The 57,671-nt window shown below is 46.0% G+C and carries 43 protein-coding genes; 25 read left to right on the top strand and 18 right to left on the bottom strand.

Features of this window, described 5'->3' with window-relative positions; all coding sequences use genetic code 11:
- The first annotated feature begins 5 nt into the window (after window positions 1–5).
- The 6 genes from JT717_RS17130 (at window position 6) to JT717_RS17105 (ending at window position 7,817) form a co-directional block, all read left to right on the top strand.
- A complete protein-coding gene (locus JT717_RS17130; protein ID WP_205511727.1) occupies window positions 6–701 on the top strand; it encodes a ComF family protein in 696 nt (231 codons plus the stop codon).
- 253 nt (window positions 702–954) lie between these two features.
- Window positions 955–2,352: a choice-of-anchor Q domain-containing protein gene (locus JT717_RS17125; protein WP_205511726.1), complete on the top strand. Its 1,398-nt coding sequence runs from the start codon at window positions 955–957 to the stop codon at window positions 2,350–2,352.
- Window positions 2,353–2,468: 116 nt separating this feature from the next.
- A complete protein-coding gene (locus tag JT717_RS17120; protein WP_205511725.1) occupies window positions 2,469–2,984 on the top strand; it encodes a glutathione peroxidase in 516 nt (171 codons plus the stop codon).
- 1,005 nt (window positions 2,985–3,989) lie between these two features.
- Window positions 3,990–5,219: a DNA polymerase III subunit gene (locus tag JT717_RS17115; RefSeq protein WP_205511724.1), complete on the top strand. Its 1,230-nt coding sequence runs from the start codon at window positions 3,990–3,992 to the stop codon at window positions 5,217–5,219.
- Window positions 5,220–5,565: 346 nt separating this feature from the next.
- A complete protein-coding gene (locus JT717_RS17110; RefSeq protein ID WP_240348179.1) occupies window positions 5,566–6,888 on the top strand; it encodes a PSP1 domain-containing protein in 1,323 nt (440 codons plus the stop codon).
- Between the two features lie 170 nt (window positions 6,889–7,058).
- Window positions 7,059–7,817, top strand: coding sequence for a Bax inhibitor-1/YccA family protein (locus JT717_RS17105; RefSeq protein ID WP_205511723.1), 759 nt, complete (start codon window positions 7,059–7,061; stop codon window positions 7,815–7,817).
- Between the two features lie 95 nt (window positions 7,818–7,912).
- On the opposite strand, the gene JT717_RS17100 is transcribed toward JT717_RS17105, so the two are convergent.
- The gene (locus JT717_RS17100; protein WP_205511722.1) at window positions 7,913–8,707 is read right to left on the bottom strand and encodes a TIGR00266 family protein; all 795 of its coding nucleotides are present in this window, start codon (window positions 8,705–8,707) and stop codon (window positions 7,913–7,915) included.
- Window positions 8,708–8,909: 202 nt separating this feature from the next.
- Between JT717_RS17100 and JT717_RS17095 the strand changes: the two genes are divergently transcribed.
- On the top strand, window positions 8,910–11,771 hold the full coding sequence (locus JT717_RS17095) for a M16 family metallopeptidase (RefSeq protein ID WP_205511721.1): 2,862 nt from the start codon (window positions 8,910–8,912) through the stop codon (window positions 11,769–11,771).
- 146 nt (window positions 11,772–11,917) lie between these two features.
- Here the strand turns inward: JT717_RS17095 and JT717_RS17090 are convergent, their stop codons facing one another.
- Genes JT717_RS17090 through JT717_RS17075 form a run of 4 tightly spaced genes read right to left on the bottom strand, consistent with a single transcriptional unit; the run spans window position 11,918 to window position 18,805 of the window.
- Window positions 11,918–15,514, bottom strand: coding sequence for an efflux RND transporter permease subunit (locus JT717_RS17090; protein WP_205511720.1), 3,597 nt, complete (start codon window positions 15,512–15,514; stop codon window positions 11,918–11,920).
- 45 nt (window positions 15,515–15,559) lie between these two features.
- Entirely contained in the window at window positions 15,560–16,705 is a 1,146-nt protein-coding gene (locus JT717_RS17085; protein WP_240348177.1) for an efflux RND transporter periplasmic adaptor subunit, read from the bottom strand.
- 56 nt (window positions 16,706–16,761) lie between these two features.
- Window positions 16,762–18,171: a TolC family protein gene (locus JT717_RS17080; protein WP_205511718.1), complete on the bottom strand. Its 1,410-nt coding sequence runs from the start codon at window positions 18,169–18,171 to the stop codon at window positions 16,762–16,764.
- Window positions 18,143–18,805 carry a TetR/AcrR family transcriptional regulator gene (locus tag JT717_RS17075; protein WP_205511717.1) on the bottom strand — a complete coding sequence of 221 codons (663 nt, stop codon included), beginning with the start codon at window positions 18,803–18,805 and terminating at the stop codon, window positions 18,143–18,145. The genes JT717_RS17080 and JT717_RS17075 overlap by 29 nt, the downstream gene beginning before the upstream one ends.
- A 257-nt stretch (window positions 18,806–19,062) precedes the next feature.
- On the opposite strand from JT717_RS17075, the gene JT717_RS17070 reads away from it, so the two are divergent.
- From JT717_RS17070 to JT717_RS17030, 9 genes are all read left to right on the top strand, one after another.
- Window positions 19,063–19,719 carry a DUF502 domain-containing protein gene (locus JT717_RS17070; protein ID WP_205511716.1) on the top strand — a complete coding sequence of 219 codons (657 nt, stop codon included), beginning with the start codon at window positions 19,063–19,065 and terminating at the stop codon, window positions 19,717–19,719.
- 219 nt (window positions 19,720–19,938) lie between these two features.
- On the top strand, window positions 19,939–20,904 hold the full coding sequence (locus tag JT717_RS17065; RefSeq protein WP_205511715.1) for a zinc dependent phospholipase C family protein: 966 nt from the start codon (window positions 19,939–19,941) through the stop codon (window positions 20,902–20,904).
- 96 nt (window positions 20,905–21,000) lie between these two features.
- Window positions 21,001–22,080, top strand: coding sequence for a 3-phosphoserine/phosphohydroxythreonine transaminase (gene serC, locus JT717_RS17060; protein ID WP_205511714.1), 1,080 nt, complete (start codon window positions 21,001–21,003; stop codon window positions 22,078–22,080).
- A 108-nt stretch (window positions 22,081–22,188) separates the two neighbouring features.
- Window positions 22,189–23,421, top strand: a complete 1,233-nt coding sequence (locus JT717_RS17055) for a DUF1015 domain-containing protein (RefSeq protein WP_205511713.1) — start codon at window positions 22,189–22,191, stop codon at window positions 23,419–23,421.
- A gap of 257 nt (window positions 23,422–23,678) precedes the next feature.
- Window positions 23,679–24,704: a tetratricopeptide repeat protein gene (locus JT717_RS17050; protein ID WP_205511712.1), complete on the top strand. Its 1,026-nt coding sequence runs from the start codon at window positions 23,679–23,681 to the stop codon at window positions 24,702–24,704.
- A gap of 119 nt (window positions 24,705–24,823) precedes the next feature.
- Complete coding sequence (locus JT717_RS17045) at window positions 24,824–26,605, top strand: AMP-dependent synthetase/ligase (RefSeq protein ID WP_205511711.1); 1,782 nt, start codon at window positions 24,824–24,826, stop codon at window positions 26,603–26,605.
- A gap of 247 nt (window positions 26,606–26,852) precedes the next feature.
- Complete coding sequence (locus tag JT717_RS17040; RefSeq protein WP_205511710.1) at window positions 26,853–28,322, top strand: pyridoxal phosphate-dependent decarboxylase family protein; 1,470 nt, start codon at window positions 26,853–26,855, stop codon at window positions 28,320–28,322.
- 160 nt (window positions 28,323–28,482) lie between these two features.
- Complete coding sequence (locus JT717_RS17035) at window positions 28,483–29,547, top strand: branched-chain amino acid aminotransferase (RefSeq protein ID WP_205511709.1); 1,065 nt, start codon at window positions 28,483–28,485, stop codon at window positions 29,545–29,547.
- 109 nt (window positions 29,548–29,656) lie between these two features.
- Entirely contained in the window at window positions 29,657–30,349 is a 693-nt protein-coding gene (locus tag JT717_RS17030; RefSeq protein ID WP_205511708.1) for an SDR family NAD(P)-dependent oxidoreductase, read from the top strand.
- Window positions 30,350–30,500: 151 nt separating this feature from the next.
- Here JT717_RS17030 and JT717_RS17025 read toward each other — a convergent pair whose 3' ends face one another.
- The 6 genes from JT717_RS17025 to JT717_RS17000 form a co-directional block, all read right to left on the bottom strand.
- Window positions 30,501–30,797: an early set domain-containing protein gene (locus JT717_RS17025; RefSeq protein WP_205511707.1), complete on the bottom strand. Its 297-nt coding sequence runs from the start codon at window positions 30,795–30,797 to the stop codon at window positions 30,501–30,503.
- A 431-nt stretch (window positions 30,798–31,228) separates the two neighbouring features.
- On the bottom strand, window positions 31,229–31,477 hold the full coding sequence (locus tag JT717_RS17020; protein WP_205511706.1) for a hypothetical protein: 249 nt from the start codon (window positions 31,475–31,477) through the stop codon (window positions 31,229–31,231).
- Window positions 31,478–31,611: 134 nt separating this feature from the next.
- The gene (locus JT717_RS17015; RefSeq protein ID WP_205511705.1) at window positions 31,612–33,009 is read right to left on the bottom strand and encodes a HAMP domain-containing sensor histidine kinase; all 1,398 of its coding nucleotides are present in this window, start codon (window positions 33,007–33,009) and stop codon (window positions 31,612–31,614) included.
- A gap of 1 nt (window position 33,010) precedes the next feature.
- Complete coding sequence (locus JT717_RS17010; protein WP_132554617.1) at window positions 33,011–33,700, bottom strand: response regulator transcription factor; 690 nt, start codon at window positions 33,698–33,700, stop codon at window positions 33,011–33,013.
- 232 nt (window positions 33,701–33,932) lie between these two features.
- The gene (locus tag JT717_RS17005) at window positions 33,933–34,913 is read right to left on the bottom strand and encodes a type I glyceraldehyde-3-phosphate dehydrogenase (RefSeq protein ID WP_205511704.1); all 981 of its coding nucleotides are present in this window, start codon (window positions 34,911–34,913) and stop codon (window positions 33,933–33,935) included.
- Between the two features lie 186 nt (window positions 34,914–35,099).
- Window positions 35,100–35,447 (bottom strand): response regulator, encoded by a 348-nt coding sequence (locus JT717_RS17000; protein WP_205511703.1) that lies wholly within the window; start codon window positions 35,445–35,447, stop codon window positions 35,100–35,102.
- Window positions 35,448–35,566: 119 nt separating this feature from the next.
- On the opposite strand from JT717_RS17000, the gene JT717_RS16995 reads away from it, so the two are divergent.
- From JT717_RS16995 to JT717_RS16985, 3 genes are read left to right on the top strand one after another with little or no spacing between them, the layout of a single operon-like run.
- Window positions 35,567–35,806: a YtxH domain-containing protein gene (locus JT717_RS16995; protein WP_205511702.1), complete on the top strand. Its 240-nt coding sequence runs from the start codon at window positions 35,567–35,569 to the stop codon at window positions 35,804–35,806.
- A gap of 48 nt (window positions 35,807–35,854) precedes the next feature.
- On the top strand, window positions 35,855–36,208 hold the full coding sequence (locus JT717_RS16990; RefSeq protein WP_205511701.1) for a hypothetical protein: 354 nt from the start codon (window positions 35,855–35,857) through the stop codon (window positions 36,206–36,208).
- Window positions 36,189–36,587 (top strand): hypothetical protein, encoded by a 399-nt coding sequence (locus JT717_RS16985; protein WP_205511700.1) that lies wholly within the window; start codon window positions 36,189–36,191, stop codon window positions 36,585–36,587. The genes JT717_RS16990 and JT717_RS16985 overlap by 20 nt, the downstream gene beginning before the upstream one ends.
- On the opposite strand, the gene JT717_RS16980 is transcribed toward JT717_RS16985, so the two are convergent.
- Window positions 36,560–37,009, bottom strand: a complete 450-nt coding sequence (locus JT717_RS16980) for a response regulator (RefSeq protein WP_369411711.1) — start codon at window positions 37,007–37,009, stop codon at window positions 36,560–36,562. The two genes, JT717_RS16985 and JT717_RS16980, sit on opposite strands and share 28 nt — an antisense overlap.
- Before the next feature lie 162 nt (window positions 37,010–37,171).
- Window positions 37,172–37,339 carry a DUF1328 family protein gene (locus JT717_RS16975; RefSeq protein ID WP_205511699.1) on the bottom strand — a complete coding sequence of 56 codons (168 nt, stop codon included), beginning with the start codon at window positions 37,337–37,339 and terminating at the stop codon, window positions 37,172–37,174.
- A 364-nt stretch (window positions 37,340–37,703) separates the two neighbouring features.
- On the opposite strand from JT717_RS16975, the gene JT717_RS16970 reads away from it, so the two are divergent.
- Window positions 37,704–38,021: a hypothetical protein gene (locus JT717_RS16970; RefSeq protein ID WP_205511698.1), complete on the top strand. Its 318-nt coding sequence runs from the start codon at window positions 37,704–37,706 to the stop codon at window positions 38,019–38,021.
- On the opposite strand, the gene JT717_RS16965 is transcribed toward JT717_RS16970, so the two are convergent.
- The gene (locus tag JT717_RS16965; RefSeq protein ID WP_205511697.1) at window positions 37,990–39,357 is read right to left on the bottom strand and encodes a sensor histidine kinase; all 1,368 of its coding nucleotides are present in this window, start codon (window positions 39,355–39,357) and stop codon (window positions 37,990–37,992) included. The two genes, JT717_RS16970 and JT717_RS16965, sit on opposite strands and share 32 nt — an antisense overlap.
- Before the next feature lie 184 nt (window positions 39,358–39,541).
- Here JT717_RS16965 and rpoN point away from each other — a divergent pair, with 184 nt between their 5' ends.
- The 4 genes from rpoN to JT717_RS16945 all read left to right on the top strand — a co-directional run bounded on the left by rpoN (window position 39,542) and on the right by JT717_RS16945 (window position 46,139).
- Complete coding sequence (gene rpoN / locus JT717_RS16960; RefSeq protein WP_205511696.1) at window positions 39,542–40,963, top strand: RNA polymerase factor sigma-54; 1,422 nt, start codon at window positions 39,542–39,544, stop codon at window positions 40,961–40,963.
- 100 nt (window positions 40,964–41,063) lie between these two features.
- A complete protein-coding gene (locus tag JT717_RS16955; RefSeq protein WP_205511695.1) occupies window positions 41,064–42,623 on the top strand; it encodes a sigma-54-dependent transcriptional regulator in 1,560 nt (519 codons plus the stop codon).
- 96 nt (window positions 42,624–42,719) lie between these two features.
- On the top strand, window positions 42,720–44,672 hold the full coding sequence (locus tag JT717_RS16950) for a PAS domain-containing sensor histidine kinase (RefSeq protein WP_205511694.1): 1,953 nt from the start codon (window positions 42,720–42,722) through the stop codon (window positions 44,670–44,672).
- 9 nt (window positions 44,673–44,681) lie between these two features.
- The gene (locus JT717_RS16945; protein ID WP_205511693.1) at window positions 44,682–46,139 is read left to right on the top strand and encodes a hybrid sensor histidine kinase/response regulator; all 1,458 of its coding nucleotides are present in this window, start codon (window positions 44,682–44,684) and stop codon (window positions 46,137–46,139) included.
- 88 nt (window positions 46,140–46,227) lie between these two features.
- On the opposite strand, the gene JT717_RS16940 is transcribed toward JT717_RS16945, so the two are convergent.
- Window positions 46,228–46,884 (bottom strand): porin family protein, encoded by a 657-nt coding sequence (locus JT717_RS16940; protein WP_205511692.1) that lies wholly within the window; start codon window positions 46,882–46,884, stop codon window positions 46,228–46,230.
- 444 nt (window positions 46,885–47,328) lie between these two features.
- Between JT717_RS16940 and JT717_RS16935 the strand changes: the two genes are divergently transcribed.
- Window positions 47,329–48,978 (top strand): hypothetical protein, encoded by a 1,650-nt coding sequence (locus JT717_RS16935; RefSeq protein WP_205511691.1) that lies wholly within the window; start codon window positions 47,329–47,331, stop codon window positions 48,976–48,978.
- A gap of 25 nt (window positions 48,979–49,003) precedes the next feature.
- On the opposite strand, the gene tamL is transcribed toward JT717_RS16935, so the two are convergent.
- From tamL to JT717_RS16920, 3 genes are all read right to left on the bottom strand, one after another.
- On the bottom strand, window positions 49,004–51,304 hold the full coding sequence (gene tamL, locus JT717_RS16930) for a translocation and assembly module lipoprotein TamL (RefSeq protein ID WP_205511690.1): 2,301 nt from the start codon (window positions 51,302–51,304) through the stop codon (window positions 49,004–49,006).
- Window positions 51,291–56,408, bottom strand: a complete 5,118-nt coding sequence (locus JT717_RS28840; protein WP_205511689.1) for a translocation/assembly module TamB domain-containing protein — start codon at window positions 56,406–56,408, stop codon at window positions 51,291–51,293. The genes tamL and JT717_RS28840 overlap by 14 nt, the downstream gene beginning before the upstream one ends.
- Before the next feature lie 184 nt (window positions 56,409–56,592).
- Window positions 56,593–57,519 carry a YihY/virulence factor BrkB family protein gene (locus JT717_RS16920; protein ID WP_205511688.1) on the bottom strand — a complete coding sequence of 309 codons (927 nt, stop codon included), beginning with the start codon at window positions 57,517–57,519 and terminating at the stop codon, window positions 56,593–56,595.
- Window positions 57,520–57,671 lie beyond the last annotated feature (152 nt).

Here is a 57,671-nt window from a genome sequence, read left to right as displayed (position 1 = left end):
CTGCTATGCTTAAAAATGTTTTACATCCTTTATTACATCTTTTCTTACCACATCATTGCGTTGGTTGCGGAAGCGATATTATGAGCCGGCAGCAGGTTTTATGCATGCATTGCATCAATAAGCTGCCGGTCACCGGGTTTCACCTGCATGCAAACAACCCGGTGGAAAAGATCTTCTGGGGCCGCATGGCCGTTGCCGCTGCCGCCAGTTATCTGTATTACTCAAAAGATTCGTTGTTGCAGCATATTGTTCATGCATTGAAATACAAGGGCAATAAAGAGCTCGGACTTTTTATTGGCCGCAAAATGGGCGAGCTCCTGTTATACACCTCGCGCTTCAACGACATTGAAGCCCTGGTGCCTTTGCCATTGTTTGCAGCCCGCGAACGTAAAAGAGGTTATAACCAGGCAACCGTTTTATGCGAAGGTATGGCCGAAGTGCTGGCCCTTCCTGTACTTCAATCGGTCATACACCGACAATCGCCCAGTACCACGCAAACCAATAAGAACCGGATCCACCGCTGGCTGAACATGCAGGGCAAATTTGAGCTGAAGCAACCCGATGCCATAGCCGGCAAACATATTTTACTGGTGGATGATGTGATCACCACCGGCGCCACCCTCGAGGCCTGCGGCCAGGAACTGTTAACTGCTGCGAATACGCGGCTAAGCATTATGACGATGGCTTATACCGTAAAGTGAACACAGAGAATGTCGAGTGGGAAGTGGCGAATGGCGAGTGCGCAGAGGAGTGCGAAGTGCAAGTGGCGTGTGCGCACAGGCCAGTGGGAAGTGCAAGTGCCAGGGGCGAGTGCGCAAGGGCCAGTGGGAAGTAGCGAGTGGCAAATGGGACTTGCCCGCGCGAAATTCATTGCCAACTACCAACTGCAAACTGAAACTGCCTTTTTTGCCGCCGGTTTTATGTGTATCCGAAAACGTGTATTTTTACAGGAACATGAAATATCTATTTGTTGCCATCCTGCTTACCGGTGTGCTGATCTCCTGTAAAAAGGAAACTTTTATAACCAGCAGCACGGCATCGCTGTTCACCAGCACCGATAGCCTGCATTTCGATACAGTGTTCACCACTACAGGTTCAATAACCAGATTTTTCCGTATCTATAATGACAATAATCAAAAGCTGCGACTGAGTAAAGTATCGCTGCAGGGCGGCGACGCATCGTTTTTCAACATTAATGTGGATGGAACCAAGGGCCCCGAAGTGACCGATATTGAAATGGATGCCAATGACAGCATTTATGTTTTTGTTACGGTAAAGATCGATCCCACCGTGGCAGAACTTCCCTTTGTCATACAGGACAGCATCCTCATAGAATATAACGGAAATGAACATTGGGTACAGCTGGATGCCTGGGGACAAAACGCCAATTTCATGCGCAACCGGGTCATTACGGGCAATGTTACCTGGACGAACATCATCCCTTATGTGCTTACCGGCGATTATCTGCTGATCGATAAGAACGCTACCCTTACTATCGAAAAAGGCTGCCGGATTTACCTGCATGCCAATACCCCGATCATCGTCGATGGCACATTAAAGGTGATGGGCGAACAATACGACAGCACCCGTGTCGTATTCAAAGGAGACAGGCTCGATGACCCTTACCGTAACTTCCCTGGCAGCTGGCCCGGCATCTATTTTAACGAAAGCAGTAAAGACAATAGCCTGCAATACGCAAGCATTCAAAACGCCTACCAGGGAATAGTAGCCGCCGGCCTGTCTGTAAACAGCAATCCTAAAGTATCGCTCAGCGAATGCATTATAGATAATTGTTACGATGCGGGCATCCTGGGTTTACGATCAGCCATCAAAGCGAGAAATTGTTTAATTAGCAATTGCGGCAAAAATATTCTGCTCGGTTATGGCGGCACTTACGATTTTTCACAATGCACCGCTGCGTCCTACTCCAACTCCTACATTCTGCACAAAGACCCCGTGTTGATAATGACCAATTACTTAAAGGAAGGAAATAGCATAAACACCTGGAGTTTAAATGCTAGTTTCCGGAATTGCATTTTCTGGGGAGAGAACGGAACTGCTGAAGATGAGGTAGTGACCGACAAACAAGGCAACACACCATTCAATGTCAATTTCCAAAATTGCTTATGGAAGGTGAAGAACAATCCGGCTTTTGTAAATGCCAGTAATATCATTGCCAACCAGTCGCCCCTCTTCGATAGCATTAACACACAATCGAGAATATACAATTTCCGGTTGCGCGATGAGTCGCCGGCTATCAACAGCGGTACCAATGCCGGGGTTACCATTGACCTCGATGGGCGCTCAAGACCGGTTGGTTTGCCTGATCTGGGATGTTATGAAAAACAATAACCCCGGCCAATGGCCACGTTGTGCGGCGTTAACCATTATTTTGCATCAAGGCAACCAATTTAGTATCATCTTTGTATAGTACAAATAGCAGTCACCATACACTAAATTAATTCAATATGATACGCTTATTGCTCGCCTCGCTTTTATTCCTTGCAGCGCCTTCCATTTACGATTTTAAGGTTCCGGCACTCGATGGCGCGGGTACTATCGACTTCAAGAAGTACAAAGGAAAAAAGATCATGATCGTGAATACGGCTTCCAAATGCGGCAATACCCCTCAATACGCCGACCTGGAGCAACTATATAAGCAGTATAAAGACAAACTAGTGATCGTTGGTTTTCCGGCCAATAATTTCGGCGGACAGGAACCGGGTTCCCGCGAAGAGATCCAGGAATTCTGCAAAAAGAATTATGGCGTGACCTTTCCAATGGCTGAAAAGGTTTCTGTGAAGGGCGACGATATTCACCCCCTGTTCAAATACCTGGTGGCGGAAGCAGAAAAGAAAGGCATTAAAGATCCCATTAAATGGAATTTCACTAAATTCTTATTAGATGAAAAAGGCAAGCTGGTTACAGTGATCCATAACAAAACCAAGGTTACCAGCGAAGAAGTGACCAAATATCTCAATTAGCGATACTCATTGTAAACAGCGTATAGTAAAAAATACTTCCACGTGGCCCGGCCCAGCTTCCATTCCATGGCAGGTGATCCGGGCCATGTTTATTGTATTGGTGACTTCCATTTCAGATTACATTGGTTTGCGGTTTTTTGCGCATTTTAGTGAATAGTCATATGAAAATGCGCGCTTAGAAGCTCCCATAATAGTTTCCACTCATATCTTCATCCGTATAAACCGGCGCAATATCGATTTTAACTGTCATTTGAACGAATAAAGTTAAAGTTGCGGTAATATATCGGCATTTTTGAGTCTTCAATCCAATATCAGTTTTAAACATCCGGCATCCGAAGAAAAACTATCCAAGTCCTCGAAAAACTTTATCCAAGGTTCCTGTGAAAAAAAGATATCCTGGTGAAAGACCATAGGATCAATCCAGTCCTATCCATTGAAAAGCCAGATCCATCCACTTTTCCTGGTGAACCTCTTTACAGTAGATCCTATTCCTACGTAATCCCAAAAGAGTTTAGCCTGTTAAAAGTATTTGGGCCCTGACCATAGCGTCAGGGCTTCTTTTTTTAGGCAGAAGGCAAAGGCGCAAGGGAACAGGCAGAAGGCACGCAAGGGTGGCGCAAGGCGAAAAGCTGAAGGCGCAAAGCGGCAGTAGCATTGACGTTTTGCGTGTAACGTTTCGCGTCCGCCTTCAGCGTTTAACAGATCCGTTTTGCCCTTCAGCCTTCGGCATTGAGCGTCTTGCACCCCGAATTCACCGCTTCGTGTTTCCCCTTTGGCTTTCAGCGTTCAGTATTGAGCCTCTTGCATCCGACTTTCAGCGTTTCACAGATCCCGTTTTGCCCTTCAGCCTTCGGCATTGAGCGTCTTGCACCCCGCATACACCGCTTCGTGCTTCCCCTTTGGCTTTAAGCCTTCCGTATTGAGCGTCTTGCATCCGACTTTCAGCGTTCCGCGTTCCGCGTTTGGCGTTTCCCGATTCGCGTTTTCCGCTTAACTTCGCCCCGCATGTTATTTAAAGATGTCATAGGCCAGGCCGATGTAAAACTGCATCTTGCCAATATGGTGCAGCAAGACCGCATTAGCCATGCCCTTTTGTTTTTAGGAAAAGAAGGCAGCGGCGCCCTGCCCCTGGCCATCGCATTTGCCCAATACATTGTTTGTGAAAAAGTGAACCAGAAAGCTGCCCCCATAACAGCTTCCGGACCTTCGCTTTTTGGTGAGGAAGCCCCAGCGTCAGGTTCTTCCGCTCCACTTGCTACTAACCATTTGCTGGATTCCTGCGGCGAATGCCCCTCCTGCCAGAAGATGCTGCAGCTCATGCACCCGGATATTCATTTTTCCTATCCGGTGATCCCCCGCAAATCGGGCGATAAACCCCTGAGCTCCGACTATATCAGCGAATGGCGCGAATTCATAGCTAAATTCCCCTACGGAAACTCCTACGACTGGCTGCAATTTATTGGCGCCGAGAACAAACAGGGTAATATTACCGCCTATGAGTGTAACGACATCATCCGCAAACTCTCACTTAAAAGCTTTGAAAGCGGTTTTAAGATCCTGGTGATGTGGATGCCCGAATACCTGGGCAATGAAGGAAATAAGTTATTGAAGCTTATTGAAGAACCACCCCCAAATACCTTATTTATCTTAGTCGCCGAAAATGAGTCGCTGATCCTGCAGACGATTTTATCGAGAACCCAACTGGTGAAAATTCCGGCCCTGACCCACCAGGATGTTGCCAACGCCCTGGTAAACAAAGGCAAAATGGCTGCAGAACCCGCGAGCCAGATCGCGCTGATCGCCGAAGGCAATTATCGCGAGGCGCTGCAATTAATGCAACATGCCGATGAGGACTGGCAATCGCTGCTGCGCGAATGGCTGAACGCTATTGTCAAAAACGGCCCCATTTCCCAGGTAAAATGGATCGACGAAGTGAGCAAGCTGGGCCGGGAAAAGCAAAAACAGTTCCTCCGCTATTTTACCCACTTGTTAGAGCAGGCCATCAGGCTGCAGGCCATGGGCGCCGAAAACCTGCACTTGCCCGATAAGGAAAAGGATTTTGCCGGCCGCCTGAACAAGATCGCCGCCTTCGATCAGCAGCAGGCCATTATTGAAGAACTTGATAAAGCCTCCTATTATATCGAAAGGAACGCCAATGCCAAGATGCTGTTCCACGCCCTCACCATTAAATTATATCACATCATTGCCGGCAAGCAGGTTGCTAACATTATTTAGCAAACCGGTGCTCCGTCTTCAGCGTTCTATGCAGGCTTATCATATAAAAGCCCTTTTGCCGTTAATAACTTATATTTGTAAATCGGCCTGTAAAGCAGGAGCAGAAAAATTGTGTGTCAGGGGTTGCAATGCGAGCAGGATTGCTATATATAAAAGGTTATCTATTTCGCTATATTATCCATAAATGCGTCTTATTCAATATGTTACAAATTATGTAACAGTTAAGTTTGCGAATACTGGCGCAACCCGGTTCTTCCGGATGAATAATACCCTGCCTTTATTTTCTGCATGCGTTTTCCGGCCGACCCAAAATAAATTATTGTAAAACGTTAATCCTAAATAGAGAATGGGATGTAGTTCATGCGGAACAGTTGGTAAGGTTGCCGGTTGTAAAAGCAATGGCGGATGCAGCACGGGCAGTTGCAACAGAATGAATGTGCACGATTGGCTGAGTAACCTGCCTTTCAGCGATCCTTCAGGCAGCTGCAAGATCGTTGAGATAACTTTCAATAACGGAAGTCGCAAAGACTTTTACCGGAATACCACTGTTCATTTATTCGAAAAAGGAGACCTCGTTGCGGTAGAAGGCGTAAGTGGTTTCGATGTTGGCACTATAAACCTCACCGGTGAAATAGTTCGCCTGCAAATGAAGAAAAGAAATGCCGACGAAACAGACCCTGATATTAAAAAGGTCTTACGCCGCGCAACTGATAAAGACATTGAGATCTGGCAACAGAACAAGGAACGCGAGAAAGAAGCCCTGATCAGGGCAAGGGCCATTGCCCGCCAGCTGAACCTGGAGATGAAGCTCACCGAGGTAGAGATCCAGGCCGATGGGCGCAAGGCCACTTTCTTTTATATCGCCGACGACCGGGTAGATTTTCGCGAACTCATAAAGGTGTATGCTAAGGAATTCAGGGTAAAGGTGGAAATGCGCCAGATAGGCGCCCGCCAGGAAGCCGCCAAAGTGGGTGGTATCGGCAGTTGCGGCCGCGAGCTGTGCTGCAGCACCTGGTTAACGGATTTCAAATCGGTAAACACCACCGCTGCTCGTTATCAGAACCTGTCGATCAACCAAAGCAAACTGAGTGGCCAGTGCGGCCGGTTAAAATGCTGCCTCAACTACGAGCTGGATATTTATCTGGATGCCTTACAGCATTTTCCGGATAATGCAGACACCTTACAGGTGCAAAAAGGCACGGCCATCCTGATAAAAAAAGATATTTTCAAAAATCTCATGTGGTATTCCCTGCCCGACAGCAGCAAACAGTATCCGCTGACCATTGAACGGGTAAGGAAAATAAAACAAATGAACGAGCAGGGCAAAGTGCCTGATGAACTGGAAGCAGTTGATGTAACCACCCAGAAGCCCAAAGAGGTTGAACCCGAATTTGTGGATGTGGTTGGCCAGATCAGCTTACGCAGTTTGGAAAGGGCCGAAAAGAAAAAAAGGCACTCCCATCATCAGCAAAAAGACCAGTCTCGTCAGCAGCAACACCAAAAGGAGCAACATCGCCCGCAGCAGCAACAACAGCAACACCGCCGCGATAACCGGCAAAACGATAAGAAAGGTGGCGGCGGCGATCGCAAACCGAATCCCCCGAGGAACCAGCAACAAAACCGGGAGCATCGGGAAAACCGGGAAGACAGGGGGAAGAAGGAACAATAATGGGCTGATTTGATGATATGCTAATGTGCTGACGGATAAGCTTGACCTTTACCAAGGTTCAGGCACCGGTAACAGGTAACCAGTGACCGCCAACTTGTAACCGGTAATTAAATTGTGACCAGGAATTACTATCTATAACCAGGAATTATAATTATAAAACCCTTATAACTATGGCTCTATTTAAATCCGGTAATCCTGCTTTAAACGAAAAGACCTTTTCGAAAAGCATTTCAGTGTCCTACGACGGGGCAATGACAGTTAAAGGAACATTGAACAAATTCGGTGTCCTCTTCCTGCTTACTATGGCAACCGCCGGACTCGCGTGGAAAATGGTTTATTCAGGTGTTGATGTAACCACCTATATGTGGGTATCTGTATTCGGTGCAATTGGTATCGCCCTCGTAATGGCTTTTAAAATGCAGTGGGCGGCATACCTGGGACCTTTATACGCATTGGTGAAAGGTTTTGCTGTAGGCGCTATTTCAGCTTACTACAACTATGCTTTTGAAAAGATCGCGCCCAATATCATAACACAGGCTGTTGCCCTCACCTTCGGAGTGGTGATCGCCATGTTCCTGTTATACAAATTCAATGTTATCAAGGCTACGCCGGTCTTCAAGAAAATAGTGATCACAGCTACCCTGGGTATTGCTGTTTTCTACCTGATCTCGATCGGTTTGCATTTTGCCAATATTGATATCCCCTTCCTGCACGAAGGCAGCACATTCGGTATCATTTTCTCTCTGGTAGTCGTTGGTTTGGCTGCCATGAACCTGATACTGGATTTCGATATGATCGAGAATGGCGCGAATATGGGAGCTCCCAAATACATGGAATGGTATTGTGCCTTTGGCCTGCTGGTAACCATCGTATGGCTGTACCTGGAGATCCTGCGTTTACTGGCCAAACTCGCCGGTGACAGAAAGTAAGCACAACTTACAATAGTAAAAGGGCGTTCCATTGAACCGGAACGCCCTTTTTTTATGCTGTATTCAATAGCACATTATCAATTAGCACATTGCTCCTACCATCCATCGCCATCGAGCACATTGCCTAATCCACCCAAAATGCTGCCTTCCTCTTTACGACCACCAGGACCACCATATTGCAAAATACGGCCAGCCAGGCGGCTGATAGGCAGGGTTTGGATCCATACTTTACCCGGACCGCGCAAAGTAGCGAAGAACAGGCCTTCACCACCAAACAGTGTATTCTTAATGCCGCCTACAAATTGAATATCGTAATCAATAGTTTGGGTATATGCAACAATGCAACCGGTATCAACGCGCAGTAATTCGCCGGGCTGCAGTATTCTTTCAAATACATGTCCACCCGCATGCACAAAGGCCATACCATCACCCTCCAGTTTTTGCATAATAAAACCTTCACCGCCAAACAAACCGGTGCCCAGTTTCCGTTGAAACTCAATACCCACACTTACTCCTTTGGCAGCACAAAGGAAAGCATCTTTCTGGCAGATCAATTTGCCGCCCATATCCATCAGGTCCAGCGGAATGATCTTACCGGGATAGGGAGAAGCAAAGCTAACCCGCTTTTTGCCCTGACCTACATTGGAGAAAGCAGTCATAAATAAACTTTCCCCCGTTAATATGCGCTTACCGGCCGACATCAGTTTACCGAAAAACCCCGTTTGCGGCCGGGCGCCGTCGCCGAAAATGGTTTCCATTTGAATGCCATCATCCATCATCATGAAGGAGCCGCTTTCTGCTATAGCCGTTTCACCCGGATCAAGTTCCACTTCGACATATTGCATCTCTTCTCCGTAGATCTTATAGTCTATTTCGTGATTTGTACGCATGTAAATCTGTTTAAAGTTTTATTAATCAGTTTTCAGTTGTTATCCCGTGCCGTTTAGGTTAGTCGCAAATTAATGCTATTCGTTTCATGCGGGTGATTATTTTTTTGAGGTCTATACCTCCCGCCCCATCCTTTTGATAAATGGTTTGGAACCCGCATGATAATTCCTTTACCTTGTAATTTACTTAACAAAAATTACATATATGAAAAGGGCCATATTGCTACTGGTTATTATTCTATCGTTTTATCAGCAGGCCGCTGCACAGGCAAAGCTGGTTGAAAAGATCAACCGCCAGGGACATGAGCTCGTTATTCCCTACGAAAAATATGTTTTACCAAACGGCCTTACGCTGATCGTACATGAGGATCACAGCGATCCTATTGTACAGGTAGACGTTACTTACCATGTTGGTTCGGCGCGGGAACAGATCGGGAAATCGGGTTTTGCCCACTTCTTTGAACATATGATGTTCCAGGGCAGCGATCATGTAAAGGATGAAGAACATTTTAAAATGGTCACCGATGCCGGCGGTACGCTGAATGGTTCTACCAATCGCGACCGTACCAATTATTACGAAACGGTTCCTTCTAACCAGCTGGAAAAAATGCTTTGGCTCGAAGCTGACCGTATGGGCTTTCTGTTGGATGCGGTTACGCAGCAAAAATTCGAAATCCAAAGGGCGACCGTAAAAAATGAGCGGGGACAGAACTACGATAACCGCCCCTATGGTTTAATGGCCGAGGTGGCCGCCAGGAACCTGTACCCCTACGGACACCCATACTCGTGGTTGACCATCGGCTATATCGAAGACCTGAACCGCGTAGATGTGAATGATCTGAAAAATTTCTTTTTACGCTGGTATGGTCCCAACAACGCTACGGTAACCGTTGGTGGTGATGTAAAAACTGCAGAAGTAGTAAAGCTGGTGGAAAAATATTTCGGTTCTATACCAAAAGGACCTGCCGTTGAAAAAGCAATTGTTTCCCCGGTTGTGCTGGAGAAAGACCGCTATGTTTCTTATACAGATAACTATATCAGGTTACCGCTATTGAATATTGTATTTCCCACGGTGCCCAACTATCATAAAGACATGGCTGCCCTTAGCTGCCTGGCACAATTGCTGGGCGGCGGCAATTCGTCTATCCTGTACCAGCAACTTGTAAAAACACAACAGGCATTACAGGCAAATGTGTACAGCCAGCTGTTTGAACTGGCCGGTGAATTTACCATGCGCGTGATACCGATGCCCGGTAAAACGCTCGCTGACATGGAAAAACTGGTACGCGCTTCCCTGGACAGTTTTGAAAAACGGGGGGTTACCGATGAAGACATCGAAAAGTTCAAAGGTTATACAGAAGCACAATACATTAACGGACTGCAAAGCGTATCGGGCAAAGTGTTCCAGCTGGCCGCCTTTCAAACCCTGGCGGGCAATCCGAATATGATCGGTACCCTGCTGAAAATGAACAGCGCCGTTACCAAAGAAGATGTCATGCGCGTGTACAATCAATACATCAAAGGAAAACACGCTGTTATTGTAAGTGTGTTACCCAAGGGGCAGGAAACAGTGATCGCAGCGCCAGATAATTATGAGATTGACAAAACCAATTACACCGCACCTGATTACGGCTACACCGGTTTGAAATACGCGAAGGCCACCGATAATTTCGATCGCAGCAAACACCCTGGCAACGGCGCCAACCCGGTGGTTAAAGTACCGGCCTTCTGGCGTAAAGACCTGCCCAGTAAGATCAAATGTATTGGGGCAGAAAATAATGAGCTGCCTACAGTAACACTTATCATTGCCATTCCCGGCGGACATCTGCTTCAGGCGAAAGACACGGCGAAGATCGGACTGGCCAGTCTCTTTGCCGATATGATGAATGAAGACACGAAAAATTATACGGCTGAACAAATGGCTGTTGAGCTCGACAAACTCGGCAGCTCCATAGAAGTAAGCAGCAGCCGCGACGCCATTGTTTTTACGGTAGAAGCGCTTAAGAAAAATATCGATAAAACGCTGGCCCTGCTACAGGAAAGGATCTTCAATCCCAGGTTCACCGAAACGGCTTTCAACCGCATTCAAAAGCAAACGCTGGAAAGTTTGAAACAATCAAAAACCCGTCCGGCCATTGTAGCAGATGACGTTATTGCCGTGGTGAACTATGGTTCAGGCCATATCTTCGGCATGAACGAATATGGTAATGAAAGTTCGATAAGGAAAATCACCCTGAAAGATATTGAAGACTACTACAATAACTACCTCACAGCAAATAACACCAAAGTGGTAGTGGTAGGCGATATCAAACAAAATGAGATCCTGCCCAAACTCGCTTTTCTGAACAACCTGCCTGATAAAAAAATAGACATGCCTGTTGTACCGGCAAAACCCTTGGAAGTTGATAAATCAAGGATCTACCTTGTTGACATTCCAAAAGCTGCGCAAACAGAATTCAGGATAAGCCGTGTTACCGGGTTGAAATATGATGCTACCGGTGAATACTATAAAACCGGATTAATGAATTTCGCCCTGGGCGGTGGTTTCAATGGCCGGGTGAACATTAATTTGCGCGAAGACAAAGGCTGGACCTACGGTGCCCGCACCAATTTCAATGGCGATGAATATACCGGCGATTTTACTTTTAGCGCTGGTATTAAAGCCGATGCTACCGACAGTGCGCTGGCAGAAGTGATCAAAGAACTGAAAGCATATGCCACAGAAGGCATTAAGGAAGAAGAACTGGTATTTATGAAAAATGCCATCGGGCAGCGCGATGCTTTGCGGTATGAGACCGGCACCCAGAAAGCCTTATTCATTCAACGGATGTTACAATTTAATTTACCGGCCAATTATGTGGATCAGCAGAACAAGATCCTTAAAAATATCACGAAACCGGAAATAGATGCGTTGGCGAAAAAATATATTCAACCCGACAAATTGAATATGGTGCTGGTAGGCGATAAAGCACGGATCCTTCCCGGTTTGCAAAAATCGGGGTATGAGATCGTGGAACTGAATACCGATGGAAGAAGGGTGGATGGGGAAATGAAGAAAGGATTTTAGTCAATTTGCTGATGTGCTGATGTACTGATGTGCTGATTAAAATACGCTTTAGAAAGCATATAACAAAAGCGTCCTGCACAGACAGGACGCTTTTGTTTTGTATTTTAATCAGCTAATTAGCACATTAGCAAATTAGCACATCAGTGTTAGAACCAGCTTCCGATAAAGGCTTCATTCACTTTTTCCTTTTTACCGGCCAGCTTTCTTCTTCTGCGGCTTACTTTATATCTATGCCTGAACATGGTGATCAGCATCAAAGGAATAAACAGGATGGTCAATGGTGGAATGCCCACGAATGAGATCCATTTACCGCCATACATGTTCCGCATAGGTCTTCTCAGGCGCTCGGCGATCAGGTACATCGCAGGCAGAATCAGCAGCGTCATAAAGAAGGCAAAGGCCAAACCGAAGATGATGGTCCATGATAATGGTTTCCAGAACACCACGTTATCACCGCCAAAGAAGATATGCGGATTCAATTCTGAGAACAGGGTAACGAAGTTGATGTTCAAACCAACGGCCAGCGGTATCAGACCCAGGATGGCAGCCAACGCAGTCAACAATACCGGAATGATACGGGTTTTACCAGCCTGCACCAATGCTTCTCTTGTTTTCATGCCACGCGCCCTCAACTCGTCGGCGAACTCAATCACCAGGATACCGTTCTTAACCACGATACCGGCCAGACCTACGATACCGATACCGGTCATTACCACCGACACTTCCATACCTGTAAAGGCAAAACCAAGCAATACACCGATCACACTGAAGATGATCTCAGTCAAAATGATCACCGGTTTACTGATGGAGTTGAATTGTACTACCAGGATCAACAGGATGAAGAACAAAGCAATTACCAGGGCTTTACCCAGGAAGGCGCCTGTTTCGGCCTGTTGTTCGCCCTCACCGGTTTGTTTGATGGTAACATCGTCAGGCTTCTGTTTAAAATTATTGATGTGCCCGGCGATCACTTCATTCACTGCCGTGGGCGTGTAACCGCTCAATACGTTCGACCGTACGGTGATCACCCGCTTCTGGTTTTTCCGTTTAACACTTCCGAGAGTGCTGGTATAATCTACTTTCACCAGGGAGCTGATGGGCACATGTTTAACCTGGCCTGTAGCCATATCACGGAAAGATATATTCATGTTCAGGAGGTCAGAGAGGTTCTTACGCTGCCCTTCCAGGTTACGCAGCTGGATCTTGTATTCATCTTCGCCATCCTTTATCTTCGATACTTCCCTTCCGAATACAGCGGTCCTGATCTCCATACCAATTTGCTGGGTAGAAACACCTTCTATCAATGCACGTTCCCGATCTATGGTAAAGCTCACCTCAGGATTGGTAAGATCGATATCCATTTTCAATTCTTCCACCCCCGGCACCTGGATTGAATCGAGGTAATTCTTGAGTGCTACAGCTGTTTTGATAAGGTTATCGAAATCCTCACTGGCTACTTCAATATTAACAGGTGGTTCGGTAGGCGGACCGTTTTGTTCCTGGTCAACCGAGATCTCGGCGCCGGGAATACCTTTGATCGCCTGGCGTATGGAATCGAGAATGGGTTTGGTAGCAACGCCATGCCGCTTTTCAAATTCCACAAAGGATACCTGTATACGGCCCAGCTCAGGTCTGGTACTTCTGTCGCCACTATTAGGATCACTGGCGCCAACGGCCACGTTGCTGATCACACTCTCTACGATGGGGTTTTCTTTATAACCACCTTTGCCGTCTTTTTCCATGTGCAGCACCCGGTATACTTTTTCTTCCAGCGTATGCGTAACCGAATCTGTATAGTCCACATCGGTACCTACAGGTAGTTTCAGGTATACATAGATCTGGTTAGGGTCGCCGCCGGGGAAGAACACCACCGGAACGTTGCGGGCGCCAAAGAATATGAAGGTAAGAATGAGCAGGGCGAAGGTAGCCAGCAGTAAGTGCACAGGCCTCCAGCCTTTCAGTGCCCAGCGTAAGGAAGTTTCATAATGACCCATGATCCAGGGCAGGGCGCGGTTCTGAAATCCATGGATCATATCATCCAGTACATACTTGTTCAGGATGATCATCAGCACAATGAAGATCAAAAAGTTGCCCAGGAAGGTAAATCCGGCCAGATCGAACAGGATACCTACCCCTAAGGCTACCCACAATGAAGGTTTGCGGAAGATGGCCGATTTGGGTTGTTTTGCATCTCCTTCCGGATGGTTCATGAAGTCAACCGCAAATACGGGATTCATAATGAACGCCACGATCAGGGATGCGGTTAACGTAAAGATGAGCATCGTAGGCAGATAGATCATGAACTTACCGATAATACCCGGCCAGAACAACAAGGGCACAAAAGGCGCCAGCGTGGTTAAGGTACCGGCCAGTACCGGGATGAATACCTCGCCTGCCGCCATCATGGCCGATCGTTCACTGGTGAGTTGCCCATTGCTTTGTACAAATATGCGGTGGGTGTTTTCTATAACCACAATGGCATCGTCTACAATGATACCCAAACCGAATAAGAGGGCGAAGAGTACGATGAAGTTCAATGTAACGTGTGTACCAACAATAAGGTCTGCAGCCGGTAAGAAGATAAAGGCTACGAACATACTCAATGGTACCGACAGCGCCACAAAGAAGGCGTTGGTTACGCCCATGAAGAACATCAGGATGATCAACACCAGTACGAAACCGATAACGATGGTATTCACCAGGTCGTTAAAGGAAGTACGCGATGCTTTACTCTGATCACCGGTTACCGATACCTGCAGGTCTTTCGGAAACTGGGCGGCCCGCATTTCCTCCACCACTTTCTTCACGGCATCTGAAGTCTCAATCAGGTTCTCACCAGCGCGTTTGATGATATTCAGCGTAATTACATTCTTGCCATTGAGGCGGGCGTAACTCTCTCTTTCCTTGATGGTGTCTTTTATTTCAGCAATATCTTTCAGGTAGATCGGTGCGCCGCCTGAATTACGTACCACTACCTGCTGTATGTCGAAAGCGGTTTTGAACTGGCCTTTTAACTGCAGGGTACGTTTTGTATTCCCTACGTCGAGCAGGCCACCGGAGATATCGAGGTTCTCCCGGGCAACAGCCCCGTTGATGTCATCAAAAGTGACACCTGCGCTACGCATTTTGTAATTATCCACGTTTATCTGGAACTCACGCTCAGGGGCGCCCACCAGGTCAACGCGGTTCAGTTGAGATAATTCTTCGAGCCTGTCTTGCAGATCATCAGCATATTCCTTCAGGCGGGGCAGGTCATAGTCGCCATACAGGTTCACATACATGATCGGCTGTTCAGAAAAGCTTACTTCCATTACAGAAGGTTCTTCTGTAAGATCGGTAGGCAGGTCGGGTTTCGCCTTATCTACCGCATCTTTCACTTTTTGTAAAGCCACATCCGTTTTTACATCGGTGCTGAACTCAACCATAATGGCCGAGTAGTCCTGTACCGAAGTACTGGTGGTCTTATTGATCTTGGCGCCCGTAATACCCTTGATCTGTTTCTCAATAGGGCGGGTAACCAGGTTTTCCATATCGCGGGGTGAGTTACCTACATAAATGGTTTGTACATATATGGTAGGGATCACGATATCGGGGAACTGTTCTTTAGGTAAGGTCACAAACTGGAACACCCCCATCAAGCTCACAATGAGCATGACGAGATATATGGAGGTTTTGTTTTTTATACTCCACGTGGTGGGACCAAAATGTTTGAACTTACCTGTAATGTTTTCTAAAACACTCATACGATGGATTTGGTGTGTACGTCTAAAGTCTGCTTATACTGGTTCTTATGCGGTTGTGATGAGCTGGCCATCATACAGGCCCTGGAAACCTTCTGTGATCAGTTGATCACCGGCCTTGAGGCCGTCTTTGATCTCCAGTTTATCACCATACAGCAACCCAACACTTACCGGTCTTTTCTTGGCCACTTTTTTGCCATTTTCCGTTGCTGCTACCATTACGAATTTTCCCTTTTCATCATTTTGAAGGGTATTGATAGGTACAGTGATGGCATTACCTACTGAATAGTCCTGAATACGAACCATGGCAACCTGGCCAGGACGGAAGCCACCTTTGCCAGAGATGCGGGATTCTATATAAAAGGAGCGATTAGAGGGATTAATGGTCTTACCAACGACTGTTACTTTTGTGTTGAGTGTTTTGTTATTGTCCTCAGGCAGGGTAACGATCAGGTTGGTTCCTTCCTTTACTTTGGTTTGATACGCTTCAGGTACTTCTGCATAAATCTTCAGGTCGTTGGTATTTACGATGGCAATACCGATCTGGGCTGCAGTTGCAGCGGTGAACATATCACCTACCCTTACCGTTACACGTTCTGCCACACCTGATTGTTCAGCATATACATTGGTCATTGCCTGCTGCTCTTTCAACAGGTCTATTTGCTTTTCGAGTGATTCCAGGTCATTCTTTGCTTTAATTACATCTATTTCGGCGCCGATCTTCTGGTCCCACAGATTCTTGCGGCGTTCATACATTGTTTTGGCAAGGTTTAACTGAACGTTGGCCTGGGCGATCTGCTGGCGGATTACAGCATCATCGAGCTTCATCAGTAACTGGCCTTTACGTACGTTATCGCCTTGTTTTACGTATAAGGCGCGTACCTGGCCGCCCTGGCCGCGTGGGCTAACCCATACAGCGCTATAGGTATCAACATTACCCTGCAGGTCGATATAGTGGGTGAACGGGGTTGTATTTACCGGCGTTATCACCACCAGTTTGGGTTTCTCTGCCTTGGCGGCACTGGTATCCAGTTGGGCGATCTCACTTTCCAGTTTTGCCTGCTCCTTCTTTAATTCCTCCAGTTTTGCCTTTTTCTTTTCCAGGCTTTTGTTATCTCCGCCGCTTGATGCGCCACATGCCGTTAAAAAAAGAACCAGGCTTACTGCGCCAATTATGTTATACGTACTTTTCATATCTGATAATTTATCCGGTGAATGCATTTGTTGGTTTGGGTTTTAATAGAGTATGGTTATAATTTACCGATGGCTTTCAGGTAATCGATACGGGCTATAATGGCCTCCTGCAGGGAATTGATATAATTTGTTTGAGCGCTTTTCAGATCAGTTTGGGCAGTGGTGATCTCGGTATTGGATCCCAGACCGGCCTCATACTTCTTCTTGGTTTGCTCATACACTTCTTCTGCGAGTTTCATATTCTGTTTCTGATAATCCATCGACTCGATAGCGGTCTTGAAATTTGCCAGCGCGCTATCCACTTCCATATCGATCGTTAATTTCAGATTTTCTATGTCGTTACTGGTCTTCTGCAAATTCAGCTTGGCCGTTTCAATTTTCGACCGGGTGTAGAATCCGTGGAAAAGTGGCACTGAAATATTAACGCCGATATTTGAGAAGGTGAACCAATCGCCTTTGCCAAAGATGTCGAATTCATTGCGCATCGCATTTTTCGAATAGGAGCCTGTAAGCCTTACTGTTGGCACCTGGCTGAGCTTGTAGCGCTTCACATCGAATTCCCGCAGCTTTTTACCAAGCTCGGCATATTGAAATTCTTTTCTGTCGGAATAATTGTAGGTGCTGTTTTCCAGGATACCATCCTTGATCTGGCTGTCGCTGAGTGTATCTTTTAATACAACCTCGTCTTTTACAGGCATACCCATTAACACTTTCAATCCCAGGTAGCCTTTATAAATAAGCGTTTGTACTTTCTTTTTTTCCGTTTCCAGGTTAGCTATCTGAACAGATAGTTTATCTACATCGAGCTTTTCTGCAAAGCCGTTCTTATACATTTCGCGGGTGTCATGTTGTAATTTTTGCAGCCTTGCTATGTTGGCATCCAGCAATTCGATCTGGGTTTTACCGGTTACCAACTGATAATAGACCTTGTACACATTCGCCTTGATCAGTTCTTCGGTTACTTCGGTATTCGCCCTGGCCCATTGCAGCGAGGTTTCCCGGGCCTGCAAGCCAACGAAAACCTGTCCATCGAACAAGATCTGGCTCAGGTCTACACCAATGTTAGCGTTATATTTTGTTCCGAACTGGGCCTGGATGAGGCCGAAATCACTGGGCGGAACGATCGGCTGGCCGGCTGCATTCTTCACGCCTTCGAGCTGCAATACACCGTAGGTTCCCTGTGCAATAAAGTTAGGAAACGCCTGTACGGCTATGTTAGGGTTATACACAGCGCCTGCCCTGGCATCGATCTGCGGATATGCCTGGGAGGTGATCTCGCGATTGGTTTGCTCCTGCAGTTTATAGTCGAGTAAGGTGTTCTTTACTCTTACGCTGTTCTTTTTGGCGTATTCAACGGCTTCTTTTGCGGTTAACTCATGCCGTTGCTGAGCCAGAGCCGGTTGTACTATACTTGCCAATACAACCACCAGAGCGATCCTATTTATGCTTGCCGGTTTCAGTTTCATAGTTCTTTGCATTTTTATTTCTATGCTGTTGATATTTCAAGATCAGTTTATGGCCTTTGAGGGAAGCGACCCCATATACATAATGCTCAATAATGATTTTGGTGACCTCTGATAACTTATACCGGGAGGGCGGGAACAGGTCAATATTGAAGGGCATCATCATTGATTCCAGCCTGAACTTTGACAGCACATCTACATCTACGTCGGGGCGGTACAACCCTTCCTTTACGCCCCACTCGAGGTTCTTGCGAATGACCTGTAAGAGAAATTTATTTTTATGTTCCATGAACCGCTGGTATGCCCGAATATGAAATTTCTCCATATCGTATAATACCATCGGATTCATACTGCTCAATTGTTCCACTACCTGGTCTACGGTTAAAAAGATCTCTTCAATGGCATCCTTTGCATGCTCGCCGCATTTCAGGCAATCCTGCTGCATATCCATCACTTCATCTTCAACCACTGCGTCAACCAGTTCATTTTTATCTGTATAATATTGATATATAGTCTTCTTCGACATACCCAACTGGTTGGCTATATCATCCATGGAAACAGAGCGGATCCCATACCGCAGGAATAATTCTTTCGCCTTTTCCCGTATGCGCACTTTTGTGTTTGCTTCTGTTATCATAATAATCGGGCACAAAACTATAGAAACTTTTTTCGTTACCAAAGTTTCCATCCTTTATTTTAAACCGCCGGTAACAAAAAAGCCGAGTGAACTACTGTTCGTTCTTTATTGTTCCGCCGCAGAAACTGCATTGTATCTTCGCCTTCCTTATCTTTGCTAACCGATTGCTTTCCAATCCCAAACACGCAACTTTACGGAAGCTTATTTTACCGGGGCCGTGAAGTGGATTAATTTTGGGAAGCAAAAAGCAGCAGCACATGAAATCTCCACATATATTTAAAAAGATCATACAGTACTTTCTGCAGGGTCTTATTATTCTGGCGCCCATTGCGATCACGATCTATGCGGTGACCGCCTTATTTAATTTTATCGACAACATCCTGCCCAGCCTGATCGGCTATTTTATGCCCGACCTTTTGGGCACCGATGCGGCGGGCAATCCTAAAAAGATACCCGGCCTCGGCTTTATACTGGTGACCCTCATCGTTATATTGGTTGGTTATATTTCGTCCTCGTTCATCGTAAGCAAACTGGTTGACCTCCTGGATAAAGTACTCGAACGCACACCCGGCATTAAATTGCTGTATTCTACCGTTAAGGATTTCTTTGAAGCTTTTGCGGGCAATAAAAGGAAATTTGATAAAGCCGTGCTTGTTTCTATTGAAACAACGGATGTATGGCAGATCGGTTTCATTACCCAGCAGGAAGTACATGAGTTCGGCTTACAGGATTATGTAGCCGTATATGTTCCACAATCCTACGCTTTTACCGGCCGCCTGTATTTTGTAAAAAGCGATCGGGTGCGGCTGCTCACCGATATCAACTCTGCAGAGGCTATGAAGTTCGCAATATCGGGTGGGGTTACCAGTATTGATGATGATGCGCCGGCTTCTAAAAAGGCGAGTAGCTCGTAGCGAGTGGGGATAGACAAGCGTATGGAAAGTACCGGGAGGCGCGTGAGCAAGACAAGCTGTTGCTGAAAGTGGCGAGCACAGAAAAGAAATCCACACCAGCCATTCACCAGTAGCCATTAGCCATTTACCACTAGCTACTGGCCTGGCTGCGTTGACCACAATCAATATCTACCACGCATCCCCATACGAACCGGCGAATGCTTGTACCTTCACTCCGTTATGAAAAAATTACTGCTCATAACGGTTGTTTTGCTTTGCAGTCACTGCCTTTATCCCTGGGGCTTTTACGCCCATCGCCAGATAAATTATTATGCCGTTTTCATGTTGCCGCCGGAGATGCTGGTATTGTACAAACCCAATATCCGGTTTATCAGCGACCATGCCGTTGATCCTGACAAACGACGGTATGCAGTAGCCGCAGAAGGCGCCCGCCATTTTATCGACATCGACCGGTACGGCGTTTATCCCTTCGATTCATTGCCCCGTACCTGGGCTGGCGCCCTTCAGAAATACGGGAATGACACCCTGCAGAAATATGGCATCGTCCCCTGGCATATTCAAACGATGTTACGCCGCCTCACCAGTGCCTTTGCAGCGAAAGACCAGGTAAGTATCCTCAAACTGTCGGCCGATATTGGCCATTACATTTCCGACGCACATGTGCCCCTGCATGTATGCAGCAATCACAACGGGCAGCTCACCAACCAGCAGGGCATACATGCATTCTGGGAATCGCGTATTCCCGAACTGCTGGCAGCAACTTCCTGGGATTTTATGCTCGGCAAGGCGACATACCTGGCCAATCCGCTGGCCTTTACCTGGAAGAGGGTGCTGGAAAGCGCTGCCGCGGCAGACAGTGTACTGCGCATTGAAAGGGAATTGACCAGCCGTTTTTCTCCTGACCAGAAATATTCATTTGAGCCGCGCAACGGCCAGGTGATCCGGCAGTATGCGACCAGTTATTGCCTGGCTTATAACCAGCACCTGAACAATATGATCGAACGCCGCATGCAGCAATCCATAACAGCCGTTGCATCTTTCTGGTATACTGCCTGGGTCAACGCCGGTCAGCCCGATCTGAAGCAGCTTGTCAATACCACTTTCACGAGCGAAGACCTGCGGGCATTCGACCAGTTAAATAGAGAATGGCTGAAAGGAAAAGCACTTGGAAAAGATTGTGATTAACTCATTCTGAGAAGGTTACGAGTCATTGGCAAAATTCGCCCTGCCTATAGTCCCGCGAATTGAATACTTTTGCACTCCTTCTAACAAAGTGAAACAATGATGCACAATTTTAACGCGGGGCCCAGTATTCTCCCCCAGGAAGTATTCAAACAAGCCAGTGAAGCCATTTTGAACTACAACAATTCCGGTTTGTCGCTCCTGGAGATCGGTCACCGCACCGACCTGTTTCAGGCCGTAATGGATGAAGCCATTGCCCTGGTGAAAGAATTAATGCAGCTCGATGATCAGCACGAAGTACTGTTCCTGCATGGTGGCGCTTCCACCCAGTTCTTTCAAATTCCCATGAATCTGCTGAATGAAAATGAGATCGCCGCCTATACCGATACCGGCACCTGGTCGGCCAAAGCCATAAAAGAAGCCAAAATATTCGGCCACGTAGAAGTGGTTTGCAGCGCCAAAGAATCGAACTACAATCACCTGCCCAAACAATTTACCGTTCCCAAAACAGCCAAATACCTGCACCTGACCACCAATGAAACCATTCACGGTGTTCAGTGGCATGACTTCAGCCCGTTTTTTGAAGCCGGTGTTCCGCTGGTAGCTGATATGAGCAGTGATATCCTGAGCCGCCAGATGGACTTCAATAAATTTGACCTCATTTATGCCGGCGCCCAGAAAAACGTAGGTGCTGCCGGGGTGAACCTGGTTATAGTTAATAAGAACATCCTGGGAAAAGTGAACCGCAAGCTGGCCTCTATGATGGATTACCGCAATCATATTGAAAACGGTTCCATGTTAAATACACCGCCGGTCTTTGCCGTATATGTGTGTATGCTTACCCTTCGCTGGTTAAAAAAACTGGGCGGTGTTCCGGCCATTGAAAAGATCAATGATCAGAAAGCGCAGTTATTGTATAACACCATCGATAGTTTGCCCGTATTCAAAGGTACCGTGGTCAATATAGAAGACCGCAGCATCATGAATGCCTGCTTTGTGCTGGACAATGCCGAGCTGGAAAAGGAATTTCTCACCCTGTGCAAACAAAACAATGTGGTAGGTGTAAAAGGCCACCGCAGCGTGGGTGGGTTCAGGATCTCCCTGTACAACGCCCTGCCGCTGGCCAGTGTGCAACTGCTCACCGACCTGATGAAAGATTTCGCTAACAGGAAGGGTTAGCTTCCAAAGGCAAGACGGAAGCTTTGGCTACCGCAAACCCTTAACTGAAATGATTTTTTAAACTCATGGCAAAGCCTTTTTATTTTGCCCACTTAACTAAATAGTACAATGGCTAATATTTCTCCTTTCAAAGCCCTGCGGCCGCGTCCCGAACTGGCCAGGCAGGTTGCCTCCCGCCCTTACGATGTGCTGAATTCAAAAGAAGCGCGTGAAGAAGCAGTAGGTAATCCATATTCGTTCCTGCATATCACCAAGTCGGAGATCGATCTGCCCGACGATATGGATATACATAGTCAGCCTGTGTATGATAAGGCGAAAGAGAACATTTCGGCTTTTATGCAACGCAGTATTTTGTTCCGGGAAGACAAGGCTTGTTATTACATTTACCAGCTTATTATGAACGGCCGCAGCCAAACCGGGCTTGTGGCGGCAAGCTCGGTAGATGATTATGAGCATGATATCATCAAAAAACACGAGTTCACCCGTCCTGAAAAAGAGCAGGACCGTATAAACCATATTGCTACTACCGGCGCTCAAACCGGGAATGTATTCCTGGCTTACCGTAACAATGAAGAAATAGACGCCCTTATTGAACAATGGAAAGACACCCATAGCCCCGTGTACGATTTTGTGGCTGATGATAATATCAGTCATACTATTTGGGTGATCACCGACGATACCGTCATAGCAACTATCACCCACCTGTTTAAAACGAAGATCCCGCAAACCTATATTGCCGACGGTCACCACCGTGCCGCTTCTGCCGCCAAAGTAAGAAAGGCGCTGGGCAGCCAGGCAAAAGAAGAAGCAGACCATTTTTTAACTACGCTGTTCCCTTCGAACCAGTTATACATCATGGATTATAACCGTGTGGTGAAAGACCTGAACGGACTTTCTGAAGCCGATTTCCTTGATAAATTAGCTGCGTCCTTTACTATTGAAAGAGCCTCCGCTCCTGTTGCTCCCGCCAGCCTGCATCAGTTTGGCATGTACCTGAAAGGACAATGGTTCACCTTAACCGCCCGCGAAGGAAGCTGGACCAATGATCCCATCGGTGTACTGGATGTAACCATTTTGTCGAACCTGGTATTGGATCCGGTTTTAGGCATTAAGGACCAGCGTACCGACAAACGCATCGATTTCGTAGGTGGTATCCGTGGGTTGGGTGAACTCGAAAAAAGAGTGAACAGTGGTGAAATGGCTGTGGCCTTTAGCCTGCACCCCGTTACCATTCAACAGCTGTTCGATATAGCCGACAGCGGTAATGTAATGCCGCCCAAGAGCACCTGGTTCGAACCCAAGCTGCGCGATGGATTGTTGACGCACCTGATCTATAGTTAATGGTGAGCTCCTTATACGGGTATCCCTGGAAATCAGTTGACCAATTGACTGGTTAAGAGGGCCAAGGCCGCAGGCCTTAGATAGAAAGCCGGAAGGGCAGTTGCTAAAAAATAGTAATGCCTGCCGGCTTTCCGTTTTTATAGCCCCTGCTCCCCGTTTTAAATCCCAGCCCCCTATTATTTTACTTTTTCAAACCGGTGAACTTTACCCCCATTTTTAACTTTATCAAGCCCTTACAACCCTTATCTTTGAACTGTATGAAATATCTTTTACCAGTTGCAGGCCTTTTGTTTGCCGTACATACGATGCAGGCCCAGCAGGAGCCTGCTGATCTGAAAACCGTGCAGGAAACGGCCAAATCTTATATCAAACAGGGAGATTACTCCAATGCCGTCCTGGTATTGAACCGGGCATTGCAAAACAATGCCGATAACCTGGAATTGCAGAAAGACCTGGCTTTTGCCTATTACCTGAACCGCGACTATGCGCATGGGCTGGAAGTAGCAAAGAAATTCCCCGAACGTACCGATGCCGATGTACAAAGTTACCAGGTACTGGGCATGCTGTACAAAGCCATCGAAGAAGTAAAGGATTGTGAAAAAATGTACAAGGCCGCCCTGAAAAAATTCCCGAATAGCGGCACCCTGTACAACGAATATGGCGAAATGATGTGGAGTAAAAAAGATTACTCCGGTGCCATCAAATTATGGGAAAAAGGCATAGAAACGGATCCCAGCTATTCAGGCAACTATTATAACGCCGCCAAATACTATTACTTTACCCCCGATAAAGTGTGGGCACTGATCTATGGGGAGATCTTTGTAAACCTGGAAAGCTATTCCAAACGCACGGCAGAGATCAAGAATATTCTACTGGATGGTTATAAGAAGTTATTCACCGAAGCCAACCTGTACAAAGACCAGGATACAAAAAATGAGTTTGTGAAAGCCTTCCTCGATGGCATGAAAACACAATCCTCCTTTATAGGTTCAAGCGGCGTTACACCCGAAACTTTATCGGCCGTTCGCACCAAATTCGTTCTCGACTGGTTCTCGAAGTACGCCAGCAAATTTCCCTTCCGCCTATACGAATATCATCAGCAACTTTTAAAGGCAGGCATGTTCGACGCCTATAACCAATGGATCTTCGGCACCGCCAGTAATCTGCCGGCGTATGAAAACTGGACCAAGACCCACCAGGAAGAATACAATAAGTTTGACTACTTTCAGCACAACCGCGTATTTAAACTACCGGCGGGACAGTATTATCAAACAGTAAAATAACCACTTAGCCCTGACCGCATCGTCAGGGCTTTTTTTATTTGCGCAGATTCGTTAAATTCAATTAAGTTTTAAGGGACCAGGTTTGCACCAGTTACAAGGCCCTTTTTAAAACAACGTCTATGACCGAACCCAAACGATTATTCGATTGCCTGCAATACCATTTAAAAGGGAAGCCGCTGCCCGATATGCTGGCTGCCAAGGAAAATGGTAAATGGAAAATGTACAGTACAGAAGAAGTTGCCAGCACCGTAGATAAACTGAGCGCCGGTTTACTGAACATTGGTATTAGCTGCGGGGATATGAGCGCCGAAAAACGCGACAAGATCGCCATTTTAAGCAAAAACCGCCCTGAATGGGTAATACTCGACCTGGCGGTACAACGCATTGGCGCCATTCTCACGCCCGTTTATCCCACCATTAACGTACAGGACCTGGAATTTGTGCTTAAAGACGCCCAGGTAAAAATTGTGTTTGTAAACGACGAAGAATTATTTCACAAAGTACTAAGCATAAAAGACCGCGTACCTTCCCTGCAGGAAATATACACCTTCGAACACGTGGCCAATGCCCGTCACTGGAAGGAAGTAGTGGCCCTCTCGACCGATGAAGCCATTAAAAATGTTCAAACGATCGCAGCAAGGATCAAATATGAAGATCTGGCAACGATCATTTATACTTCCGGCACAACCGGTACACCCAAAGGCGTTATGCTGTCGCACCGGAACATTCTGAGCAACGTAATGGCCTGCTACGCCTGTTTGCCCGATTTTCCGAATATGCGTGCATTGAGTTTCCTGCCCCTGAATCATATTTTCGAGCGCATGATCACCTACTTTTACCTGTATCGCGGAATAGCCATTTACTATGCCGAAGGCATGGAGACCATCGGGGATAACCTGAAAGAAGTAAAACCTGATATTTTCACCACCGTTCCGCGCCTGCTCGAAAAAGTGTATGACAAGATCATGGCGAAAGGCGCAGAACTGACGGGTCTGAAAAGAAAGTTATTCTATTGGGCGCATGACCTGGCTACCCGCTATGAGATCAACAAGTCCATGAGCTTTAGCTATAATATGCAATTAGCGCTGGCGAACAAGCTCATTTTTAGCAAATGGCGCGAAGCGCTGGGCAATAACCTGAAATGTATTGTAAGTGGTGGTGCCGCCGCGCAGGTACGTTTAATACGGATTTTTACGGCAGCACAAATACCGGTGCTCGAAGGCTATGGATTAACAGAAACCTCGCCCGTGATCAGTGTGAACCGATTTGAAGTGTTTAACCGGCATTTTGGAACGGTAGGTCCCCTGATAGATAATGTAGAAGTGAAAATTGCAGAAGACGGTGAAATCCTGTGTAAGGGCCCCAATGTTATGATGGGTTATTACAAAAGGCCCGATCTTACCGAGGAAACCATGAGCGGCGAATGGTACCATACAGGCGATATCGGTATGATGGTTGAAAACAAATTCCTCAAGATCACTGATCGCAAAAAAGAATTGTTCAAAACCAGTGGCGGTAAATATGTAGCACCACTGCCTATAGAAAATAAGCTGAAGGAATCTATCTATATAGAACAGATCATGGTAGTTGGTGCCGAACGGAAATTTGTGGGCGCACTGATCATTCCCGCTTTTCCGGCATTAAAAGACTGGGCCCGCAAACAAGGGATCGCAGAAATGGCTAATGAGCAATTGATCAAACATCCGAAAGTAATTGAACTGTTCACTGAACTGGTAGACAGCTACAACAAATACTTCAACCACGTCGAGCAAATAAAAAAATTTGAACTGTTACCGCAGGAATGGAGCATTGAAACCGGTGAAATGACTCCCAAATTAAGCCTGAAGCGAAAGGTGGTGCTGGAAAAATACCGGGATTCCATTGAAAAGATCTATGCTTAGTGCTTAAGAAATAACAAGACTATAAATTAACACCGGCCACCTTATCTGAATGCCTGTAACAGTTAGCAGTTACAGGCATTTCAGTTTAATACCCCACCCACTTGCTATCAGCGCGCATCTGATACAGCCAATTTACCCAAATCTGCATCTGTTTTATAAGCGCTTTTGTCTGCAAATTTGTAAGAAAGCAGGAAACGGGTTGTTCAGCGCCGTACACCCGCTCAACTTTATACCGCTAAAAGTAGTTATGAAAAAAGACGCATTATTAACGGAAGAAAAAACACTCGACCCGCAGGACTGGTCGGCCTTAAATGAGCTGGGTCATCGCATGCTCGACGACCTGTTCCATTACCTGGAAACAGTGAGGCAACGTGCGGTATATACAAAGCCCCCAACAGCGGCCATTGCCAGTACAGAAGAAGCGCTGCCCGAAATGCCACAGGACGCTGCAGCCGTGTATAAGGATTTCTTTTCAAACGTACTTCCCTATAACACCAATAATATTCACCCACGGTTCTGGGCCTGGGTACAAGGCGGCGGTACGCCTTTCGGCATGCTGGCGGATATGCTGGCATCGGGTATGAATGCAAATGTTAGTATTGGCGACAATATGCCGATGCACGTTGAAAAGCAGGTCATCAACTGGTCGAAAGAGATCATGGGATTTCCCGCCACCGCCAGCGGCCTGTTGTTAAGTGGCGCCAGCCTTGCCAATATCACTGCCCTGGTAGTCGCCCGGCATTTTGCCAACCGCGAAATAAAAACCAAAGGATTACAGGCAGTGCGGGGTCCGCTTACCATCTATGGTTCATCAGAAACGCATAATTGCGTGCTGAAGGGTGTAGAAGTGATCGGCATAGGCAGTGATCATTTTCGCAAGGTACCGGTCGACGAGAATTATCGCATCCGGATCGATATACTGAAGCGTATGCTCATAGAAGATAGGGCGGCAGGTTATATTCCTTTCTGTATAGTGGGAAATGCAGGCACCGTAAATACCGGCGCTATTGACCCGCTCGACGAGTTGGCCGCCATTGCGAGGAAAGAGAAACTCTGGCTGCATGTGGATGGCGCTTTTGGCGCAATTCCCAGGCTGCTGCCTGAATTTGCCGATCGCCTGAAAGGATTGGAACTGGCCGATAGTCTCTCATTCGACTTTCACAAATGGATGTATGTAAACTATGAAGCGGCCTGTGTGCTCATCCGCGATCCGCAGCTGCACCGGGAAGCCTTTGCTTCGGCCGTAAATTATTTGACCCTGCATGAACGCGGGTTATCGGCAGGGCCCGACAGTTTGAATAATTACGGCATGGAACTGTCGCGGGGATTCAAAGCCCTGAAAATCTGGATGTCATTAAAACACCATGGGTTGGAAAGCTACCGGGCGCTCATCAGGCAGAACCTGCAGCAGGCGCAGTACCTGGCTGAACTGATACAATTAAGGCCCGGGCTGGAATTAATGGCGCCGGTTCCGCTGAATATCGTATGCTTCCGCTATGACCCGGGCCATTGTACGGATAAAGAATTAAATGCCCTGAACCGCGAAATACTGATGCGATTACACGAGCAGGGCATTGCAGCGCCTTCCTATACAGTGCTCAACGGCCGGTACGCCATCAGGGCTGCCATTACCAACCACCGCAGCCGGTTCGTTGACTTTGAATTGCTTGTAAATGAAATAGTCAGGATAGGCAATGAATTAACTCAAAGTTCTTAGTCACCGTCGCCGGTTACCAGTTCCCGGTTAACAGTTTCAGGGCTTTCTTTTGGCCGAATGCCGAACCGCCCGGAGCCATTGTCCATTGCCAATTGCCTATTGTTTTTTATGGGTTATCTTTACACCTGAATGACTTGTAGCACCAAAAAATTATCAGTATATGGAACTTACCGATGAAATATCAGTTCAGCACACTACCAAATCGAGGTTACCTGAAGTGGATTTTAACAAGCTTGGTTTTGGCACATATGTATCAGATCACATGCTTATTTGCAATTATGCCCAGGGCCAATGGCAGGCGCCCCGGATCATCCCTTTTGGCGATATTACAATAAGCCCAACCACCCTGGCATTACATTACGGACAATCGGTGTTTGAAGGCCTGAAAGCCTTTAAGCTGGATGATGGCCGTATTAACCTGTTCCGTATACATAAACATTATGAAAGAATGCTGCGCTCGCTGGGCCGCATGTGTATGCCAGGGGTGCCTGAAGAAGTTTTTGTTGATGGCTTACGCCGCCTGGTTGAAGTAGATAAAGATTGGATCCCGACACAAGCGGGTTCTTCATTATATATTCGTCCGCTCATGTTTGCCAGCGAAGCCAAATTTGGCGTAAAGATCTCTGATGAATATTGCTTTATCATTTTTACAGGTCCGGTAGGTCCCGCATTCTCTCAACCACTGAAAGTAAAGGTAGAGACCAATTATACAAGAGCAGCCAAAGGTGGTACCGGTTCAGCCAAATGTGCCGGTAACTATGGCGGCGCTTTCTATCCCACACAAAAAGCCAAAGAAGCCGGTTACGACCAGGTCTTGTGGACGGATGCCCGCGAAAATAAATACATTGAAGAATCCGGAATGATGAATGCGATGTTCGTTATTGATGGCGTACTGGTTACACCACCTACCAGCGATTCTATTCTGGCAGGCGTAACCCGCGATTCTTTACTTACCCTCGCTGCAGACCTGGGCATTCCCCACGAAGCAAAACCGGTAAGCGTGGCAGAACTGGAAAATGCATTCAGGCATAATACCATAACGGAAGCATTTGGCGCCGGTACGGCAGCCATTGTAGCGCCTATTGCTACCATTCACATCAATGGAATTGATCATCACCTGCCAACTATTAACGACAATGCCATCATGTTCCAACTGAAGAACAAAATGGAAGCTATTCGCAAAGGCCAGGATGAAGATAAACATGGCTGGAATTTTCTGTTCTAGGTCATAGTTTGTTGTAATAAGATCTTTATGGTGCCATCCGCCGAAGGCGGATGGCACTTTTCTTTTTATACAATACCTATCTTTGAAAAACAACCTATAAATTTTATCTATGCCTAAAACCATTATTATAACTGGCGCTAACGGCAACCTGGGCACTGCTGTAGTTAAAAAATTTCTGGAGCAGGATTATAAAGTCATTGCGGTTGATCATTCAGGTAGCCATCTGGGTTTTGCCGACAGGCATCCGCAATTTGAGCTGCACGGTATCGACTTAAGCAATGAATCGGAAAGCGCAATATTTGTGAAGGAAGCAGCCAGTTTGTATGGCAATATTGATTGTGGCGTATTATTGGCCGGGGGTTTTGAAATGGGCGGCATTGAAACCACTGACACCACTCAATTGAGAAAAATGTTCTCCCTGAATTTTGAAACAGCCTACCATATTGCCCGGCCTTTATTTCAGCATATGATGCACAACGGATATGGCCGGCTGGTATTTACCGGCGCCCGCCCTGGTCTGCAGCCAGAAGAAGGCACTAACAAAATTGCCTATGCCCTGAGTAAATCCCTGCTCTTTTCCCTGGCTGATATTTTAAATAAAGAAGCCAAAGGGAAAAATGTAACGGTATCGGTGATAGCGCCCAGCACCATCGATACGCCCCCCAACCGGGAAAGTATGCCCAAAGCCAATTTCGACAATTGGGTAAAACCAGCGCAGATCGCCGAGGTGCTTGCATTCATTTGTTCAGACAATGGAAATATCTTGCGGGAACCGGTGTATAAGGTTTACAATAATGCATAAAAAATAAGATGAGTTATTCAACCGATTCGAATAACTCATCTTATCCTTATAAACGCTGCATGCCTCACAAAGCTTTCCTCCCGGTTACACCAGGACGTACGGAATGAAGCACATTGTTTTTATTACACCATTCAACACTATTCACTTTCGATCACACTTCCAGCACACTGTTCCAACCCGTAACACCATCGGGTTCTCGAAACTGGTTCTCTATATCCTCAGCCCACATCCGCTCGTCGATGAAGAATTTGTAGTGGTACTTACCCCTGGGTAACATGGGTATTTCTATTTTCCAAAAACCATTCTTGGTTGGACGTAATGTTAACTGGTCATGTGCCCAGTTATTAAAATCTCCTGCAAGTGAGATCCTGTTTGCACAGGCATTCTGGATGTGAAACTCGATGCATTTCTTCCTCTTGTTAACGTAAGGGGATTGATGGTGTTTCATGGTGCCCTCCTTCCTTTTTTGGGTGCCTAAAAATATTGTTATCAAATACAGACTACGGCGGTTTTCAAAGGGTTTGCGACGAAGCACAGAGAATAAAAATGACGCCTATCCAGGCAAAATAGAATAGTAAGGCAGAGATATTAGTTTAAGGATTTTTTACTGGACTGTCACAAAAGGTACGATATTTTAAAAAAATAATAAAATGATTTGCAATTAAAATTTTGGCCGGTGGCCCAACATCATTTTACAACCGTCAAAATCATTTCAATATGCTTCAGGCGCTCTCCTGAACAGGCCAAATATAAAACAGGAGCAACAGCCTGCTCATGACACTGATCATATACAGATATGATCATAATGCTAAACCGTTTGAAAGCGGGCAACAGATTATTACATTTAGTGTTAGATCAATAATGTAATGTTCTCCGGAACTATTTGTTGGCGGTCAGTTGCTGATCATCGGGCTGATGACTGCGTAAGAGGCTGTCGAGGTCGTGTTTCAGAAAGTTGATATCTTTCTGCAATTGCAGGTTTACTGAGAGCACTGAATCGTTTAACAGCAGTAATTCATTATTAAATTCGGTGAGCTGTTTATTCTTTTTATGTTGTAGAAGGGCTACGGCCACCAGGGTAATGGCGCCAATCGCAAGGCCACGGAAAATATAAACAGATCGATTCAATTGTATTGAAGATTAGTATATCAAATATGCCTTATTACCGTTAAACACCCATTAAACAGGAATTAAAAAGCAATTAAACAAAGCGCCTGTAATAGTTTCCGCTATGTTCATCGTGAAAATTCCTGGTAATATCCTCAAAGTTTGGCCGCAAATTTCTTAAGAGAAGGAAGGATGATGGTAAACAAGGTACCGGTTTCTTTTGATGACTGTACTTTAATGATCCCTTTATGCAAATTGATGATCCTTTGGGCCAGTGCCAGTCCCAACCCAAAACCCTTTATCGGGGAGGCATTGGCGCTCCGGTAGAAAGGCTGGAAAATATGTTCCGTCTCATCTTCAGTGATGGTGTCGCCGAAATTCTTGAACTGTACTATTACATTATCATTCTCGAACATCAGGTTAACCATCACCTGATGATCAAACGAAAATTTGCAACCGTTATCTGCAATATTCCGTAGTGAACTATACAACAGATCTATATTGCCGAAGACCAGGAAGGCTTTTTCGTCATCGGGAAAATCGCCGAATTGCAGGATCACCCGGTACTCTTCACTGTTCTTCTGCACATCGGCGGTGACCTTTAACAGCACTTCATCGATACGAACTTCGCTTAACTCAATACTTCCCTGCGTACCTGTTTTAGCGATCTCGAGCAAACTTTTGGTGAGTTGTTGCATTTGCTGTACATCTTCATGTACCGATTGTATCACCTGTTTATATTCTTCTGTACTTCTCTCTTTTTGCAGGGTTACGTCGAGCTGGCTCGAAATAGCCGTAAGCGGTGTCGACAGTTCGTGTGAGGCATTGGAGATGAAGCGCCGCTGAATTATAAATGATTCCTGCAGGCGGTCGAGCAATTCGTTAAATGTATTGGCCAGCTGGTTCAGTTCATCCTGGGTGCTGCCGGCCTGTATATGATGCGAAAGGTTTTGCGAGGTAATATGTTTTACATCGTTAATGATCTGTTTGATCGGTTTTACCAGCTGCACGGAGAAAGCATAACCTACAACCAGCGCAATGGCAATGCCAATGAATAGGCAGGTGAGCAGGATATCGCGCAGGTCTTTCAACCGTTGCCAGCCATCCACATCATAACCGGCCACTACCACTACGATCCGGCTCCGGTTATCGGTATAATGAAAGGCCAGAATATCGCGCTTGTTAACGGCATAATATACTTCCTTTCGCAGCCTTGCCTGTTTCAAAATGTCTTTGTCAGGCAATATGCTATCGATATTATTCGCATTGTAGTTGTATACCGGCTTATCGAGGTAGTTGAAGATGACCACACTTTTCCGGTTCAGGGTAAAGGCCGATGCGGAATCGATATGATACAGAATAGACCGGGTGCTGTCGCTATCGCCGAAATAGGAGAAAAGCTGGCCATCGTTATTGGCCCGTCCTTTCAATCGCTTCTTGAATGCTTCAATGCGTTGCAGGGAAGTAAAATAATGAACGGAAATGCTTAATACCAGCAGAATAATGGTAACCAGTAAAGCAAAAAGTGCGGTTATTTTAAATTTTATCTTCAACCTAAGGGTTTTCTTTCAAGATATAGCCCATACCCACCTGGGTATGAATAAGCCGGGTTTCAAAATCCTTATCCAGCTTTTTACGCAGGAAATTCACGTAAACATCTATCACATTGGTCTTTGTATCAAAATCAATATCCCAAACATTCAGGGCTATGTCGGCACGGGATACTACCCGGTTCTTATTCCGTATCAGGTATTCGAGCAACTGAAATTCCTTGGCGGTAAGGGAGATGGGCTTATCAGCCCGGGTCACTTCCTTACTATCGAGGTTCATGGTAAGATCGGCCACCTTCAGAATATTGCCGGTTGGAATATTGTGATAGATCCTTTTTAACAATGCCCTTATACGTACCAGCAGCTCCTTGAAATCGAAGGGCTTTACTATATAATCATCAGCCCCGGCATCAAAACCTTCTATTTTATCGGCCGTAGTATTGAGGGCTGTGAGCATAACCACCGGTATGCGTTCGCTATGGCGGCGGATCTCCTTACACAGTTCATAACCATTCAATCCGGGCAGATTGATGTCCAGAATAATGAGGTCGAATGGGTAAGTTTCAAACAGTTTCTTACCGATCAGGCCGTCATACGCTACTTCAACGTGATAGTTCTGTTCGGTAAGCCCCTTCTTTAATGATTCTGCAATCTTTTTTTCATCCTCAACCAGTAAAATTTTTATTTCTTCCATAACCAAAAATTCATGGTCGCAAAATTCACGAATAATAAAGTTACCGGGTATGCCTGCTCAATTTAATGAATTAAAAACAAATTAAAATCCCCACCCGGTTCTGATTGCTGATTTCTGATTTCGGGATTTCGGGATTTCTGATTTTGAGATTTTGAGATTTTGGGATTTATCGGAAGTTTACATTCTGAGCAGATCAGTAGATCCCGAAATCATAAATCAGCAATGGATTTGATTATAGCTTTCCCAGCCAGTCGATCATTCTTGTAGTGAAACCGTATTCATTATCGAACCAGGCGATCAGCTTCACATGATTGCCCACTACCGTTGTTAGTGTACCATCAATGACACAGCTATGGGTATTTCCTTTTATATCCAGCGATACCAACGGATCTTCTGTATAGGCCAGAATGCCTTTATAATCGTTTTGAGCGGCTGTTGAAAAAAGACGATTGATCTCTTCCCGCGAAGTTTCCTCCTTCAGTTGAACCGTAAAATCGGCCATAGCGCCATTGGCTACGGGCACCCGCGTTGAAACCGATGCAATTTTGCCTGCCAATGCGGGTAATAGCCGTTCAAGGGATTGTTGCAGGTCAATTTCTACCGGGATAATAGCTTCTGCCGCGGCCCGGCCCCTGCGGAATTGTTTATTGGGCGCATCCACCAGTTCCTGCCGCGAGGTATAGGAATGTAAAATGTTACATTGAACCGATTGTATACCTATAGCATTCAAAATATATAATATATGAGTGGAGCAGTTGGTCATACAGCCCCCGGGAGAAACGATGGTATCTTCCTTTTTGAGCGCATGCTGATTGAACCCATAAACCAGCAGGGGAATGTCATTGGAACCGGTAGTAGAGAGTAAGACCTTCCTGGCGCCGGCCTTAATATGCTGTTCTGCGGCTGCGCGGTTCGAGAACCTGCCCGAACACTCGAGCACCACATCTACCTGCAGGTCTTTCCAGGGCAGGCTGGCCGGTTGTTCCTGCTGGAAGGCTTTTACCGTCTTACCGTTGGCTACAATCGTCCCGAACTCCTGTGTAAGGCTTCCGGCAAAAGTTCCGTATACCGAATCGTATTTTAACAAATAAGCCAGGTTATCCGTATCCATGATATCATTCACTGCAACCAGTTCAAATTGACTGCTATCTATTAACCTTCTGAATAATAGCCGGCCTATACGGCCCATACCGTTAATTGCAATTCTCATCATATAGTTTGTAAAATGAAGGTGCAAATATAGGTAACCAGGGCAAAGCGCAAGGCCATGAAGGGAAGGGCGCGGCTCAGGGCCAAAGGCACGCGGAAGGTGCAAGCACAACGGCAAGGCAGAAGCCTGCAGCTAAAGGCCAATCGCCCCCGAAGTGTATGGCTCCTGCTTTGTCTTTGGCATAAATGGCTAACTGAAGTATTTATCAAGATCACGGAGGGAAATTGGTTTTTCCCAGATCTTGGTTACCGGAATGCCATCTTTTATGCGCGGCGGGTTAAAAGCGCTCAATAAGTGCAGTTTGATATTGGGATGGTCTTTAATGATCAATTCAGCTTTCTCCCACCCCAAACCGTCGGGCAGGTTGTTATCGAGAAATAGTATGTCTGGCAAAAACTGGTCAACCTGGCTAAGTCCTTCAGAAAGTGTATAGGCAGTGTGTACGTCACAGTTTTTACGGCTAAGGTAGGCCTTGATCAAAAGGCACAGATCCTTCTCATCATCAATAATTAAAACCTTAAGTCGCTCCTTTGTCATGTTATAGAGCCGAATTTTACCCTGGGGAAATTGTTTCCCATTGATGAAAAATATAAAAAAAACAGGAATCTTTTATCAGTGGTATAATTTTTTCCTCAAATTCCTGAAAACATAAATGTATGACATCTAACACAAAAATCATTCTAGGCATGCTGGCGGCCGCTGCTGCAGGTGCTGCTATCGGTGTTTTAATAGCTCCTGACAAGGGTAGTGAACTGAGAAGAAAAATTAAGACGGGTTTTGATGAAGTAATGGACGATGTGGCTGAATTACTGGCAATTGGTAAGGAAGAAATGAAGAACATGTATGCAAGTGCGCAGGAAATGCAGCAGGAAATGACACAGGAAATGGAAAGGTAAAACAACGCTTACCAGGTAAGTTCACTAAGGCCGGATCAAAAATTAAACATGGACAATTTTAACACGAAAGCAGCCAACCTTGTTAATCATGTACAGGATATTGCACAAACTTATTACGACCTGGCCCGGATAAACGTAGCACAGGCCGGTTCAAAAGCCATTTCCCGTGCTATTATCTTCTTCCTGTTAACCGGGTTGGTGCTATGTGTATTTCTGTTAGCAGGCATAGGTCTCTCCCTGTATTTGGGTATTTTGCTGAAAAATCCGGCCGCCGGTTACTTTACTGCGGCTTTTATTTACTTCTTATTGGTGATGGTATTGTACCTGTTGCGCAGAAAAATTGTTTTTCCTTTTATCAGAGACATTATCGTTCGGAAAATTTATGACACCACAGATCAATAGCTACAAAGACTTACTCAGGGAAAAAGCCCGCCTGCAGGCCGTGCTCATCGAGCATGAGCTTCAGATCAAGGAGGACTGGCGGTTAATCAAGGAAGACCTAAAGCCGGCCGCCCTGGTTGCTACCACGGCCCGCAGATTATTCACCCGGCGGGGTGGTATGACGGCAGCACATCTCGCCATTAATATATTTGCAGATGGTCTCGTGAAAAAAGTACTGCTGGGAAAATCCGGTTGGATCGCCCGGTGGCTGATACCGTTCTTTATTAAAAATTATGCATCGCACCTGGTTGGTAAACCGGGCATCCTGCAGAAATTTAAGACCATGTTTGGGAAAAACGAGAAAGTGGCTCCTCAGGAAGCGGGAATGGATGCCGTTTGAAACCAGAAACTGCGAATATTCTCAACTACTTTTAAAAGGCCGTCGAAACTGATGGGCTTAACTACATAACTATTTGCGCCCAGCTCATAACAACGTTTGATCTCTACCTCATTTTTGGTGGTGGTAAAAACAATTACTGGTATCTTCTTGAATACCGGATGTTGCTTTAATTCTTTTAATACTTCCCGACCGTCTTTCTTGGGCATATTCAGATCAAGCAAAATAAAACCCGGCAGGGCTTTCTCCTCCATATTGTTGGTTGTATAAATATCATCCAGATAATTCAACACTTCAATACCATTCTCAACAAAATCAATCTGTTCGGGATAGCCTACTTCTGTAAAGGCGGTTTGAAGCAGGTATCTGTCGTCGGCGTCATCTTCAGCAATAAGTATCGGCTGGGTATTCATGGTTCGTTCCACTCCGTGTTTATCTATTCAAAAATAGGATTTTGTTAATAGACCTTTCCCTTAAAATTTCCTTAAGACAGTAGCAAAGTAAAAAGTCCGGGAGAAGATCAGTTTAATAATCTCCCGGACTTCACAAACTTTTCCCGACGTAACTTTCTGGTACGATGCTCATTGTTAGTCTACACGACGGAAGCCCCCTGCTATCAATGAGATCAGGAACAGTATGATAAAAATGAAAAACAGAATCTTCGCGATGGAAGCAGCACCTGCAGCTATACCTGTGAAACCAAACACTGCTGCTATTATAGCTACTACCAGAAATATCACTGTCCAACGTAGCATAGTAATAAATTTTAGGTGAATAAATCAGTTACTATCATTTAGCCGGCACGCGGTGCACTTGTTTCATTACCCGCAGTACCGGTATAACCTATAATTTGTAAAAATCATACCGCCGGCCCTTTCTAAACGCCCGTTATTACTGATCAATTAGTAATACTCCCCTGTTCAGGTAAAAAAAAATACACCGTGTAGACTAAGTTCTACATTATCTTTTTGCGTCTGAAAGACCCTTTGCCGGTACAATCTTTACAATACTTCAGGTAGCTGCTTCTTTCAAAGTCGTTATAAAAAATGAACAAGTGAAAGAGTGATTAGGGTTATTGTACCAATAAAAAGAGTTATTGTACCAATAAAAAATGAGGTTATGAAGAACAGCTATTTAATGCATATAGACGAGCAAACTACATTGGGGATTCCGTTGGAGGATATAGGTTTCTTATCATCATTCAAAGCAAACCTGCTTGAAGATATTCTTGCAGAGATCTATGTAATTGAAGTGACCCTGTCTAATCCCGACGCCTGCACCGTGGCAGCTTTAATTAAGATCGGCGCACAGACCGGCGAGTTCACCGGTTACAGCGTTGCCGTTCGATGGGAAACTGCTATTGCCAAAGCTTTTGAAAGCATCCGGTACCATGTTAAGGTCATCGCTAACCCTCCTGTACAGGAAAATATAAATTAAACAAGGCGCCTTTGTCGACCTGTGACGATGCAAGCACATATCCATTGTGATTGGTCATTACGCGTTCAACAATAGCGAGCCCGATGCCCTTGCCTTCATATTCGGCATCTGTATGCAGGCGCTGAAAGATCAAAAATATTTTCTGGTTGAATTCATTGCTGAACCCTATGCCATTATCCTGGATACTTATACGGATGAAGACCTTCTTCGATAAATTCTTGTCGATATGTACCAGTTCGTCACCGGTGGTTTGCACGCTCTGAATGGTAACTACCGGAGGAATACCTGGTTTGGCAAATTTCAGCGCGTTGTCGATAAGCGCCCTGAACATCATGAACAATTGTTTTTCGAAGCCGGTGATAGTAGGCATTTGACCGATATGGATAGTAGCCTTTTTAATATCTATATCCTGCCTGAGATACTCTACGACCGATTGCAATAATTTATCTGCGTTCACCACGCTTAACACTTCACCACCACGTACGAGATTGGCAAAATTCATAAGGTCTTCCAATAGCCCCTGCATACGGCGGGCAGAATAATCGATGCGCGAAAGGATCATCTGACCTTCCTCATTTAACTGATCGCGGTATTTCCAGTTCAACCGGTCGCTGAAAGTCCTGATGCGCCGCAAAGGCTCCTGCAGGTCGTGCGAGGTAGCAAATGCGATCTGCTCCAGCTCTACCGTATACGCGTTCACTTCGATCATTTTCTGCTCAAGCTCTTTTTGATAACGGGAACGCTGCCGGTATTCTTTAAGGATCACGGCAAAGGAAATAATAATGATAAGGGCAGCAAATAAAAATATGGCGGCAAAATAGCGCGGCATGGCCGATTCATATTTATTCACGGCATAACGTTTCACGAGGTTCATTTCTTCTTTTTGTATTGCCTTGAACACATTACGCAAACTATCCATGGCTTCCCTGGTTTCCAAAAGGCGGGCGCTGGATCGCAGATACACGCTGTGCTGAAAATGATCGATGAGATTGTTCATTAGCAAGCCGGCCTGATTCACCAGTTGGTGTTGATGGTTATTATCTGCCGTAAGCCGCTGCAATGAATCATAACCAGGTTTAATATCATTTCGGATACTCAAATACGGTTGTAGAAAAGTACTATCCCTTGTCAGCAGGAACCCTCGCTGGGCCGTTTCGGCTTCCTTGATATAGTTTTCCAGCTCACTGGTTTGCAACACCACTTTGTAGGCATGTTCTATACGCCGGTTCTGTGCGCCAGACTGCACATAGCTATTGTACAAGAGGTACGAGAGAGACAATGTAATTACCAGCGACAGTACAAAGGCCAGTGTAATAAAGGATAGTCGTCGTTTCATAGCGATTTTAGTTCTACAGTTCGGGGATTAATTTCTACAATCCCTTCATAGCAGTTTTAACATATGCAACATAGTAAAAAAACGAGTCAAGGACAAAATCCTATAAATCAATGCAATAAAATTTTATTTTGTAATAATCCAAAGTGGAAAGCATCTTGAAGTTAATAAAGAAAAATGAACCCGTATGTTACAGCAGAACCTTGTGCAGAAACAGGAAACCAAAATTTTGCCTCAGCAGATACAACTACTTAATTTATTCCATTTAAATACACTTGAATTAGAGCATAGAATTGAACAGGAACTGGAAGATAATCCTTTCCTGGATAAGAAAGAAGACGAGGACGAATCAGCGGGTGATAAATTCACCAAGGAGCAGGTGCAGGATTACCAGGACTGGGATGAGTACGGGTATGACGACATTCCCGACTATAAAATGGAATACAGTAATTATCTGCCGGACGAAGAAAAAACCTTCAGTCCGCTCAAGGCAGCGAGCGACTTCCGGGAAGATCTCAAGAAACAGTATCGCCTTTGCTGCAATGAAGCCGAAGAGACCCTGCTGGCAGATTACCTCATAGATTCGCTCAGCGACAATGGTCTGCTGGAACTGTCTCTCGAGAAGGTAGCTGAAGAATATTCATTCGCTTTCAAGACCTGGAAAGAAGCAGAGGATTTCGAGGTAGTGCTGAAGAACATTCAGAAGCTGGATCCCATTGGTATCGGCGCCCGCAGCATCTGCGAATGCCTGCTGTTACAGCTTCGGGCAATGAATGCCAAAAGACCCGATGTACAAAAGGCGATCAGCCTGCTGGAGAATCACTACCAGGACCTTCGCAACCGCAACATGGATAAAATAATGGAGTGCCTGCACCTGGAAGAGGATGAATTGAAGATCATCCTCGAGCTGGTAAGCTCATTGAAAATGAAACCGGTGGCAGAAGTACAGGAAGGCAGCACGCCCAACGCCCACATAATTCCCGATTTCCTGATCGTGCAGGAAGGCGATTACCTGGAAGTTTCCCTCTACAACCAGCGCTCATCCTCTCTTTTTATCAGCCGCGAATGGAAGGAAGTAGTGGCAGAAAGCCAAAAAAACAAGAAAGACACCGCAGCGGCACAATATTTAAAGAATAAATATCAGTCGGCCCAATGGTTCGTGAGCGCCATCAGGCAGCGTGAAAGCACCATGCTGCGCATTATGAAGGCCATCGTGAATATGCAGTATGATTATTTCCGCGAAGGCGATATCAAACTGCTGAAGCCCATGATCCTGAAAAATATTGCCGACAAAACCGGCGTAGATATTTCTACCGTATCGCGTATTACCTGTAATAAATACGTTGATACGCCATTTGGAATGATCTTGCTGAAAGACCTGTTTACAGAAGGCATTATCAATGAAAAAGGAGAAGCCATCAGTAACCGGGTCATTCAGGTGGCCATCGAAGACGCGATTGAGAAAGAAGACAAGAAAAATCCATATACCGACCAGCAACTGGTAGCTATTTTAGCGAAAAAAGGATTCTCTATTGCCAGAAGAACAGTTGCCAAGTACCGCGAAATTTTACAGATACCGGTAGCGCAAATGCGTTCGATATGGGCATAGCAACGGCATTGTTAAAAAATACTGAATTTTACGCTTTGATCAATCCGGGTATTCCTGAAACAATCCATCATAAACTCACAGTAAAAAAGTAAATTTGAAGATGCCGAAAATACTAGTAATTGACGACGACAGGGATATTTGCCTGTTATTGAAACGCTTTTTGACCAAGCATAACTATGAAGTGGCTGAGGTATATGCCGGTAAAAAGGCTCTTGAACTCATGAATTCATTCACCCCCGACCTGGTCATGTGCGATTTCAGGCTGGATGATATGGATGGCACTACTTTACTGGTGAAAATAAAAGAACAATTGCCCGATGTACCTGTCATTATTATGACCGGTTATAGTGATATAAAAGTAGCAGTGGAAGTAATGAAACTGGGGGCCTACGACTATATTGGCAAACCCTTATTCCCCGATGAAATTCTCGTCACCATAAAAAAAGCATTGCAAAACCAGGGCGCTACCGGCGCTCAGGCAACTACAACTGCTGCTTCGCCAGCGGCAACTCCGGCTGCGCCCGCTTATAACGCACCAGCAGCTGCCGAAGAGCAGAGTACGGTTGACGGCCGGGAAAAGAAACAGCAGGTCATTATTTCTGGCGACTACATATTTGGCGATAGCGACTCCTTCAAAAAGATCCTGAAACAGATCGACCTGGTAGCGCCTACCAGCTATAGCATTATCATTTATGGTGAAAGCGGAAGCGGTAAGGAGGCCATTGCCCAGGAAATACATAAACGCAGCCGCCGTAAATCCATGCCGTTCATAGCCATTGACTGCGGCGCCATGTCGAAAGAACTGGCCGGCAGTGAACTGTTCGGGCATGAAAAAGGCTCTTTTACCGGCGCCCTGAACCAGAAGATCGGCAGCCTTGAACTGGCGAACGGGGGCACTGTTTTCCTCGACGAAATCGGAAATCTGTCATACGATATACAGGTATCGCTGTTACGCGTGGTGCAGGAGCGAAAAATGCGCCGGGTCGGCGGAACAAAAGACATTGACCTCGACATCCGCATCATCGTGGCGAGCAATGAAAAGCTTTGGGACATTGCCCGGAAAGGAAAATTCCGCGAAGACCTTTACCATCGCTTTAACGAGTTCAGCATTGTAGTACCGCCTTTGCGTGAGCGTAAGGAAGATATTATGGTATTTGCCCGTCACTTCCTGCTGCAAACGAATAAAGAGCTGGAAAAAAATGTGAAAGGCTTTACCAAGGAAGTAGAAGATATTTTCAAAAATTATATTTGGTATGGCAACCTGCGCGAATTGAAGAACGTGATCAAACGGGCCACCCTGCTGGCGGAAGGTTCTTTCATTGAAGCACATACATTGCCATTTGAAATTTCGAATTTTACCCGGTTGCAGTTCGACGAAGCACCCGATACGCCCTATTTACAGGCGGAACCCAAACAAACCGTTCCAACGCCGCCTATTCCTTCACCCATTACTGAAGCGGAAATACCAAGGCCGCATCCGCATCATTCACACAGTGAACTTTCCCTGAAGAATGCAAGCATTGACGCCGAGTATGAAACGATCATTGAAGCGTTAAAGAAATCAAACTTTAACAAAAGCAAAGCAGCAAAACTGCTGAACATTGACCGTAAGACATTGTATAATAAAATGAAGCAATACCAGGAATTTAATAACCAGTAATCAGCGGTAACATTACCCTGTGAAGGAAATATACGCATATAAGTCCAGGCTTTGATGGAACAACTAATAAACCAGGAGATTAACCCTCTGAAGCTTTTGTTTCAATCCAATAGCGACAATGACGGGCTTCCGGATAAGATCACCGATTTTATTCCGGCGATCGTCTATGTGTATGATGCCGACACAAAAAAGCTGAAGTATATCAACCGTAAGGTCACCGACCTGCTCGGTTATAGTTTTAATGATGTACATACCTGGGATGATAACCTGCTTTCTATCGTACATAAGGACGACGTGGAAAATGTAAAAAAAGAGCTCGCAAAGTTCGACGCTTTACAGGACGAAGAAAGTTATAGCTATAATTCACGCCTCACGCATAAATCGGGCAACTGGATGTATTTCCGCACAATGGGTACGGTGCTTAACCGCGATACCAAAGGCCGGGCTGCCAGTTTTTTATTTATCGCCCAGGATATTACCGGTGAAGTGGAAACAGGGAACCAGTTCAAACGCATAGAAGAGCTGTTTAACGACACCCAGGAGCTGTTGAAATTCGGCGTCTGGGAATGGTCGGTGCCCGACAATAAGATCACCTGGAGCAATGGCCTGTACCGCATACTCGGCTATGACCCCAAAACAGAAAAAGACAAATTGCATATAACGCCGGAATTTTACCTGCAGCATGTAGTGGATACCGACCGCAACAAAGTCTTATATAATCAGAAAGAGCACCTGGCGCATCATGAATACGACCTGTATTACAAAATATTTGACCGCAACGGGCGGTTAAAAGATGTACGGGAAAAAGCCAAAGTGTTCAGGAACGACAAAGACGAACTGTTGCGCGTTATTGGCAGCACCATAGATATAACCGAGCAATCACAATTATACCGCGATCTGGCCGCTTACAAAGCCATGAAACAGGAAAATGAAGAGTTTCTTGACTATGGCACCTGGGAAGTGGACGCCCGAAGCGGGCATTATTTCTGGTCAGATGGCATGTACCGCCTGTTTGGATATAATCCCGAAACAGATAAGAGCAAGGTGGTAGTAAATGAAGCGCTTTATCAAAAGCACATGAATGAAGAACATTTTGCCAGAAGCAAGTCATTTATCGATTCGGTGATAGCCGAGCAGGAACGCCCGGAAAAATTTGTAAGCGAATACGAGATCAAGACCAACGATGGCAGCATTAAGCGAATCGAAACTTCCGGCAGATTATTTTACGACAATGCAGGCCAGTGGATAAAGACGATTGGAACTTCGCGCGACATCACCCGTTTGCGCCAGTACCAGTCGAACCTGGAAGAAAAGATCAGGGACCTTGACCGTTCCAATAAAGAGCTGGAAGAATTTGCCTACGTAGCTTCCCACGATATGAATGAACCGCTGCGTAAGATCACTACATTCATTGAGCGGCTGGAAAGCAAATACAAATCGGAGCTGGGAGCAGATGGTAAACTATACCTGTCGCGGATCTCTGCTTCGGTAGAGAACATGCGCCACCTGATCGATACCCTGCTCGAGTTCAGCCGTACAACGCGCACCAACCAGCCCTTTGTACCCGTTGACCTCAATGCGATCATGAAGGAGGTTCAAACCGACCTGGAACTTAAGATTGAAGAGACCTCCACCAGTTTTCAGATCGATGCGCTTCCGGTCATAGAAGCGATCCCTTCCCAGATGAAGCAGTTGTTTGATAATTTAGTGAATAACTCCATCAAATTCAGGAAACTCAATACACATCCCATTATAAATATCCGGTGTTCGCGATTATCACGCCGGCAGAAAGAACAACACCAGCTGGATACCGCAAATAACTGGTTCAAAATTGAATTTACCGATAACGGCATCGGGTTTGAACCGGAATATAAAGAACGGATATTCCAGATCTTCCAGCGCCTGCATGGGAAAACCGAATACCCGGGCTCTGGCATCGGGCTGGCGATCTGCAAAAAAATAATCGATCAGCACAAGGGACTGATCTACGCAACCGGCGAGCCGGATAATGGCGCTACCTTTACTATAATATTGCCGGAACATCAATAAAATTACCTGATGATAGTATCCAATTTACAGGCCCGTATCCTCATTGTAGATGATGATGAGGACGATTTTTTAATTACCAGTGATCTCATACGCAATATTCCGTCATCGGGTTTTTCAACCAACTGGTGCTACTCTTATAAGGACGCGCTTGAACAAATGAAAAGCCGCGCCTACGATATCTACTTTATCGACTACCGCCTCGGTGCCAAAACCGGGCTCGACCTGTTGAAGGAAGGTATTGCAGCCGGCTGCGAAGAACCGGTGATCCTTTTAACCGGTAAAGGCAACCACACGGTTGATATGGAAGCCATGCGGGTGGGCGCCATGGATTACCTGGTAAAAGGCGAATTAAACGAAGAAAAACTGGAACGTTCCATTCGCTATGCACTCGACAGATCGGCTTCTGTGAAGGCCCTCCGGGCCAATGAGCGCAAATACCGCAACATGTTCGAGCGTTCGAAGGACATGGTGTTCACCGCTGACCGGGAAGGCCGCTTTAAAGATGTGAACATTGCTACTACCGACCTGGTGGGTTATACGCGGGAAGAACTGATGCAGATCAATATCTATGACCTCTTCATTCAAAAGAAAGAAGAAGAACGGTTCAGATACCTGTTCACCGAACGCCAGGAAGTGAATGACCTCGAAGCAGAGATCCGCACCAAACAGGGCGAACACCGCATCTGCATTATTTCTGCATCGCTGGAAACAGATAACAACAACCAGCTCTACATGCAGGGCATTGTACACGATATCACCAACCTGAAAAAGGCAGAAAAAGCAACCCTGCAGATAGAAAAGCTGGCAGCCACCGGCCGTCTCGTACGCACGCTGGCCCATGAAGTGCGCAATCCTCTGAACAATATCAATCTGTCGGTAGAACACCTGCGGGAAGAAGCAGGCGGTGATGAGAACGGTTCTACTTACCTGGAGATCATTCAACGGAACAGCAACCGTATTGGCGCTCTGATCACGGAATTGCTGAACTCATCGCGGCCGGCGGAAATGAAAATGGAGCCACATGTGCTGCAGAGCGTAATGGATGAAAGCATACTCGACGCCATTGACCGGCTTACCCTGCAACGGATAAAGCTGGAGATCAAGTACCCTGACGTACCGGTGACTGTAACGGTAGATAAGGAAAAATTAAAGCTTGCCTTTTCGAATATACTTATCAATGCTACCGAAGCCATCCATCATAAACAGGGAAGAATTTCCGTAGTAATAAACCGTGATCCTGATCCAAGCATTATTATCAGCGATAATGGTTGCGGCATCAGTGAAGAAAATATCTCCCGGCTGTTTGAACCTTATTTTACATCCAAACGCAATGGGATGGGATTGGGATTGGCAAGCACCCTGAACATCATCCAATCAAATAAAGGAACGATCGATGTCAAATCCACTTTGAATGTGGGTACATCCTTCATCATTACGTTCCCCAAAAACCAGGAAGTGGCCAATTAATAAAAGGAGCATGAGTTAACTCAGTACCAATATAAAAACCCCGGCGGTATCGCCGGGGTTTTTCCTTGAATCCTCAAACCCGTATCGCTCAAAAACCTATTCCGATATATAATGAGATAGCGCTGTTCTTTGAATCTTTTGTCAATTCTCCAGACAGGCTACCGGACTTCCCAATCTCTCTTAATCCGTAACTGTAACGCGCACCTATAGTAAAGTTAGAAATATCTATGCCAAGCCCACCGGCAAGACCGTAATCGAACCGTTGAAAATTCTCGGCATCCAGATCAGTAATATCCTCGATGGTTCCATCGTCTTCCAGGTCTTTGATATTCGCACTAACAAGATAAGATACGTAGGGGCCAACATGTAAGTTGAAATTTTTGGCAACATTGAATACTGCCAGTACCGGCAATTCAATATAATTCAAATTGAACCTGTACTCGCCCTCTCCCTGGATAAAATTATCATAGGTTTCTTTAGCCCCTTTGCTTGTATATAATAATTCAGGCTGAATGGAAAAACCTTTTGTCACTGGTAATTTGGCAAAGAAGCCTGCATTGAATCCGACTTTCATATTCTCGTCGGACACGTCCTGAACATACATGTTGGTGAGGTTCACACCCCCCTTGATACCAAATTTAGGGGATAGATCATCTTCTGCTGGCGTCTGCTGCTGTTGCGCAAAGGCACTTGTTCCTGTTAAAAAAGCGGCCGAAAATAGGGCTGCACACATAAACCTTTTCATAAGAAATAATTTAGTCTCAATCTTTACATATACTGTTAAAATTCCTATGCCCCCGCCGTAAACTCAATCCAGGAGCGAGTTTCATGGTTTTTGCTGAGGAAATATATCCTCATACACTGCCACAAATTGGTTAGTGATTTTCTCTACACTGCCGGCAGGCACAATAATTTTTTACATATCCCGAAACCTAATCAGTTGACATATGAGTAAGTTTCTTAATTGGATAAAAGCCATTGTAATAGCCATGATAAACGTTTGTTTATTGTGCGGAGCAGGCCATGCACTCGACTGGATCAGATTTATATTCAGTAAAACATCTCGCGCCGGGCGCAGGATAATGCAATTTGTTCTTAACAACCGGTAACTAACGTCTCATAATAACCGATATTTTATAATTTATATGGCATAATCAAGATTGGAGCCCACACCCCTAAATACATACAAATGAAAAAGCTATTCTTCCTGCTCATCCTTGTCCTGCTTGTTGCCGGGGGCATTATATACTACAGACAATGGCGTAAGGATTTCCTGCTTAAAAAAGTTCCGCAACTGGTATTCCTGAAATCAGACAGTTTATACCGAATAACCTACGATCACATTGATATCGATGAAGTGGAAGGAGAAATTATGATCAGGAACCTTCAACTGATCCCTGATTCCACTTATAAAAAGCCAACCGACAGCACCCTGCCCCGTAACTTATTGCGCGTTACCGTTCCTGAAGTATATGTATCGGGTGTGCAAACAGATGCTGCCGTATTGAACAAGGAAGTAATTGCCACCAGGATCAGGCTCACCAAACCCGTAGTAACCATGTACAACAACCGACGTGGCGCAAAGGTCAATGACACTACGCCGACCACCGACAAAATTTACAAGGTGCTGCTACGTGGACTGGAAAAGATCAAAGTAGATACGATCTTAATTACCGATGCCGATTACCATATTTGCAAATGGCCCGGCGGCGACACTGTTTTGAGTAGCAAAAAGATCAATGCGCAGCTGCATCATATTAATATCAGCGACAGCACCAGCAACGATCCCAACCGGATCCTGTTCGCAGAAAAAGCTGTGCTTGATGTACACCGGCTATCGTTAAATCGCACGAATCGCTTTTATCAATATCAGCTGAATAACCTGGCCTTACGATCGGGCGAAAGATCATTTGCCGTTAGTCATATACACATCACCCCTTTAATGGGCGAGGCGGCATTTATGCGGGCCGCCAAATGGCAAACCGACCGGCTCGATTTTGACGTTTACAACCTCCTGTTCAAGCAGGTAAATGTGCAGGAATTGCTTAATGGCAATCTGATCGCCAATGAACTGGGCATTAAAAAAGCCAGCATTAAAATATTCAGGGATAAAGCATATCCTCCTAAAAAAGAGAGCAAGGTAGGGCATTACCCGCACCAGGAGCTGCGCAAATTACCCATCGATGTCAGCTTAAAAAAAATCACCGTACAACAGGCATACATCGAGTATAAGGAAAAAGTTCCGCAAACAGGGAGCAACGGTGTCATAATATTTGACAACATATATGCAACCCTGCATAACGTAACCAACCGGAAAGAAGACATTCGCAACAATGGCATCTTTACCGTGAACTTCAGCAGCCGCTTATTGAGCAGGATACCCATGACCGCCACCCTGAAGCTTCATCTCAACAGCAATAACGGAAAATTTGCCGTGAACGGCAGCCTGAAAGCAACGGACGCTACGATCTTCAACCGCCTGAGCAAACCAATGGCGATGGTAGAGATCAACTCAGGCAATATCAACAGCCTCGACTTTAATCTTATTGGTAACGACTACCGGGCGAAAGGCATCGTCAGGCTTTTATACGACGACCTGAAGATCAAGATCCTGAAAAAGGACGAGGAGAAGAAGGAAATAAAAGCTAAAAAAATGGTCTCTTTAATGGCCAATATGATGATCATGGATGCCAACCCTGGTAAGAACAATGGTTTGGAGCGGATCGTTACCGTTTCCCGTGCAAGGAACACCAGTCAGTCGATTTTCAATCTTATCTGGAAATCCATCTTTGAAGGCGTACAAAAAACAGTCGGTCTCGACGGGGGACTGCCCTTATAACCAGTTACTCAGTTGCCGCAACCCCTTAGAACGGATAACCGATCGCCAGGTTAAATACCAGGTTCTGCTTGCGCCACTCGCTGCTGCCCCAATTGAACTCTTTCAATACCCACCGTTCTTTTTCCGGCAACCAGGGTTTGCGCACCGGGAAGGCCAGGTCGAGCCGTAATACCAGGAAATTCAGGTCGAACCGTATACCGGCGCCTGTACCAACCGCCAGTTCATTCAGGAACTTATTGGTGAATAAAGAACCGGGCTTATTGGGATCTTCGTTATACAACCACACATTACCCGCATCTATAAACACAGCTCCATGTACAATACCCACTATGGGGAACCGCAATTCGGTATTCAACTCGAGCTTGATGTCGCCAGGTTGTTCTGCCAGCAATCCGGCATTCTGTGGGGCCTGAAAGGTACCAGGTCCTACAGACCGGCTTCTAAATGCTCTTATACTGTTATTACCACCCGAAAAGAATTGTTTTATATATGGCAGGGCGCTGGAATTACCATAAGGGATACCAATACCGGTAAAGATGCGGTTAGCCCATACGCTATTCCCTCCTCCTACTTTCCGGTAAAACCTGAAATCGCCCTGTAAGCGCGTATATTGAGAGAATTGTTTGCCGAATATTTTCGCCGTATCTCCCTTGTTGATATTGGCGCCCATGGCCAGCCCGGCAATATTACCCGAGAGGTCGATGCCGGCGTTCAGATAAAAACCATTCACCGGGCGGTTATTCAGCACATTGGTGTAGGTGTAAGAATAGGATGAGCCGAGGATAAACTGCGTGTCGATCGCCTGGTACAATGAAGGGTTCTCCTTGGCGCTGTCAATATATTCCGGCGTAATGTTAACAGGTTGAACATAGTTAACCTCTATGGGATTCAACTCATGTTCTTTTTCCAATGATTCCTTCCAGGTGAAACCATAACTGGTCCGGAAGGAATTCATCGTATATAATTTTTGCCTTTGCAGCACATCATACCCTAAGGTGATGGTCGTGCGCGGCAGGAATCCGCCTTTGGTATTGAAGTTAAAGAAAGGCACCAGGAAGCGGGGGAAGGAAAGTGAAGGTTCCAGTCCATACCGCAACGTATTATATCCTTTAAACTGGCCGCTGTATTGTAATTCGAAACCGGCAGAAGCTCTTATCACAAATTGTTCTCCACCGCGCATGGCATTGCGGTTCCGCCATGCAAGGGTGACATTTGAACCGGTCAGGTTATTCGACTTGGTAAGCCCATTTATTTCCAGCCTCAGGGATTTTTTCGGCAGCCTGGTCAGGTAATAGAATGAGTTCAGCAAGGCTGAATCTGAATTGGGCACCACCTCGAACCGGTTCTTTACAAACTTGAAGATATTCATGCTGATCAGGCGGCTGATGCTGGCATTGTGGTCTGTACGGTTATATACATCCCCGGGGTCAAATGCCATGGACTGCTGAAAGAGCTTAGGCTTAAAGATCTTCCGCCTGTCAACCACATAATAGCCTTTGTAGAACGTAGCGCCGGCCTTACTGGTATCCATTTCGCCGGGCTGCAAATTAAAACCGGTATATATGAATACATCATTTATGCGGAAGACTTTGCGGGCATCTGCAGGGGTTTCGGGCTTAACGGTCATGAACAGATCAACCTTGTTATTACCTACCGTGGTATCTGCTTTTACCAGCAGGTAATCGGGACTAAAGAAATAAAATCCATGTTCCTTCAGATAATTATCAATGCGTGTTCTTTCAGTGGTAATGACCTGCAGATCGAAAGGATCATTCGGTTTCAGCAATGTTTTCGGCATCGTTTCCCGGATGGTTTGGGGCAGTACCGTACTGTCGCCGGTGAACCGCACTTTATCAATATGGTATTGATCGCTTGTGTGCACAGCATACTCGGCAGATGCCTTTTTATTTTTAACCGTTGTATCGCCTGTTACCTGTGCATGGAAATATCCTTTATTGATCAGGTAGTTCTGCAACACCTGTACGTTCGTATTGAGGTTGAGATCGCTCAGCAGCACAGGGCGCTGTCCCCATTTCTCCCGGATCCATTTACCCGGGCCTTTTTTCGCGCGTGCGAACTTATTATAAATGTACAATTTGAATGGTATGCCCAAAAATCGTTGATTAGGCACCGGCCGGGTCAGTGAGCTCAATTGACTGCGCAGCGCCTTTTTCTTTTTCTTCGATACCTTATTGTCCTTAATATCTATGCGCGCACCTGTATAGAGCGCGTCGCCCGGGGGCAGGTTTTTGGTACTTGAACATGAATAAAGGGTTAAGAAGCTCAGTACCAGTAAAGCATAATATGAATATCTAGCTGTCTTCACGCCGTATCAGTTCCCTGTTTTCAGGTGATGGAATATGTGTTTGTGGTGGAGTAGGTGTTTGCTGTTGTTGCCGTTCTTCACGCGCTTCCCTGATACGCTGGCGCCTTTCTTCCCGGGCTTTTTTACTCAGGAACAGGTTCCTGAATTTGTTGTAATCAAGTGTTATTATAAACCCTACACCGGTCTCTATCACATACCCTTCGATAACCCCTTCATACTCATTTTTGCGATAAGCCCTTAACATGTAGCGGCGGTCTTTGCTAAGGCTATAATCAACGGCTACATTACCGGCAATATTACTCGAATTGCGGTTCGTGTTGCGCGCCCCTTCCAGTTCAAAATTGCTTCCGACAGTTACTGTCAACCGGTCGTTCATGAGCCTTTTCGACAACGCTACATTCATGTCTGTTCGGGTCTGTGCCGTACCGGTTGAATAATCATCGAACGATGTAACGTCGAAGTTAATGTCAACGCCCTGTATGAGGTCACCGGCGAGCCGGTTCAATTGTTCGGTTAACAGTTTGCTGGCGCTCTGGCGGGCAAAAGATTCAGCCGTTAACCCGCCTGCACTGCTTTCAAACGGATTCTCACCAACAAAGCGGTTCAACAGCAAGAGCGAGAATACCTGCTTATTCAATTCTGAAGGTTCCTGCCGCAATTGAGTAAGCCGGTAGTTAATGGTGGTGGCAGTTCCTTTCGAAACCTCATTGCTTTCCTCGGGCAATTGAATATCGAAAGTGATCATTGGTTGTAATAACTCACCCTGCAGTTTCAGTAATACTTCAAAGGGCAGGCGTTGCAGATAGGCATTACGGGTATTGGCTTCTTCGTCAGCGATCTGGTTCTTTACCAGGTCCATGGGCGCTGCCTTGGTCTTATAAATAGCGGTAACATCGAGGTCGGCCTTGGTAGGTTCGCCATTCCACACGATCTTGCTGCCCTGCTGTATTTCGAAACGGCGCTTTAAGAAATTATAACTTAACTCATAGGCGCCATTCTGGATCTCATAGGAACCCGTAAGGGTGGTTTTACCGCTGGGATCTATCCCGCCGGAAAGTAAACCCTCACCCTGCATGCGAATGAAGTCACCATTCCCTTCATCTACTACCATACTGAATATGGCCTCTTTCTTGATCTCGAGGTTGGCGGTAATGTCCAGTCCGCGTAAACCGGACTGGTTCAGGGAATCAAAGCCGGCCATGGCATTCATAAACAAGGTATCGTTCTCGGGCGCATCCATATCTACAAATTGTACGATACCTTCCCGTTTCACCACCGATGGGTCCTGCTGCGGCAATACCACCGTTACGTTTGTTTTATCGCCAATGGTAATGCTTCCGTCGATCACCGGTGCTTCCGCGGTTCCCTTGATCTTCATATTACTGCTGAACAGCAGCTGCCCATAGTATAACCTGTTCTGCTGTTTCGTGCTGTTCATCGCCTGGAAATTATTGGCCCGCAAAGAAAGATCGAACCGGTATTTGGCAAAATCAGTTGTATAGATCATACCGTCGATGGTCGCTTTGTTCCTGGCCGAATCTTCTATCATAAAACTGTCGAACCTGATCCCCTGGTTATTCACGGTGATCGTTTCGTCCTCAATGTGGAATAGACTGTTGAGCATGCTCAGGTTCAGGTCTGTTTGTTTAAAGCTCAGTGCTCCGTTCACATTTGGTTTTGCAAAAGATCCCGAAACATCGAACTGGCCGGTCACCTGTCCCTTCGCATCTTTGATGGCCCCCTGGGTGGCGCCTTCTATTGACGCCATATTCAAGGTATCTAGCGAAACCTTAAACCGGAAATCATTTCCATTCACCGGTTTCATATAAAAATCGCCTTTAACGGTGGCATGGTTTCCCTGTCCGGTCAAAAGAATATCGGCATTGATGATATCGGCGCTGGTGTTCTTTGCCTTAACAATTACATTACCTACAGTATCGCGTTGGAAATTGAGGTTGCTGATGGTCATATCGCCTGAGAACAAAGGTTGTTTGGTAAGGTTGTATAACAATATTTCACCATCGAGGGTTCCATCGAGCGCCAGCGTATCGGCCATCGCAAAATCGGCCAGCGTAGAGATCTGAAAACTGGTAAAGCTGGCCTCTACAGGTGCATTTATGATATTGCCCTGGCTCTTCAGACTGAACTGCTGAAAATTATGGTTCAGCATGAAATTGGTCACTCTTATATCGTTCTTCCCGATATGTATCTTATTGTCGGGCGCCACCGTCCACAGGTCGTAGTTCAATAGCAGGCTATCCGGTTTCAGACTGATATCGTACACGCCGAATTGCGGTTGCTGCATCACACCGGGAATGGCATATTGTATCCGGCCGGTTTGATCGTGAAAGCGGGTAAGAAAATCTACTTTATTGCCCGCCACGTTGGCGCGTACAGATGTATTATGCACCGAATTACCGCCAAGCTGGATCTGCTTTACAGTTGTATTCAGGAACAATGCGCTGTCGCGGGCGCCCGCGTCGAGCTGCAGATTATCAATGGTCATCCCACTCATGGCCAGTATGGGCATTTCTGCATCGGCCTGCCAGCCGCTGTCACTGGCGAAATGCGCATTCAACTGCAACCATTCAAATCGTTGTAATGTGGGCAATGCCACTTTCAGCGCCGGATTATCGCGGGCATACAGCGTCATGCGGAAATTATATGGTTTTGCGGGTGTTGCAGCTGCCGGTTTTTTAACAGGCATTACAGCAAAATAAGGTTGTATGGCCTGCATGAAAACGTCAGCAAGGGCTGTGAGCTGATATTTACCGGTGAGCGATGCTTTGGCAATATCACTTTCCAAAGTGATCTGGCTGCTGTCGCCAGACCGCCGGGCGGCTACCGTAACGGTATCCAGCTGTAAGCGGTCTTTACCTACTACCAGTAAGGAGTGAATGATGTTTACATCACCCTGCAAACTGTCGGGATTGATACTGGGCATATCGGCGGTAATTTTTCCGCGATAGATAATATCCTGGGGCGTTAAATTGAGTGGTTTTGTTTTAATGCTGTCGATGGTAAGATCTGCCATCAGGGCTGGGTCAGCCAAAGCGAGGTTCACCGCTATACTTCCCGCCAGCCTGATGTTTTCATCAGCGATGCTCAGGTTGCCTTTCGCCTGTTGATCTTTGATGGATCCATCGAGGTTGATGTTGCGGTAATTGTATTTCTGGAATACCACGCTGGCTACTGTTCCCTTCAATTGCGCGTCGGCCGTCTCCAGCGTCAATCCTTTACCTTGTGCCTCTACGTTAGCAGACACTGTTTGCAAACTGGGGTTTTTCAATATAGCTCCCGCCTGTACCTGCTGGGCCTGAACTTCCATATCATAAGTGGCGGCCTTTACATCCTGGTAATTGGCCATGGTACCATTCAGGCTGACATTGCCGGAAGAAGTTTTCAACTGTACATTGGTGTGCATTTGCTGCCCGTTGCCTTTGACAGTACCGCTCAGTTGCACCCGGACGGGAATTTCTACCTGCGCCAGCACTTCTTTGGGCAGGAACCGTTCGGCGTCTTTGCGGGTGGTGCTGATCTCTTTGATGCGCAGATCACCATACAGTTTATTTATGTCGGGCAGGCCTACGATCGTACCGGCCACATCCAGTTCTGTATCGTTCCAGCCCCGTACCTGTAATACCCGGGCGGTAAGCCGGTTCACCCGGCCCTGTACATCGGCATTGATAGAGAAAACGGTACCCGGATCACTGAATGCCGGCTGGCTTCTGAGCGCAGGCACAAAATAGAGAATGTCTTTATTGGAAATATAACAGCCTGGCAGCACGGCTTTTACCTGCAGGCTGCCAATATCTTTTTGCAAAGCTTCGAGGGAAGGATAATCAAGATGGATGGTATGTTTAATACGGGTGCCGGGGGTTTGCACCAATAAGCGGTCGATACGCACTTTTTGATCGGTATACACAAAATCACCCCGAAGCTGCTGCAATGTGAATCCGCTTTGTTCTTTAAAAGCCACCTGCTGAACCGAGGCGGTGATGGCGCCTTTATCCATCAATACTTCGCGCGCCTGCACCGTAAAATCACTGGCCTTCAAATGGCCATAATCAAGCACCTGCTTTTGCCGCGGCTGGTTCTCATCATCGAACTGAAAAAATGTTTTCTGGATATTTATATTCTTTGCATTTACCAGCCAGCTTTGGGCAGCCACATCCTTAGCTTCTGTTTTTGCTTTTTCGGCCACAAGTTTGGCCGATTGCGTTTTTCCCATGGTTACCCGGGTTTCTGAGCCCAGCAACCGAAAGTGATCGAGGATGACCCGGCGGCCATTCAGGTCGGCGGTGTTTACACGGGTATCCAGCGACTTTAATTTTGCATGGGTGTACAGGGCCGACACATCATTTTTGTATTCGACATCGATGTTCTTGAGATGCACCTGCCTCAGGTTAAGATTAGGCATGGGTGCTACGCCCGAGTCATTGGCCACCACATCCTCAACCGTTACCAGGGGTTTGTATTGATATAAACGGGCGGTTAAGCCGTCGAGGTTTATAGCGGGGATGCTAAATATCTGTTTCTGGGGATCGAATTGGCTGATGCGGCTGTCAAAATGTTTTAATTGAATGGCCCAGTCATTACCTGAGATGGTATCTTTATAAAGGAAGCGGATATCGTCGAGGTACAAATGATCGAGGCTCATTTTTAACGCTGCAGTATCGGCTGGTTTGGCCGGCTTTTTATTTTCAACAACAAAGGCATCTATCAGGAATTGAAAATTATATACAGTATCAGGCAATTGCCGTTTTATTTTGGCCGTCATGCCCTGCAAGCGCAGGTCGCCTATGCGCACTTCATTCTGCAGCAATTTTAACATGGCGATATTTACCTTGATACGGCCGCCATACAAAAGGGTATCTTTTGTTTTGTCTTCGAGATATATTCTGTCGAGTACAACGGATGAGGGAAAACCAATGCGCAGCCTGCCGATCTCAACGCGGGTGCCCAGTTTGGTTTGCAGCCATGCCTGCACCTTTTGGCGGGCAAAATTCTGAACGGGTGGCGTTTGTACCAGTACTGCTATCAATAGCAGCCCCACAAAGATCCACAGGAATATTTTGAGCGTTATTTTAGCCGCTTTCTTCACATCATTAGCTTTAGAGTACTGTATCCCTTCCCAACAGTCTATTCTTATCGCAGCCAGGATACTACATCGAGCATACCTGTATAAACCATAAATACCTATGCCATTACAGTAATAAGAAATAAATATCAAATCCGGATCGTGGCAGCTTATGCGTGTAGAAAAAAATCTACGTCAGGACAGGTCATCATATCTTTGATTCACCGATCTCCTTTGCTTCGTGTTTGATAATGAAGACCGCTGTGTCGATAGGTTTTATGCCTGCCCCGTGATGTATGGAGTATATTTTGGTAAACTCAGCGCCGAAATACAGGATCAGGGAAGAATAATACACCCACACCAGAATAACGATAATAGAACCCGCAGCGCCATACGTAAGGCCTACATTCGATTTCCCGATATACAAACTGATCAGGAATTTACCCAGCATAAAGAGCAGGGCCGTAAATCCGGCGCCAACGAAGGCATCCTTCCACCGGATGGTGGCATCGGGCAGCACTTTGAAAATAATGGCAAAAAGGGCGGTGATGATCGCAAAGATCAAGATCAGGTTCAGGATATAGAAGACCACGATCGTGACGCTCTCAAAATACATCTGCAGCTTTTCACTCAGCAGTTCCATCAGGGCATTGATCACCAGCGATACAAGCAGAATAAATCCACAGCTAATGACCAGTGAAAATGAAATGAGGCGGTTGGTCAGGAACCTCAACCAGCCTTTTTTTGGTTTGGCCCGGATAGACCAGATATAATTGATAGACCCCTGGATCTCGGTGAACACACCGGTAGCCCCCATGATCAGTAGCACAAACCCGATGATAGCGGCCACAACGGTCTGCTGGTTCATTTGCACATTGGCTATGATATTTTGTACCTGCAAGGCGGCAGCGCTTCCGATGAGGTTTTTGATCTGATCATACAACTTACCCTCTACGGCTTCGCGGCCCAGAAAGATGCCTGCAAACGAAATGATAATGATGAGTGTTGGCCCCAGGGCGAAAATGGTATAATACGACAGGGAGGCACTGAGCTTAATACAATCGTCGTTCATGAACTCAGTAACCGACTGCTTAAAGATTTTCCAGGTATTTGCCATCATTCTAACAATGATCATATCATATACCAGTATAAAGAATGTTCCCGTTTGCTGCAAGTAAGCCCCAGGGCGGTTCTATGAGTATTAAGTTCTACATCCCCGGCCCAGCTGAAGTAATGTTTTCAACAGATACAATGGGCCTTTGCTGGCAGTAAATTTTTATTACATAT

Origin of the sequence: Longitalea arenae, from assembly GCF_016924755.1 — a bacterium.
In the GTDB taxonomy this organism is placed as follows: domain Bacteria; phylum Bacteroidota; class Bacteroidia; order Chitinophagales; family Chitinophagaceae; genus Niastella; species Niastella arenae.
The sequence above is the reverse complement of the archived record's forward strand: the minus strand, read 5'-3'. Positions and strand labels throughout refer to the sequence as shown.

Coding starts and splice junctions, on each gene's coding strand:
- JT717_RS17130 (WP_205511727.1), top strand. CDS start 6: ATGCTTAAAAATGTTTTACATCCTTTATTACATCTTTTCTTACCACAT.
- JT717_RS17125 (WP_205511726.1), top strand. CDS start 955: ATGAAATATCTATTTGTTGCCATCCTGCTTACCGGTGTGCTGATCTCC.
- JT717_RS17120 (WP_205511725.1), top strand. CDS start 2,469: ATGATACGCTTATTGCTCGCCTCGCTTTTATTCCTTGCAGCGCCTTCC.
- JT717_RS17115 (WP_205511724.1), top strand. CDS start 3,990: ATGTTATTTAAAGATGTCATAGGCCAGGCCGATGTAAAACTGCATCTT.
- JT717_RS17110 (WP_240348179.1), top strand. CDS start 5,566: ATGGGATGTAGTTCATGCGGAACAGTTGGTAAGGTTGCCGGTTGTAAA.
- JT717_RS17105 (WP_205511723.1), top strand. CDS start 7,059: ATGGCTCTATTTAAATCCGGTAATCCTGCTTTAAACGAAAAGACCTTT.
- JT717_RS17100 (WP_205511722.1), bottom strand. CDS start 8,707: ATGCGTACAAATCACGAAATAGACTATAAGATCTACGGAGAAGAGATG.
- JT717_RS17095 (WP_205511721.1), top strand. CDS start 8,910: ATGAAAAGGGCCATATTGCTACTGGTTATTATTCTATCGTTTTATCAG.
- JT717_RS17090 (WP_205511720.1), bottom strand. CDS start 15,514: ATGAGTGTTTTAGAAAACATTACAGGTAAGTTCAAACATTTTGGTCCC.
- JT717_RS17085 (WP_240348177.1), bottom strand. CDS start 16,705: ATGAAAAGTACGTATAACATAATTGGCGCAGTAAGCCTGGTTCTTTTT.
- JT717_RS17080 (WP_205511718.1), bottom strand. CDS start 18,171: ATGAAACTGAAACCGGCAAGCATAAATAGGATCGCTCTGGTGGTTGTA.
- JT717_RS17075 (WP_205511717.1), bottom strand. CDS start 18,805: ATGATAACAGAAGCAAACACAAAAGTGCGCATACGGGAAAAGGCGAAA.
- JT717_RS17070 (WP_205511716.1), top strand. CDS start 19,063: ATGAAATCTCCACATATATTTAAAAAGATCATACAGTACTTTCTGCAG.
- JT717_RS17065 (WP_205511715.1), top strand. CDS start 19,939: ATGAAAAAATTACTGCTCATAACGGTTGTTTTGCTTTGCAGTCACTGC.
- serC (WP_205511714.1), top strand. CDS start 21,001: ATGATGCACAATTTTAACGCGGGGCCCAGTATTCTCCCCCAGGAAGTA.
- JT717_RS17055 (WP_205511713.1), top strand. CDS start 22,189: ATGGCTAATATTTCTCCTTTCAAAGCCCTGCGGCCGCGTCCCGAACTG.
- JT717_RS17050 (WP_205511712.1), top strand. CDS start 23,679: ATGAAATATCTTTTACCAGTTGCAGGCCTTTTGTTTGCCGTACATACG.
- JT717_RS17045 (WP_205511711.1), top strand. CDS start 24,824: ATGACCGAACCCAAACGATTATTCGATTGCCTGCAATACCATTTAAAA.
- JT717_RS17040 (WP_205511710.1), top strand. CDS start 26,853: ATGAAAAAAGACGCATTATTAACGGAAGAAAAAACACTCGACCCGCAG.
- JT717_RS17035 (WP_205511709.1), top strand. CDS start 28,483: ATGGAACTTACCGATGAAATATCAGTTCAGCACACTACCAAATCGAGG.
- JT717_RS17030 (WP_205511708.1), top strand. CDS start 29,657: ATGCCTAAAACCATTATTATAACTGGCGCTAACGGCAACCTGGGCACT.
- JT717_RS17025 (WP_205511707.1), bottom strand. CDS start 30,797: ATGAAACACCATCAATCCCCTTACGTTAACAAGAGGAAGAAATGCATC.
- JT717_RS17010 (WP_132554617.1), bottom strand. CDS start 33,700: ATGGAAGAAATAAAAATTTTACTGGTTGAGGATGAAAAAAAGATTGCA.
- JT717_RS17005 (WP_205511704.1), bottom strand. CDS start 34,913: ATGATGAGAATTGCAATTAACGGTATGGGCCGTATAGGCCGGCTATTA.
- JT717_RS17000 (WP_205511703.1), bottom strand. CDS start 35,447: ATGACAAAGGAGCGACTTAAGGTTTTAATTATTGATGATGAGAAGGAT.
- JT717_RS16995 (WP_205511702.1), top strand. CDS start 35,567: ATGACATCTAACACAAAAATCATTCTAGGCATGCTGGCGGCCGCTGCT.
- JT717_RS16990 (WP_205511701.1), top strand. CDS start 35,855: ATGGACAATTTTAACACGAAAGCAGCCAACCTTGTTAATCATGTACAG.
- JT717_RS16985 (WP_205511700.1), top strand. CDS start 36,189: ATGACACCACAGATCAATAGCTACAAAGACTTACTCAGGGAAAAAGCC.
- JT717_RS16975 (WP_205511699.1), bottom strand. CDS start 37,339: ATGCTACGTTGGACAGTGATATTTCTGGTAGTAGCTATAATAGCAGCA.
- JT717_RS16970 (WP_205511698.1), top strand. CDS start 37,704: ATGAAGAACAGCTATTTAATGCATATAGACGAGCAAACTACATTGGGG.
- JT717_RS16965 (WP_205511697.1), bottom strand. CDS start 39,357: ATGAAACGACGACTATCCTTTATTACACTGGCCTTTGTACTGTCGCTG.
- rpoN (WP_205511696.1), top strand. CDS start 39,542: ATGTTACAGCAGAACCTTGTGCAGAAACAGGAAACCAAAATTTTGCCT.
- JT717_RS16955 (WP_205511695.1), top strand. CDS start 41,064: ATGCCGAAAATACTAGTAATTGACGACGACAGGGATATTTGCCTGTTA.
- JT717_RS16945 (WP_205511693.1), top strand. CDS start 44,682: ATGATAGTATCCAATTTACAGGCCCGTATCCTCATTGTAGATGATGAT.
- JT717_RS16940 (WP_205511692.1), bottom strand. CDS start 46,884: ATGAAAAGGTTTATGTGTGCAGCCCTATTTTCGGCCGCTTTTTTAACA.
- JT717_RS16935 (WP_205511691.1), top strand. CDS start 47,329: ATGAAAAAGCTATTCTTCCTGCTCATCCTTGTCCTGCTTGTTGCCGGG.
- JT717_RS16920 (WP_205511688.1), bottom strand. CDS start 57,519: ATGATCATTGTTAGAATGATGGCAAATACCTGGAAAATCTTTAAGCAG.